At 62.0% G+C, this 57,671-nt stretch carries 49 protein-coding genes and 2 pseudogenes (2 of these 51 cut by a window edge); 14 read left to right on the top strand and 37 right to left on the bottom strand.

The features are described from left to right. From ABCV34_RS09895 to ABCV34_RS09905, 3 genes are all read right to left on the bottom strand, one after another. Positions 1-730, bottom strand: the 5' end (the start) of a protein-coding gene (locus ABCV34_RS09895) for an ABC transporter ATP-binding protein (protein WP_345796055.1). It extends 824 nt beyond the left edge of the window; 730 of the gene's 1,554 nt are visible here — the first part of the coding sequence; the start codon lies at positions 728-730; its stop codon lies off the left edge, out of view. 291 nt (positions 731-1,021) lie between these two features. After that, a complete protein-coding gene (gene leuE / locus ABCV34_RS09900) occupies positions 1,022-1,660 on the bottom strand; it encodes a leucine efflux protein LeuE (RefSeq protein WP_345796056.1) in 639 nt (212 codons plus the stop codon). 67 nt (positions 1,661-1,727) lie between these two features. Further along, positions 1,728-3,239: a succinate CoA transferase gene (locus ABCV34_RS09905; protein WP_345796058.1), complete on the bottom strand. Its 1,512-nt coding sequence runs from the start codon at positions 3,237-3,239 to the stop codon at positions 1,728-1,730. Positions 3,240-3,347: 108 nt separating this feature from the next. Here ABCV34_RS09905 and ABCV34_RS09910 point away from each other — a divergent pair, with 108 nt between their 5' ends. Further along, positions 3,348-4,268 carry a LysR family transcriptional regulator gene (locus tag ABCV34_RS09910; protein WP_345796059.1) on the top strand — a complete coding sequence of 307 codons (921 nt, stop codon included), beginning with the start codon at positions 3,348-3,350 and terminating at the stop codon, positions 4,266-4,268. A gap of 20 nt (positions 4,269-4,288) precedes the next feature. Here ABCV34_RS09910 and ahpF read toward each other — a convergent pair whose 3' ends face one another. Then, the gene (gene ahpF, locus ABCV34_RS09915; protein WP_345796060.1) at positions 4,289-5,863 is read right to left on the bottom strand and encodes an alkyl hydroperoxide reductase subunit F; all 1,575 of its coding nucleotides are present in this window, start codon (positions 5,861-5,863) and stop codon (positions 4,289-4,291) included. 179 nt (positions 5,864-6,042) lie between these two features. Beyond that, positions 6,043-6,606 carry an alkyl hydroperoxide reductase subunit C gene (gene ahpC / locus ABCV34_RS09920; protein WP_345796061.1) on the bottom strand — a complete coding sequence of 188 codons (564 nt, stop codon included), beginning with the start codon at positions 6,604-6,606 and terminating at the stop codon, positions 6,043-6,045. A gap of 303 nt (positions 6,607-6,909) precedes the next feature. Here ahpC and ABCV34_RS09925 point away from each other — a divergent pair, with 303 nt between their 5' ends. Continuing rightward, on the top strand, positions 6,910-8,535 hold the full coding sequence (locus tag ABCV34_RS09925; protein WP_345796062.1) for a methyl-accepting chemotaxis protein: 1,626 nt from the start codon (positions 6,910-6,912) through the stop codon (positions 8,533-8,535). On the opposite strand, the gene ABCV34_RS09930 is transcribed toward ABCV34_RS09925, so the two are convergent. After that, positions 8,517-9,116: a response regulator gene (locus tag ABCV34_RS09930; protein WP_345796064.1), complete on the bottom strand. Its 600-nt coding sequence runs from the start codon at positions 9,114-9,116 to the stop codon at positions 8,517-8,519. The two genes, ABCV34_RS09925 and ABCV34_RS09930, sit on opposite strands and share 19 nt — an antisense overlap. After that, entirely contained in the window at positions 9,113-11,248 is a 2,136-nt protein-coding gene (locus tag ABCV34_RS09935; protein ID WP_345796066.1) for an ATP-binding protein, read from the bottom strand. The genes ABCV34_RS09930 and ABCV34_RS09935 overlap by 4 nt, the downstream gene beginning before the upstream one ends. A 235-nt stretch (positions 11,249-11,483) precedes the next feature. Here ABCV34_RS09935 and ABCV34_RS09940 point away from each other — a divergent pair, with 235 nt between their 5' ends. Then, complete coding sequence (locus ABCV34_RS09940; RefSeq protein WP_345796068.1) at positions 11,484-12,839, top strand: MFS transporter; 1,356 nt, start codon at positions 11,484-11,486, stop codon at positions 12,837-12,839. Here the strand turns inward: ABCV34_RS09940 and ABCV34_RS09945 are convergent. Further along, complete coding sequence (locus tag ABCV34_RS09945; protein WP_345796069.1) at positions 12,827-14,026, bottom strand: MFS transporter; 1,200 nt, start codon at positions 14,024-14,026, stop codon at positions 12,827-12,829. The two genes, ABCV34_RS09940 and ABCV34_RS09945, sit on opposite strands and share 13 nt — an antisense overlap. A 14-nt stretch (positions 14,027-14,040) precedes the next feature. Continuing rightward, positions 14,041-14,214 (bottom strand): annotated as a pseudogene (locus ABCV34_RS09950) (hypothetical protein); the annotation flags it as partial. Between the two features lie 150 nt (positions 14,215-14,364). Here ABCV34_RS09950 and ABCV34_RS09955 point away from each other — a divergent pair. After that, positions 14,365-14,889: a sigma-70 family RNA polymerase sigma factor gene (locus ABCV34_RS09955; RefSeq protein ID WP_345798758.1), complete on the top strand. Its 525-nt coding sequence runs from the start codon at positions 14,365-14,367 to the stop codon at positions 14,887-14,889. A gap of 178 nt (positions 14,890-15,067) precedes the next feature. After that, the gene (locus ABCV34_RS09960) at positions 15,068-15,508 is read left to right on the top strand and encodes a CHRD domain-containing protein (protein WP_345796070.1); all 441 of its coding nucleotides are present in this window, start codon (positions 15,068-15,070) and stop codon (positions 15,506-15,508) included. Positions 15,509-15,611: 103 nt separating this feature from the next. Here ABCV34_RS09960 and ABCV34_RS09965 read toward each other — a convergent pair whose 3' ends face one another. The 6 genes from ABCV34_RS09965 to ABCV34_RS09990 all read right to left on the bottom strand — a co-directional run bounded on the left by ABCV34_RS09965 (position 15,612) and on the right by ABCV34_RS09990 (position 21,454). Then, the gene (locus ABCV34_RS09965) at positions 15,612-16,583 is read right to left on the bottom strand and encodes a dipeptidase (protein ID WP_345798759.1); all 972 of its coding nucleotides are present in this window, start codon (positions 16,581-16,583) and stop codon (positions 15,612-15,614) included. Between the two features lie 28 nt (positions 16,584-16,611). Then, complete coding sequence (locus ABCV34_RS09970) at positions 16,612-17,682, bottom strand: ABC transporter ATP-binding protein (protein WP_345796071.1); 1,071 nt, start codon at positions 17,680-17,682, stop codon at positions 16,612-16,614. A 30-nt stretch (positions 17,683-17,712) separates the two neighbouring features. Further along, complete coding sequence (locus ABCV34_RS09975; protein WP_345796072.1) at positions 17,713-18,516, bottom strand: ABC transporter permease; 804 nt, start codon at positions 18,514-18,516, stop codon at positions 17,713-17,715. 55 nt (positions 18,517-18,571) lie between these two features. Continuing rightward, complete coding sequence (locus ABCV34_RS09980) at positions 18,572-19,474, bottom strand: ABC transporter permease (RefSeq protein ID WP_345796073.1); 903 nt, start codon at positions 19,472-19,474, stop codon at positions 18,572-18,574. Positions 19,475-19,491: 17 nt separating this feature from the next. After that, complete coding sequence (locus ABCV34_RS09985; RefSeq protein ID WP_345796074.1) at positions 19,492-20,559, bottom strand: extracellular solute-binding protein; 1,068 nt, start codon at positions 20,557-20,559, stop codon at positions 19,492-19,494. Between the two features lie 169 nt (positions 20,560-20,728). Then, positions 20,729-21,454, bottom strand: coding sequence for an isochorismatase family protein (locus tag ABCV34_RS09990; RefSeq protein WP_345796075.1), 726 nt, complete (start codon positions 21,452-21,454; stop codon positions 20,729-20,731). Between the two features lie 359 nt (positions 21,455-21,813). Between ABCV34_RS09990 and ftsH the strand changes: the two genes are divergently transcribed. Beyond that, entirely contained in the window at positions 21,814-23,829 is a 2,016-nt protein-coding gene (gene ftsH / locus ABCV34_RS09995) for an ATP-dependent zinc metalloprotease FtsH (RefSeq protein WP_345796076.1), read from the top strand. Between the two features lie 40 nt (positions 23,830-23,869). On the opposite strand, the gene ABCV34_RS10000 is transcribed toward ftsH, so the two are convergent. The 15 genes and pseudogenes from ABCV34_RS10000 to ABCV34_RS10070 all read right to left on the bottom strand — a co-directional run bounded on the left by ABCV34_RS10000 (position 23,870) and on the right by ABCV34_RS10070 (position 43,499). Next, complete coding sequence (locus ABCV34_RS10000; RefSeq protein ID WP_345796077.1) at positions 23,870-25,084, bottom strand: polysaccharide lyase family 1 protein; 1,215 nt, start codon at positions 25,082-25,084, stop codon at positions 23,870-23,872. 12 nt (positions 25,085-25,096) lie between these two features. Continuing rightward, the gene (locus ABCV34_RS10005; RefSeq protein WP_345796078.1) at positions 25,097-27,016 is read right to left on the bottom strand and encodes a tetratricopeptide repeat protein; all 1,920 of its coding nucleotides are present in this window, start codon (positions 27,014-27,016) and stop codon (positions 25,097-25,099) included. Then, entirely contained in the window at positions 27,009-28,040 is a 1,032-nt protein-coding gene (locus ABCV34_RS10010) for a sugar ABC transporter (RefSeq protein ID WP_345798760.1), read from the bottom strand. Before ABCV34_RS10010 ends, ABCV34_RS10005 begins: the two co-directional genes overlap by 8 nt. Positions 28,041-28,161: 121 nt before the next feature. Then, positions 28,162-28,878, bottom strand: coding sequence for an ATPase (locus ABCV34_RS10015; protein WP_345798761.1), 717 nt, complete (start codon positions 28,876-28,878; stop codon positions 28,162-28,164). 48 nt (positions 28,879-28,926) lie between these two features. After that, positions 28,927-30,273 carry an ABC transporter permease gene (locus ABCV34_RS10020; RefSeq protein ID WP_345796079.1) on the bottom strand — a complete coding sequence of 449 codons (1,347 nt, stop codon included), beginning with the start codon at positions 30,271-30,273 and terminating at the stop codon, positions 28,927-28,929. A gap of 1 nt (position 30,274) precedes the next feature. Next, entirely contained in the window at positions 30,275-31,432 is a 1,158-nt protein-coding gene (locus ABCV34_RS10025; protein ID WP_345796080.1) for a polysaccharide biosynthesis/export family protein, read from the bottom strand. A 117-nt stretch (positions 31,433-31,549) separates the two neighbouring features. Beyond that, positions 31,550-33,607 (bottom strand): glycosyltransferase, encoded by a 2,058-nt coding sequence (locus ABCV34_RS10030; protein WP_345796081.1) that lies wholly within the window; start codon positions 33,605-33,607, stop codon positions 31,550-31,552. Then, complete coding sequence (locus tag ABCV34_RS10035; RefSeq protein ID WP_345796082.1) at positions 33,604-36,084, bottom strand: hypothetical protein; 2,481 nt, start codon at positions 36,082-36,084, stop codon at positions 33,604-33,606. The genes ABCV34_RS10030 and ABCV34_RS10035 overlap by 4 nt, the downstream gene beginning before the upstream one ends. 39 nt (positions 36,085-36,123) lie before the next feature. Further along, positions 36,124-37,383: a nucleotide sugar dehydrogenase gene (locus ABCV34_RS10040; protein ID WP_345796083.1), complete on the bottom strand. Its 1,260-nt coding sequence runs from the start codon at positions 37,381-37,383 to the stop codon at positions 36,124-36,126. 555 nt (positions 37,384-37,938) lie between these two features. After that, positions 37,939-38,151: pseudogene (locus ABCV34_RS10045) on the bottom strand (propionyl-CoA--succinate CoA transferase); the annotation flags it as partial. A 235-nt stretch (positions 38,152-38,386) separates the two neighbouring features. Next, positions 38,387-38,851: a DUF2141 domain-containing protein gene (locus ABCV34_RS10050; protein WP_345796084.1), complete on the bottom strand. Its 465-nt coding sequence runs from the start codon at positions 38,849-38,851 to the stop codon at positions 38,387-38,389. After that, positions 38,848-40,275: a carotenoid oxygenase family protein gene (locus ABCV34_RS10055; RefSeq protein ID WP_345796085.1), complete on the bottom strand. Its 1,428-nt coding sequence runs from the start codon at positions 40,273-40,275 to the stop codon at positions 38,848-38,850. The genes ABCV34_RS10050 and ABCV34_RS10055 overlap by 4 nt, the downstream gene beginning before the upstream one ends. A gap of 382 nt (positions 40,276-40,657) precedes the next feature. After that, positions 40,658-41,305 (bottom strand): dihydrofolate reductase family protein, encoded by a 648-nt coding sequence (locus tag ABCV34_RS10060; protein WP_345796086.1) that lies wholly within the window; start codon positions 41,303-41,305, stop codon positions 40,658-40,660. 233 nt (positions 41,306-41,538) lie between these two features. Then, positions 41,539-42,207 (bottom strand): dihydrofolate reductase family protein, encoded by a 669-nt coding sequence (locus ABCV34_RS10065; protein ID WP_345796087.1) that lies wholly within the window; start codon positions 42,205-42,207, stop codon positions 41,539-41,541. 638 nt (positions 42,208-42,845) lie between these two features. Beyond that, positions 42,846-43,499 carry a hypothetical protein gene (locus ABCV34_RS10070; protein WP_345796088.1) on the bottom strand — a complete coding sequence of 218 codons (654 nt, stop codon included), beginning with the start codon at positions 43,497-43,499 and terminating at the stop codon, positions 42,846-42,848. Positions 43,500-44,050: 551 nt separating this feature from the next. Between ABCV34_RS10070 and ABCV34_RS10075 the strand changes: the two genes are divergently transcribed. The 7 genes from ABCV34_RS10075 to ABCV34_RS10105 all read left to right on the top strand — a co-directional run bounded on the left by ABCV34_RS10075 (position 44,051) and on the right by ABCV34_RS10105 (position 51,810). Further along, positions 44,051-44,974, top strand: coding sequence for a hypothetical protein (locus ABCV34_RS10075; protein WP_345796089.1), 924 nt, complete (start codon positions 44,051-44,053; stop codon positions 44,972-44,974). 162 nt (positions 44,975-45,136) lie between these two features. Next, complete coding sequence (locus ABCV34_RS10080; protein WP_345796090.1) at positions 45,137-46,006, top strand: hypothetical protein; 870 nt, start codon at positions 45,137-45,139, stop codon at positions 46,004-46,006. A 784-nt stretch (positions 46,007-46,790) separates the two neighbouring features. Beyond that, positions 46,791-47,078 (top strand): co-chaperone GroES, encoded by a 288-nt coding sequence (locus ABCV34_RS10085; RefSeq protein ID WP_345796091.1) that lies wholly within the window; start codon positions 46,791-46,793, stop codon positions 47,076-47,078. Positions 47,079-47,112: 34 nt separating this feature from the next. Then, positions 47,113-48,759, top strand: a complete 1,647-nt coding sequence (gene groL / locus ABCV34_RS10090; protein WP_345796092.1) for a chaperonin GroEL — start codon at positions 47,113-47,115, stop codon at positions 48,757-48,759. Between the two features lie 164 nt (positions 48,760-48,923). Next, positions 48,924-49,313: a diacylglycerol kinase gene (locus tag ABCV34_RS10095; RefSeq protein WP_345796093.1), complete on the top strand. Its 390-nt coding sequence runs from the start codon at positions 48,924-48,926 to the stop codon at positions 49,311-49,313. Between the two features lie 61 nt (positions 49,314-49,374). Then, complete coding sequence (gene pyrF, locus ABCV34_RS10100) at positions 49,375-50,223, top strand: orotidine-5'-phosphate decarboxylase (RefSeq protein ID WP_345796094.1); 849 nt, start codon at positions 49,375-49,377, stop codon at positions 50,221-50,223. A 270-nt stretch (positions 50,224-50,493) separates the two neighbouring features. Continuing rightward, a complete protein-coding gene (locus ABCV34_RS10105; protein WP_345796095.1) occupies positions 50,494-51,810 on the top strand; it encodes a GGDEF domain-containing protein in 1,317 nt (438 codons plus the stop codon). 10 nt (positions 51,811-51,820) lie between these two features. Here ABCV34_RS10105 and ABCV34_RS10110 read toward each other — a convergent pair whose 3' ends face one another. The 7 genes from ABCV34_RS10110 to ftsY all read right to left on the bottom strand — a co-directional run bounded on the left by ABCV34_RS10110 (position 51,821) and on the right by ftsY (position 57,385). Further along, a complete protein-coding gene (locus ABCV34_RS10110) occupies positions 51,821-52,327 on the bottom strand; it encodes a CinA family protein (RefSeq protein ID WP_345796096.1) in 507 nt (168 codons plus the stop codon). After that, a complete protein-coding gene (locus tag ABCV34_RS10115; RefSeq protein ID WP_345796097.1) occupies positions 52,324-52,854 on the bottom strand; it encodes a phosphatidylglycerophosphatase A in 531 nt (176 codons plus the stop codon). Before ABCV34_RS10115 ends, ABCV34_RS10110 begins: the two co-directional genes overlap by 4 nt. 2 nt (positions 52,855-52,856) lie before the next feature. Continuing rightward, the gene (gene thiL / locus ABCV34_RS10120; protein ID WP_345796098.1) at positions 52,857-53,831 is read right to left on the bottom strand and encodes a thiamine-phosphate kinase; all 975 of its coding nucleotides are present in this window, start codon (positions 53,829-53,831) and stop codon (positions 52,857-52,859) included. 18 nt (positions 53,832-53,849) lie between these two features. Then, complete coding sequence (nusB, locus tag ABCV34_RS10125; protein ID WP_345796099.1) at positions 53,850-54,332, bottom strand: transcription antitermination factor NusB; 483 nt, start codon at positions 54,330-54,332, stop codon at positions 53,850-53,852. Beyond that, positions 54,325-54,843: a 6,7-dimethyl-8-ribityllumazine synthase gene (gene ribH / locus ABCV34_RS10130; protein WP_345796100.1), complete on the bottom strand. Its 519-nt coding sequence runs from the start codon at positions 54,841-54,843 to the stop codon at positions 54,325-54,327. The genes nusB and ribH overlap by 8 nt, the downstream gene beginning before the upstream one ends. A 16-nt stretch (positions 54,844-54,859) precedes the next feature. After that, positions 54,860-56,044 carry a bifunctional 3,4-dihydroxy-2-butanone-4-phosphate synthase/GTP cyclohydrolase II gene (gene ribBA, locus ABCV34_RS10135; protein ID WP_345796101.1) on the bottom strand — a complete coding sequence of 395 codons (1,185 nt, stop codon included), beginning with the start codon at positions 56,042-56,044 and terminating at the stop codon, positions 54,860-54,862. 78 nt (positions 56,045-56,122) lie between these two features. Then, the gene (gene ftsY, locus ABCV34_RS10140; RefSeq protein ID WP_345796102.1) at positions 56,123-57,385 is read right to left on the bottom strand and encodes a signal recognition particle-docking protein FtsY; all 1,263 of its coding nucleotides are present in this window, start codon (positions 57,383-57,385) and stop codon (positions 56,123-56,125) included. 62 nt (positions 57,386-57,447) lie between these two features. Between ftsY and ABCV34_RS10145 the strand changes: the two genes are divergently transcribed. Next, positions 57,448-57,671 carry the start of an RsmD family RNA methyltransferase gene (locus ABCV34_RS10145; RefSeq protein ID WP_345796104.1) on the top strand. The gene runs 406 nt beyond the window's last position, so only the first 224 of its 630 coding nucleotides appear in the window; it begins with the start codon at positions 57,448-57,450; its stop codon lies beyond the right edge, outside the window.

Here is a 57,671-nt window from a genome sequence, read left to right on the forward strand (position 1 = left end):
CCTGGCGCTGCTGCACGGGCAGGTCGGCGCCGATCATCAGACGCGACAGACTGGCCTCGGTTTCCTCGCGGGGATCGCACACACCAGTCACCCTGCCCGCGCGCATGACCGTGCAGCGATGACACAGGCTGCGGATTTCGTCGAGCTTGTGGCTGATGTACAGGATGCTGCAGCCTTCGGCCGCCAGCTGGCGCAGGACCTCGAAGAGCCGCTGCACGGCTTGGGGCGTCAACACCGAGGTCGGTTCATCAAGGATCAGCAGCCGTGGTTTGCCCAGCAGCGCGCGCACGATCTCGACCCGCTGGCGCTCGCCCACTGACAAGGTATGGACGTGCCGATGGGGTTCGACATCCAGGCCATACTGCCCGGCCGTCTGTTCGATGCGTTCGGCCAGCGCGTTCAGGTCCGTATCCGGCGGCAGGCCCAGGGCAATGTTTTCCGCAACGGTCAGGGTATCGAACAGGGAAAAATGCTGGAACACCATCCCCAGCCCGAGAGCCCGGGCCGCGGCCGGATTGGCGATCTGGACGGCCTGGCCATCCCATTCCACGGCACCGGAGTCAGGTCGCACGACACCGTAGATGATCTTCATCAGGGTGGACTTCCCCGCGCCATTTTCCCCCAGCACGGCATGGATCTCGCCGGGCTGCACCGTCAGGTCGACCGCATCGTTGGCGCGGACTGCGGGATAGGTCTTGGTGATTTGACGTAATGCCAATCGCGGCGGCATGCGGGTACCCTGTTCGAATCATTCGTGAAACTGCCGGATTCGAAAAATTCTACTCAGGATATATAAGGCGGCCTAAAGGGGAAAAACCCCTAGGCGGGTGGGCCAGCCTGAACAGCACGAACCGTCAGTCCCGCCACACGGCCGTGTCCAGGGACTGACACCGGATCATCATGGTTGATGAATGATGAATATTAACCCAGCGTGATGATGGTTGTCAGAGACGGGCTGCAGCCCTGCCGGTCCAGGACGGCCAGCCGCGCGGAAGCGACACCCGGTGACGATCCGCCCGTATCAGGCCTCGACGGCCATGCGGCCGGCGAACCACAGGAACAGGATCCCGACCAGCCCGCTACCGACGCGTGCCAGACCCTGACGGCGGCGGAAGGCGGCCGCCAGGCGCGCACCCCCGAAGATCAGCACGGACAGATAAAGCACGCTGCAGGCCTGCAGAATCGCGGCCAGGATCAGGAACGGGATTGCGGGGTGTGAATAGGCCGGATCGACGAATTGCACGAAAAACGACAGCAGGAACAGGATCGCCTTGGGATTGAGCAGGCTGAGCAACAGCGCCTTGTGAAAGGGATTGCCCGCAGCCGCGCCATGCACCGTCCGCGCCGCGCCGTGCGCCGGACGCCAGGCAGACAGCAGCAGCCGGATTCCCAGATAACCGAGGTACACCGCGCCGGCTGCCTTCAGCACAAAGAACAGCACGGGCAGCAGCCTGAGCACGGACGCCGCGCCCGCCGCCGTCAGGGTCATCAGGATGGAATCCCCCAGAAACACCCCGCAGGCCGCCTGATATCCCGCGCGCACGCCCCTGCCCGCGCCGGTCGCCAGCACGAACAGGGAATTGGGCCCAGGCAGCAGGATGATGAAAATCGTCCCGGCCAGATAGGTCCAGATATCCACAACCCCGTAGTGCGCCAGCATGGCAAGATCCTTCGATCAAGCAGAATGAAGCTGGCTATTTTAATGCGCGGCCGCCGCCCATGCCCGGTCAGGCCTGCGACACCTCGGGCATGTGGCGCATCGAGCCGGTCGCGGCATACCGCTCGTGCCAGGAAAGAGCCTCGCCCAGCAGATGGGGCGTCTGCCCGCCCTGCGCGCAAGCCCGCTCGAAGTAATCTCGAAGCGCGTCCCGATAATCGGGATGCGCGCAGCACTCGATGATTCGCGGCGCCCGTTCCCGGGGCGCAAGATTACGCAGGTCCGCAAGCCCCCATTCCGTGACGAGGATATCGACGTCGTGTTCGGTATGATCGACATGCGCCACCATCGGGACCACGCTGGAGATCGCGTCTTGCTTGGCCGTCGACTTGCTCACGAAGATGGACAAGTGCGCCTGACGCGCGAAATCGCCCGAGCCGCCGATGCCGTTCATCATGCGCGTGCCGCCGACGTGTGTGGAGTTCACGTTGCCATACAGGTCGAACTCCAGGGCGGTATTGATGGCGATGATGCCCAGGCGGCGCAGAATCTCGCAATGGTTGCTGATTTCCTGGGGACGCAGGACGATACGCCCGGCATAATCGGCCAAGCGTTCCAGGAAATGCTGATAGACGGGGGCCGACAGCGTAATCGAGGAAGCCGAGGCAAAGGACACGAGCCCTGCATCGAGCAGCGCGATGGCGCTGTCCTGCAGGACCTCGGAATACATCTGCAGGTCACGAAACGGAGAATCGACCAGGCCATGCACGACCGCGTTGGCGATGGTGCCGATTCCGACCTGCAGTGGCAGCAGCGTATCGGTCAGCCGCCCCGCATCCACCTCCTGCTGCAAGAACCGCACGATGTGCCGCGCGATCGCCCGGGTCTCCTGATCGGGCGGCAGCACGGTGGAGGGGCTATCCTGATGATCGGTGTGAACGATGGCCACAATACGCTGCGGATCCACCGGGATGGCAATCGAGCCGATCCGCTGGTCGACGGCCGTCAGGGGAATCGGCTGGCGGCCAGGGCGCGATCCGGGCTGGTAAATATCGTGCAACCCCATCAATTCCAGGGGCAGCGCCGTATTGAGTTCGACAATGACCTGACGGGCCTGGGCGACGAAAGTGGCGGAATTGCCCACGGACATCGACGGCACGATCCCCCCGTCCGGCAGGATCGCCACCGCCTCGATGACGGCGATGTCGATGGCCGGCAGATGGCCGGCGCGCAGTTGTTCGGCGGTTTCCGATAAATGCTGGTCGATGAACATCACCTGGCCGGCATTGATCATACGGCGCAACCGGACGTCCGCCTGGAACGGCATGCGGCGCGCCAGCAAGCCGGCCTCGGCCATGAGCCCGTCGCTGTCGTTGCCCAGCGATGCCCCCGTGATCAGATTCAACCGCAGCGTCTCATGCGCCGCCCGTCGCGCCAGGGCGGCAGGCAGCGCCTTGCAGTCCCCGGCACGCGTGAAGCCGCTCATTCCGACGGTCATGCCGTCACGAAACAATTCGGCCGCCTGGGTAGCCGACATCAGCCGGGATTGCAGCCCGGGGCATTGCAAACGATCCATCATCACGGTCTCCTCGAATTTTCATAGGATGATGGATGACAGATTATCATCGCCACAATGAATCAAATGAAGATACACTATTCTTATTATTCATAGTTATGCCGTAGATCACGGATGGATCTGAAAGCCCTGACCTATTTCATCGAGACCGCCCGGCGCGGGAATTTCTCCCGGGCGGCGGCGACGCTGGGCGTCACGCAATCGACCATCAGCAAAATGATCCGCCTGATCGAGGACGAGATCGGGTCCCCCCTGCTGGATCGCGACAGACGGCCGGCGCAACTGACCGATATCGGCCGCATCGTGTACGCCCGGGGCCAGGAGATCCTGGCCGCCCACGCGGGCCTGATGCGCGATGTCGCGCGGGCGCAGGCCCTGGATCTGGGGCAGCTGCGGCTAGGCCTGCCCCCCATGATCAACCGTCTCTTTACGAGCGTACTGAAGGAATACCGAGAACGGTATCCGCGCATCGAAGTCGTCCTGCATGAGGACACGGGCCAGGAAGTGGAACGCCAGATTGCCAATGGCCAGCTCGACCTGGGGTTCAGTCTCATGCCGATCGCAACCGGCTTGGCGCTGCATGCTCAGAGAGTGGCGCGATTCAGGATTCTCGCAATCGGCCACCCGGACCTCATGCGGACATTGCCGCCAAACCCGCAGGTGCGCCACCTCCAGGGACGTCCGCTGGTCCTGACCAGCGACGACTTCGCGCTGGCGCGGCTGCTGGACCGCCAGTTCGAGGCCGCCGGCATCACGCCGTACACGATAGCCCGCAGCAGCCAATGGGACTGGACCCTATCCATGGCCCAGGCGGGGATGGGCATTGCGCTGCTGCCCGAACCCTTCATCGACCATCCAGAATCACAGGGTCTGCAGACGCGGCCCTTGGGGCCGCCCGATCTTAGCTGGGACGTCGCGCTGCTATCCCCGGTCGCGTGGTCCAGGCTCGGGCACGCGGCCCAGGCCTGGGTGGACCTGTGCGAAGCCCGCATCGGCGGCCCCTGGCCTCGGACGGAGGCGAACAGCCCATCCTGAGGCCCGCTTGCCCCACGGAATCAGGCAGCCGCCTCTTCCGCGTCGGACACCGAGCTGCGGATCAGGTGGTCGAAGGCGGACAAAGCGGCCTTGGCGCCATCGCCTGCGGCGATGATGATCTGCTTGTACGGCACCGTCGTCGCGTCGCCCGCTGCGAACACGCCCGGGACGGACGTCTGGCCGCGCGCATCGACCACGATCTCGCCGTGCGCCGTCAGGTCCACCACCCCCTTGAGCCATTCGGTATTGGGCACCAGACCAATCTGGATGAACACGCCATCCAGTTCCACCCGATGCGTGTCGCCGCTTGTCCGGTCCTTGTAGCTCAGGGCGATGACGCGCTTGCCGTCGCCATGGATTTCCGTGGTCTGCGCCGATGTCAGGACGGTAACATTGGCCAGGCTGCGCAGTTTGCGCTGCAGCACCGCATCGGCCCGCAAAGCATCGCCGAACTCGATCAAGGTGACATGACCCACGATGCCAGCCAGGTCGATAGCCGCCTCGACACCCGAATTGCCACCGCCGATCACCGCCACACGCTTGCCCTTGAACAGCGGGCCGTCGCAATGCGGGCAGTAAGCCACGCCGCGATTCCGGTATTCGTCCTCGCCAGGCACGTTGATCTGGCGCCAGCGGGCGCCCGTGGACAGGATCACGTTCTTGGCCTTCAGCACCGCGCCACTGGCCAATTCCACCTGAATGGATTTCCCCGGCACCAGGCGTGTGGCCCGCTGCAGGTTCATGATGTCGACCTCGTAAGCCTTGACGTGCTGTTCCAGCGCTACGCCGAACTTCGGCCCTTCGGTCTCCAGCACGGAGATGTAGTTCTCGATGGCCATGGTATCGAGCACCTGGCCGCCGAATCGCTCGGCCACGACCCCGGTGCGGATGCCCTTGCGTGCGGCGTAAACAGCGGCAGCCGCACCCGCCGGCCCCCCGCCCACGACCAGCACGTCGAATTCTTCGCGGGCGTTCAGGGCCTCGACCTTGGCGTCGTCATTGCCGACGTCCAGCTTGGCCAGCAATTCCTCGACACCGGCGCGCCCCTGATGGAACAATTCGCCATTCAGGAACACCGCCGGCACGGACAGGACCTCGCGCTTGCTCACCTCGTCCTGAAACAGCGCCCCATCGATGGCCACGTGACGAATGCGCGGGTTGACGACCGACATCGCGTTCAGCGCCTGGACCACATCCGGGCAATTCTGACACGACAGGGAAAAATAGGTTTCGAACCGGTAATCGCCGGGCAGATCCCGGATCTGTTCGATCACGGCATCATCGAGCTTCGGCGGGTGGCCGCCGACCTGCAGCAGGGCCAGCACCAGCGAGGTGAATTCGTGACCCAGGGGTATCCCCGCGAAACGCACTGCCACGTCGGTCCCCGCACGGGCGATCTCGAACGACGGCACGCGTCCGTCCGCAGCCGTGGTTTCGACCAGAGACAGTTTGTCGGACAAGCCCGCAATGTCTTCCAGAAAGGCGCGCAGTTCCTGCGATTGGGTGCTGCCGTCCAGGGAGGCGCGCAGCTCGACGGGTTGTGTCACCCGTTCGAGATAGGTTCCTAATTGTCCTTTGAGGTTCGCATCCAGCATATCCACACCTTTTTGGAAAAAATCACTCCCCGCCGACACGTCGTGGCGACGTGTCGCCAGACATTGCCAGCGGGAAAAAAGACCGGCCAGGGTTGAAATCGGGCCGGCCGGTCCGATCATCCTGCACGCGGACTGCGGTCCTGCTGTGCAGGCACGCAGCTACCGCTCACAGGCTGCGATCAGATCTTGCCGACCAGATCCAGTGACGGGGTCAGGGTCTTGGCGCCTTCTTCCCATTTGGCCGGGCAAACTTCGCCCGGGTGGCTGGCGATGTACTGGGCGGCCTTGACCTTGCGCAGCAGCTCGGACGCATCGCGGCCGATGCCGTTGTCGTGGATCTCCAGGACCTTGATTTCACCCGCCGGGTTGATCACGAAGGTGCCGCGCAGAGCCACGCCTTCTTCTTCGATCAACACATCGAAGTTGCGCGACAGGAGATGGGTCGGATCGCCGATCATCGGGTAGTTGACCTTTTTGATGGCGTCGGACGTGTCGTGCCAGGCCTTGTGTGCGAAGTGGGTGTCGGTGGACACGGAATAGACTTCCACGCCCAGCTTCTGGAATTCGGCGTAATGATCCGCGAGGTCTTCGAGTTCGGTCGGGCACACGAAGGTGAAGTCGGCCGGGTAGAAAACGAACACCGACCACTTGCCAGCCACAGTCTGCTCGCTGACTTCGACGAACTTACCGTTATGGTAGGCGTTGGCTTTGAAGGGCTTGATCGTGGTGTTGATCAGGGACATGAGTGCTCCTTGTTCAGTGGTTGGAGAAGTGGCCTCAGTGGCAACTGAACCCAGTGTAGGCAATTCCCATAAATTAGTAAAATTGATAGTTTTTATATTATAGATTGAAAATAACTATCAATGACCAGGCTGCTTGATCCAGATCAGGATCGAACCGACAAAATCGCCACCTCGTGCACCATTCGCATAGTGCAAAGATTAAATATGTCATCTGCTCCAGCTACTATCCAGAGTCGCCGAGAAAAGACCATAAGTTATTGATAAATAACAATTGTTTTAGTCTTCAACCATCTGGAGCGCCGCATGCGCAAGAACCTTCCCGTCACGCCGCACGAATACGATTTCCCCGATCACGAAACCTTGCTGTCGGCCACCGATGTCAAAGGGCGGATCACCTACGCCAATGCCGCTTTCGTGCGCATCAGCGGCTTCGAGTATGGCGAACTGCTGGGCAAGGCGCACAACATCGTGCGCCACCCTGACGTGCCGCCCGAGGCCTTTCAGGATCTATGGGACACGCTGAAACTGGGCAGATCCTGGACTGCGGTTCTGAAGAACCGCCGCAAAAACGGGGATTCCTACTGGGTCCGGGCCAACGTAACGCCCGTGTATCATCAAAGCACGCTCAGCGGTTATGTCTCGGTGCGCACCAAGCCCAGCCGGGCCGAAATCGAGGCCAGCGAACGCGTGTTTGAGGATTTCCGCCATCAGCGCCAAAAGGTCCGATTTCATCATGGGCTGCTGTTTGACACCGGCTGGCGGCGCTGGCGCAATGTCTTCCGGACCGTGTCCCTGCGCCAACGGCTGGCACTGACGCTCAGCGGGCTGTGGGGTCTCTGGTCCCTGACTATCTGGCAGGCGGGCCTGACGGATCAGGCACTCCTGGCCGCCAGTGTGGCCGGACTTGGCCTGAGCGGGATCGCCGGTCTTGCACTCGAACGCCGTCTGATCCACCCCTTGCACGCCATTCAGCGCCAGGCGATCCAGGCCGCCAGCGGCCAGGCAGTGGACGACTGGCGCCTGACCCGGCTGGACGAAGTAGCCTCGATCCAGAAGGCCGTGAAGCAATGCAGTCTGAACTTGAGGTCCTTCACTGATGACGTCCAGAACCAGCTGGTGGGGCTGCGCCACGCCTCGACGGAAATCGCCCAGGGCAGCCAGCACCTCAGCATCCAGACGGAGTCCGCCGCCAACCGCCTGAACGAAACGGCAGCCGACATGGAACGGCTGACCGGCCTGGTCGAAGACAATACCGGACACGCCCAACATGCCGTCGGACTTGCCCAGGCCTCCAGCGAATCCGCCACTCGCGCCGCGCAAGTCGTACGCGAGGCCGCTGCCCAAATCGAGCAGATGGACGCCGCCAGCAAACGCATCGGGGATATCGTCGGGGTCATCGACTCCATCGCATTCCAGACCAATATCCTGGCCCTCAATGCCGCCGTCGAGGCCGCCCGGGCCGGCGAGCAGGGCCGAGGCTTCGCGGTCGTGGCGGGAGAGGTCCGTGCCCTGGCACAGCGTAGCGCCAGCGCCGCCAAGGAAATCGGCGGTCTGATCCAGGATGTGGTGCACATCGCCCAGGGCGGAGTATCCCGGACGCGGGAAGCAGCCGAGGCCATGCGTGACGTCCTGACCCAGAATACCCAGGTCAGCGAACTGATCCGGCGCATCCACGAGGCGGGCTCCGCCCAGGCCAACGACCTGCAGCGCATCCAGCAGACCTTCGCACAGCTGGGCGACCTGACACAAGGCAATGCCGCGATGGCCGAGCAATCTTCCATGGCTGTGCTGACCATGAATGCCCAGACGCACAATCTGTCGCAGGCGGCGGAGGTCTTCCGCGAGAAGATGACGCACACCGTCGAACCCGCACGATCAAGGCTGACGCCCCCACCCACCCAGCTGACGCTTCAGGCCAGCCAGGGGTGAGACGCCAGCCAGCGCCCCAACTCATTGTCATTGGCGACCGCCAACTTGTCGAAGATACTGGCGCGATGGGTCTCAACCGAGCGCGGGCTGCACGGAGGAACCAGCAGCCGGGCGATTTCCTTGTTGGGCTGCCCCAGGCCGACCCAATGGGCAACCTCGCGTTCGCGTGGTGTCAGTTCGCCCCAGCGCCGTAGGGCCTCGCTGCGGGCGCGGGCTTCGGCCAACGCAGCGGGCAATTTTTCCAGCAACTGCTGAGTATCGGGTTTGACCACCCAGTCATGAGCGCCCAGCCGCACGGCCTCCAGCGCCGTGGGAATATCGCCATGACCGGACAGGAACAGGCTGACCAGTGGGCTGTGCGCGTGACGCAGACGATCCAGCACTTCCAGCCCGCTGATCCCGCCCAGTCGCAGATCCAGGATCACGCAACCTGGCCGGCGCATGTCCACCGAGGCCAGGAATTCCTCTCCGGAACCAAACGACTGGACCGGCACCCCCTGGGAAAACAGCAGCATCAGCAGAGAGCGACGCAGCGCTTCGTCATCGTCCACGACATACAGGGTCAGCGGAATGTCTTTCATGGATTGATCGGCAATGTGAACGTGAAGGCGGCGCCGCCCGCCAGACGATTGGCGACCCACAGGCGGCCGCTGTGAGCCTCGATGATGGTGCGGCAGATCTTCAGGCCCAGCCCCAGACCATCCGGCCGGGTGCTGAAAAATGGCAGAAAAATTTGCTCCATCCGGTCGGCGGGGATCCCAGGTCCCTGATCGGCCACCCGGATTTCCACCACCCCGCCTTCCCGATGCGAGCTCAGTTCGATGCGTCGCCTGGAAGGTGGCGTCTCACGCATCGCCTGGACCGCATTCTGGATCAGATTGACCAGAACTTGTTCGAGCAGCACCCGATCGCCACGCACCGACGGCAGACCGGCGGCCAGATCGCTGACGACGACCACCCGGCTACGCTGCAGTTCGGGCAGCAACAACGCGTGGGCATGCTCCACCAATTCATTGATGGCCAATGTTTCGTAGACGGCGCGCTGCGGATTGATGAAAGCCCGGACCCGCCGGACGATGTCGCTCGCCCGGGTCGCCTGCTCCACGATCCCGTCCAGCGCGGTCGCTATCATCGGCGACAGGTCCGGATCCGCCATGGCGCGAGCGGCCAGCGCGAAGTTGGACAAGGCCATCAAGGGCTGATTGAGATCGTGGGCGATTGTCGAAGCCATCTCGCCGACACTGGCCAGCCGCGCGCTGTGCTGCAGCTGACGCTCCTGCTCGCGCTGGCGGGCCTCGGCCTGCTTCTGTGCGGTGATGTCCACGATGGAACTCATCCAGCCGCGGTACAGGCCCCGGGCATCGATCAGCGGCGCGGCATAGACCATGCAGATCACCTCGTGACCGTCCCGATGGCGGAATCGCGTCTCGAACCCATGCGGCACCCCGCCATTTCGCGTGGCCTCATGTTCGTGCAGCAGCTGCGCCACATCATCGGGATGCCAGTAAGGATAGGGCGGCACGCAGCCCAGCAACTCGTCCTGGGGGAACCCGACCATCTCGCACAGGGCGCGATTCACGTAGATCACGCGGCCTTGCGAATCGTGGGCCCGCATGCCGACCAGCAGGGAATCTTCCATCGATTTGCGAAAGGCGTGGGCTTCTTCGAGATCGCGGGTGCGATCCTCGACGCGTCGTTCCAGCTCGACACGGGCCTGACGCTGCTCGGCATACCGTTTCTCGCGCTGACGCCAGGACACCAGGCCCAGCAGCAGCACGGTGGCCACCAGCGCGGCAATGATCTCGGCTTTCAGACGAGACCGCCAGACCTCATCGAGGTTTCCGGTCACGGTCAGCGTCCAGCCGAGCTCAGGCAGGTGCGTGCGCAAGGCCAGCAGCTCGCGCGGCCGCCCATCCAGCCGGGTCCGGATCAGCAAGCCCGGCAGATCGGCATCCTGCTCGAACTGCCAGGGCAAGCGTTCGAAGCGATCCCGCGCACCGTACTGGGCATGCTGGTGCAGCCATTCCAGATCGGCAGGCGCCAGATCCCGGTCGGCCCGGTACAACCAGTCGGGGACCGAACTGAGGAACACGATACCGTGACGATCCTGCAGCAAAACCGGATCCGTCGCACGCGACCAAGCCTGCTCGACCCGCTCCAACCCGAGCTTCACAACCACGACGCCAACGATGGCGCCCGCATTCCGGACGGGTTCCGCGATGAACAGGCCAGGCTGACCCGTCGTCAGTCCCACACCGTAAAACAAGCCACGCCGCCCGCCCAATGCGTCCTGGAAATAGGGCCGCAAACGATAAGAGTGTCCGACGAAGGTGGTCGGCTGATCCCAGTTGCCGGCGGCCAGCGTCAGCCCCTGGGAGTCCACCACGTACAGGACCTCCGCACCGGTCTGTCGCTGCAGGTCGGCCAGGTAGCGATCAACCCGGGTCACCTGGCCCCGGTCCGCGGGATCCCGCAGCAACGTCAAGACATCCGGATGGCGCGCAACCACGTAGGGTAGATCGCCGTATTTCTCGACGATGCCGCGCAGGGCCAGAACGTAGGCGTCGGACGCCTGGCGAAGACTGGCCTCGCGGAGATTGAGTTCCTGATCCTGGGACCAGCGCCCGGCCACCAGGATCAGCAACAGGCCGGCCAGGGCGGCAAGGCCCCAGCGCCAGAAACGCAGGACGGGGAAGCGGGAAATCGGGCTCATGGGCGTGGCGGCACCTGGATGGAAACAAAATAGCACAGCCGCCGCGGCTGCCTATACCGAGCAGCCGACCTGCGTAGTTCTACGGAGATCGGCACCGTGAAAGCTCCGGATGCGCCACCGCCTGCGCGGATAGATACTCCAGCCACAATATCCCCTGCTCACTTGGGCATGGACACACCAGGAGACAGCCCGGCAGCCTGCGCGGGCGCAGGGGAACTCCCAGGAGTTCACACACATGACAACAGCGACAAACCGACTGGCGGGCGGCCTCGACGCCGCCGCCCAGACGACCCATGACGACAATCCCTCGACCCGCAAGGTGGTCAAGGCCATCCTCGCCGCGTCCAGCGGCAATCTGGTCGAATGGTTCGACTTCTACACCTACGCTTTCTTCAGCGTCTATTTCGCGGAGCAGTTCTTCACCGGCGTCGGGCAGACCGGCGCCTACATGCAGGCCGCCGGCGTCTTCTTCATCGGCTTTCTGATGCGGCCAGTCGGCGGCTACCTGTTTGGCCGCATGTCCGATCGCTACGGCCGCAAGCGCGCCATGGTCGTCTCCATCCTGATGATGGGATTCGGATCACTCGGCCTGGCGCTGCTGCCGACCGCGTCCACCGTCGGCGGCCTGGCCCCGGCGCTGCTGATCCTGATGCGCTGCATCCAGGGAATCTCGGTGGGCGGTGAATACGGATCGACGGCCACCTACATGTCCGAGGTTGCCCAGCGAGGGCGCCGCGGCTTCTTCTCGTCCTTCCAGTACGTGACGCTGATCGGCGGCCAGCTGCTGGCGAGCCTGCTCGCCGTCATCATGACGCATGCCCTGGGCAGCGACCAGATCTCGGCGGGCTGGTGGCGCCTGCCCTTCGTGATCGGCGCGCTTGCCGCGCTGGTGTCCCTGTGGCTGCGCTCCGGCCTGGAAGAGACGACTACCACGACGGATCGCCACCGCGCCGGGTCCGGATCCTTTGCCGAGGTCATGCGCTATCCCCGCGCATTCTGGGTGGTGCTGGGCATCACCTGCATCGGCTCGCTGGCGTTCTACGTCTTCACCACCTACATGCAGAAGTATCTGATCAACACGGCCGGCCTGAGCAAGGGCCTGGTCGCCGAGATCATGACCGTCTGCCTGCTGGTCTTCATGATGATGCAGCCCTTGGTCGGCATGGTGTCGGACCGCATCGGCCGCAAGAACTCGATGCTGATCTTCGTTGCCGGCATGATCGTTCTGCCCGTTCCCCTGCTGGCGGCGATCGGCAGACAGCAGTCGCCCGTGGCGGTGGGCCTGCTGATCCTGCTGGCGATGGTCTTCCTGAGCTTCTACACCTCGATCTCGGGCATCGTGAAGGCCGAGATGTTCCCCGCCCACATACGGGGTCTGGGAGTCGGTTTCACCTACGCCATCGGCAATTCCCTGTTCGGCGGATCGGCCGAATATGTCGCACTGTTCATGAAGAACCAGGGCATCGGCGGTGTGTTCCCCTGGTATATGGTGGCCATCGCGGTGTGCGGACTGACGGCGGTCCTGGCGATGCATGACAACCGCCGTCATTCGACGCTGGACAACCCCGAAAGCAGCGCCTACGGCCGCTGATCCAGACCGGGCCTGCGCACGCGGGCCCGGCTTGCCAACAGCGCCAGAGCGATCACGCAAAAGCCCGCCCCAGCGTAAAAGGTGACCGGTGCCCCGAACCGGTCCCACAGCAGGCCGGCAATCACGCTGGCAAAGAGCATCGCCAGGCCGCAGACCAGGTTGAAGACACCATACGCGGTGCCGCGCAGATCGGCCGGGGCGACCTCGGCCACCATGGTCGCCAGCAGCCCCTGGGTCGCACCCAGGTGAATGCCCCACAGAATGGTCCCGGCCAGGACGATCGCCCAATGACTGCTGGATGCCAGCAACAGATCGGCCACGACCATCACCCCGAGACCCAATGCCAGCAGACCACGGTGGCTGATTCGGTCGGACAGCTTGCCGAAGGGATACGCCGATAGGGAGAAAGCCAGGTTCATGGCGACGATCGCCAGCGGCACCAGAGCCATGGCAATGCCGCTTTGCTGCGCTCGCAGCACCAGGAAAGCCTCGCTGAATCGGGCCAGCGTGAAGACGGCACCCATGATGACCACCCACCAATACGGCGACGTCAGCCGGCGGAGGTTTTCGCGCCGGATCGGGTTGGTGCGCTTCGCCTTGTTGCCCGCAGCCGCGGGTTCTCGCAGGCCGAAGGCCAGCAGCGCCGCGCTGGCAAGCCCGGGAATGACCGCGATCCAGAAAACCGTCCGGAAGTGATCGGACCACAGCAGCATCAGGCCGACCGCCAGCAGCGGCCCCAGCGTCGCGCCGACGGCGTCCAGCGTCTGGCGCAAGCCGAAGGCGGCACCCCGGATGTTAGCTGGCGTCAGATCCGCCACCAGCGCATCGCGGGGAGCGCCCCGAATCCCCTTGCCGACACGATCCAGCAACCGCGCGGTCAGGACGACCCCAACGGTGGGCGCCACGGCAAACAGCGGTTTTGTCAGTGCGGCCAAGGCATAACCGAACACGGCCAGCCCCTTGCGCCTGCCCAGATAATCGCTGAGCACCCCGGAGAACACCTTGACGATGAGCGCCGTCGATTCGGCCAGGCCTTCCACCCAACCGACTTCCAAGGCGCTGGCCCCCAGTGTCGTGATCATGAACATCGGCAACAGACTGTGGATGAGCTCGGACGATACGTCCATCAACAGACTGACGAAACCCAGCACCCAGACCCCACGCGGGATGGCAACCGCCATGTTCATGCATCCTTTCAGAAATGGCGGCCCAGTTCCAGTCCGCCAGCACTCAGCGGCCTGTCGAGAAAATACCCCACCGTCGCCCCCAGGGGCCGCGTCAGAACGAAGGCGGCCCAGAACAGCAGCGTAGTCGAAATCCGGGCTCAGTCATAGGTGGCGGCCACGATCGCCTGCAGAACGCAAAACACCAGTGCGCCCCAGGACGGATAACCGGACAATAATCGTGTTGGTCCGAACCCATTAGACCGCTTGCAAGCTCTATGAAAGCGCAGGGCCTTCGTGACCCCGGCCACTCAGCGACCGAAGGTGCCGCTTTCGCGATGCCACAGGACAGGAGCCAGACCATGACCGATACACATGACCGCGACAACCTCATCATGGCGGCGCAAACGGGCGATTCAACGGCGATCGCCGATCTGCTCACCGTCTGCCAGGCGGACGTGCGCCGCTACGCGCGCAGGCACTGTCAGCCCAGCGATGTCGATGACGCAGTCCAGGAATCCTTGCTGATCATTGCCCGCAAGGTCAGGGGCCTGAAAGCGGCGGTGGCGTTCTCCTCGTGGCTTTTTACCGTGGTCAAGCGCGAGTGCGGAAAACTGTCCCGGATGATGTTTCGGTACGAACCGCTGCCGGATGAACTTGCGGAAGAGAAATTGTTGCACAGGCCAACCGACGAGTTGAGGATCGATCTTGCCCATGCGCTGGAATCGCTGCCGGCACATTATCTCGAGGTCATTCTGCTACGCGATTTCGAGGAACTGACCATTGCGGAAATCGCCGACCGGCTGGAAGAACCGCACGGCGCGGTGAAAAGCCGTCTGCACCGGGCCCGGGAACTGGTCCGGGAATATCTGCTGGCCCCGCAATAGGCGGGTACTGGGCAACACGAAGGCCAGACACGCTCATGCATCTACCCGATTGCGCGCATAACATGGATGGATGTAGGGTTAAGCATCCACGGTAGTCGCGCGAGACCCAGGCCCAGGTTCGATTCATCCGTTCCCCGCCCGCCCCGAACACGGGTCATTCAGATCCAGGAGCATCCCGATGAGCAAAAAACCGATTTTCTCGAAATATCGCCTTGTAGTTCTGGCAAGCAGTGCCATCATCGGCACGTTGACCGCCGGCGGCGTTGCCCTGGCGGATCAAAGCAAGGTGATGCTCAGCGGCACCCAGGAAGTTCCCGCCGTCACCACCTCGGCCAAGGGCGAAGGTACGATCACCATCGACGCCGACCGATCCGTCAGTGGCAGCATCATGACGTCGGGCGTGGCGGCCACCATGGCGCACATCCACGAAGCCGCCGCCGGCAAGAACGGTCCCGTCATTATCCCCCTGGAAAAGAAGGGGGACACCGAATGGGTCGTACCGGCGAACGCCAAGCTGACCGATGCGCAGTACAAGGCCTACAAGGCGGGCGATCTGTATGTCAACGTGCATAGCGCCGCGCACCAGGCGGGCGAGATCCGGGCTCAGATCAAGCCCTGACATCCCTTCCGCGCCAGGCCATGGATGCCCACCAGTACCGTGAGCAGCGGCATCGGTGCGGCCGTGCACAGGCGATCACAAGCAATGCTCATTTTGCCGAAGCTCAGCCACTCCAGACCTCATCGTAGTAGCGCATCCAGTTCAACCCCAGCACCTTTTCAATGCGAGACCCCGGCCAGCCTGCCTGCTCCATCGCCCGGGTCAGGTTGGGAAATTCACCGATCGTGCGGATGCCTTCGGGGTTGAGAATGGTACCGAAGTCAGTCAAACGCCGATAGCGGCCCTTGTCATGCATGATCCAGTCGAAGAAGCCTTTATCGTAGCCTTGGGTGAAGTCGCTGCCGATGCCCACGCAATCATCGCCAATCAGATTGATCACGTAGTCGAAAGCTTCAACATAGTCGTGAACATCCGCCTCGATCCCCCTGCGCAGAAATGGGGAAAACATGGTGACTCCCACAAAACCGCCATGATGGGCGATAAACTGCAGTTCTTCATCGCTTTTATTGCGCGGGTGATCCTTGAGCCCCGAGGGCAGACAGTGCGAATAGCACACTGGCTTGCTCGAAGCAAGAATAGCTTCGCGGGAGGTGTTCGCCCCAACATGCGACAGGTCGACCATCACGCCGCAGCGGTTCAACTCCCCGATGACTTCACGTCCATAGCCCGAAAGACCGCCATCACGCTCATAACAACCGGTACCGACCAAGTTCTGCGTGTTGTAGCAAAGCTGTACGACACGCACACCCATGTCGGCAAACGCCTCGATGCTGCCGAGCAGATCCTCGAACGCATACGAATTCTGAAAGCTGAGAATGATGCCGGTCCTGCCTTCCTTTTTCGCCTGGCGGATATCATTGGCAGTGCGCACCAGGGTCACCAGTTCCGCATTATCACGAATCAGTTTCTTCATATCCGCAATGTTCGCCACAGTATCCCGGAAACCCTCCCAGATGGATACCGTGCAACTGGCGGCGCTCAGTCCGCCTTTCCTCATGTCTTCAAAAATGGACCGATCCCACTTGGCAACGATCAGACCATCGATGACGATGCTGTCATCGTGCATGGGCCCCATGGCGCGTTCTCCCTGTTCGATAGACACGTTACGCGCCGCTGGCGGGTACCAGCACGCCGGCGTCACTGTGCCATGACAGCCGCACATCCTGCCCCTGGGGCAGAACCGTGGGACCGCCGATCACCGGTGCCTGGCGCCGCGCAGTCAGAACCATCCCCGACTCCGTACGAACTTGATAATCAATCACCAGGCCCCTATAGGTCACTAGCCGGATCTTCGCCTTCAAGGCACCCCCGCCAGCAGCGTCCTGGGCATCACCGATCTGGATGCGTTCGGGACGTAGCGCCATCACGACTTTTCCATCATCGCCAGCCGAAGCGGCCGGAACGAGGTCCCCGCTATCCACCCGGAATGCGCCCGGGCTCTCCACACGTCCGTGCAGTATGTTCGTGACCCCCATGAACTCCGCCACGAACTGGGAAGCTGGCGTATCGAAGATCTCATCCGGGGACCCCGACTGCTCCACACGCCCGTTGCGCATGACCACCACCCGGTCCGACACGCTGAGCGCTTCGTCCTGATCATGTGTCACGAACACAGTGGTGATACCCATTGAGCGCTGAATCTCGCGAATTTCGTTCTTCAGGCCCTGCCGCAGATTTGCATCGAGGTTGGACAGCGGTTCGTCGAGCAAGAGTACATCCGGCTCGATCACCAGAGCACGAGCCAGCGCGACGCGCTGCTGCTGTCCACCAGAAAGCGCCTTGGGCATGCGCTCCGCAAACTCGCGCAGCCGGACCCGGTCCAGCGCGGCATTGACCTTCTTTCGGATTTCGTCCTTCCGCACGCGCCGCATCTCCAGTCCGAACGCCACATTGGCAGCCACGGTCATATGCGGGAAGAGCGCGTAATTCTGAAAACCGAAACCCATGTTGCGCAGATTGGGCGGCAGATCGGTCACATTGCGTCCCCCCACCAGGATCTGGCCGCTGGTCGGGCGGATGAATCCGCCCAGCATGCGCAGAGTGGTGGTCTTGCCGCATCCCGAAGGTCCGAGCAATGTGACTAGCTCGCCGGAACGAATGTTCAGCGAGATGTGATCGACGGCCGTGCTGTTACCGAACTGTTTCGATAGAGCTTGAAGAATTACGTCTGACATGTCTCTCGCCTTTTCTCAAAAGTCATTGCGTTAGAAAACACGGCTCAACTTCACATAGCGGTCACTGATCAGCAGCAGCGTCCCGACGATCAGCATCTGGACGGTCGCCACTGCCGCCACCGTGGAATCCAGATTCCATTCAAGATAGTTGATCAAGGCAATCTGGAGCGTCGTGCGCCCCGGTCCCACCAGAAAGAGAGATCTTTCCAAATCGATGAATGAAATCACAAACGAAAACAGGGCTGCCGCAATCACGCCTGCCCGAATCGTAGGCAAGGTCACACGCCAGAATACAGTCAAAGGCGATGCGCCCAGACTTGCCGCGGCCTCTTCGATAGACCGGTTTGCACCAATCAATGAAGAGGTCACCAGCTTCACGGTCCAGGGCAATGCAATCAAGGCATGTGCAATCAGAAGCCCGCCAACCGTACCTGCGATCTGAATGTCCGAAATGATCTCGAACTCGATGAAAGCCATGAATAGGGAGGCTCCGCCAACGATCCCCGGCACAATAAGCGGAGACATCAGCACCGTCTGGATGGAATCCCTGCCCGGAAACTGATAGCGCACAATGGCCAGGCTGGCCGGGATGCCCAGTATCAGGCTGATGACCGTCGCAATGGCGGCAACTTCCATGCTCACCAGAAAGCCCTCGCGAAATGGATCCATGCCCCAAGCTCGCACATACCACGCCGTCGTGTAGCCTTCGGGCGGGAATGTCAGGATCTGATTGGAGAAAAAACTTGCCCAGATGATGACAGCCAGCGGCAAAACGATGAATGCGACGGAACCGATGGACAGGAATAGATAAACCTTGTTCGATAGCGTGTTCATGATTCAGCCCCCAATACAACCAGCGCACACACCGTGCTGCGAATGTTTTCATGCATCACTCGCTCCATTTACGATAATGACGCTGAGTGACCGCCGTCATTACAACCACCAGCACCAAGGTGACGGCCATCAGGGCAAATGCCAGCGCAGCCCCGAACGGCCAGTTCATGGCTTTGGTGACCTGCTGGTAGATTTCCGGCGCCATCATATGAAACTGGGGTCCGCCGAGCAGTACCGGCGTGGCATAGGCATTCATGGCCAGGATGAAGCACAACATGGTGCCGGTAAGCAAGCCGGGCATGGCCAGGGGAAGCAGGACGCGACGCACGACCGTCAGATGACGAGCTCCAAGGCTCTCGGCCGCGTGCTCCAGGTTGCTGTCTATGCTCTGTATCGTGCCTAGAAGGATGATGATCATGAAGGGCAAGAGCACAGACACCAGCCCTACCAGGACGGCGGTGGGCGTGTACATCACTTTTTCCAGCGACAAACCAACATATCCCGCCATGGTCGACAACAGCCCCTTGTCTCCCAAAACCAGCATCCATGCCGCCGTGCGCACCGCATTGCCCATCAGCAATGGCAGGACAATCATGATGAAGAACACGGATTTCCATCGATCCGACGCGATACGGGCCAAGAAGTAGGCCACCGGAAACCCGAGCATCAGGCAGATGACGGTCGATGCGGCGGACATACCCAGGGTGACAAGCAGAACATCCTGGTAAAAGCGGTCACCGAAAAACTTGCTGTAGTTCTCCAGCGTGAATGTGGAGACCATCAACTCGGCTGGCACAAACTTGTTGAAGCTGTAGCGAAACATCAGCAGCAGTGGCGCCAACAGCCCAAACACCACCAGAAGGGTTGCCGGAGCAACCAGATTGAACACAGGTGATTTGCGCTTCCGTTTGATGGGCATGGCAACGGAAGGACTGACGGAAAAGCTTGTCACAGCCATGATTCTCCCCTATGCGTTCAGACTGCGATGCTTTTGTTCCACCATTCAAGCCAAGCCGCCGTATTCTTTGCCACATACGGATAGTCGGGCATATGCAGCAAGCCCCGTTCTTCGGAAGAGAAATCGATCTTTGCGCGCACGTCCGCCGGAAGTTCCGCGTTGGCGTTCGCCGGCGCGTAGAAGCTGGCTTGTGCCAAGCCCGCCATCGCGCGCTTGTCCAGCATGGCATTTAAATAGACATATGCCGCATCGAGGTTGGGCGCCTTTTTGAGCAATGAAGCACCGAACATGACGCTAATCGCCCCGCCCCCAGGAAACTGGATATCCAGAGGCGCTCCGTCATGGATCCACTGCAGGCCCCGAGCCTTGTAATTCACCGCAATATCGACTTCGCCAGTCAGAAGCGCGGACTGAAGGTGCTGATGCGTGGCGTAGATCTTGGGTTCCGTCAACTTCTTGAGTTCAAGTAGTTGCTTCATCCCGGCTTCACCATCGTTGACCTTGCCGCTGGCGACCAGGCTGGCCATCATGACATAGTTGAAGTAGAGCTGATTGGTCAGACCCAGCTTGCCTAGCCATTTCTTGTCCCACAGCTCCTTGTACGACTTGGGAGGATCAGGGACCTTGTCCTTGTTGAATATGATGACCACGCCGCTATACAGCCACGGCACGAAGTACGGCATCGTTTGCAATTGCTCAGGAACGCTGGCGAAATTCGAGATCTTCGACTTGTCCAGGTCTGCCAAAACCCCATAGTTGTGTAGTTCGTAGGCATCGCCCTGATTGATGTGCATCACATCGATCGTCCCACGGGGCAAGCGCCGCTCTGCAAGTACTTTGGCCTTCCTGTCCGCTTCCACCCCCAGGTCGCGGACGATACGAATGCCCTGACTCTCGACAAGGGGCTTTTCGACGTAGCGGATCGTGCGGTCATTCCAGTCGCCACCCCAGTTTGAAACCACCAGCGTGCCGCCAGCGGCAAAAGAAAGTTTTGGCGCCATGGCCAGCAATCCGGCGGCGCCCAAACTACGGATGATGTCTCTCCTGGACATTGTCATGGAAGCTTGGCTTGGGGTGTATTTCATGCTTGTCTCCTGGACAATCGGCAGATTATTCCGCCTTGTATAGTTCTAACTAAGTTCAATCGATAAGATTTCTATCCATTTCCTTGCAACTACAATTTGACGTGCTGTCGCTCCAATCGGGGCCCGCCGCATTGCGCAACGAACCGCCCTTATCGAAATCCTTGGCCGTTCACGCAACGCGGCGAGCGTGTGAACTAGCTTCCGCGGCGGCTTGGCCGACACGATCGAGGTACTGCAGGCAGGTTTCAGTGGTTTCAACGTCGCCGAACTTTGCATCGATATCGAACAAATTCCAGAGTACGGCGCCAGGGACACGATCCCCGATGGCTTCCTTGACAGCAATCGTGCGGAAGCCGTCAGCGAGGCCGTCGCAGATCGTCTCGCGTACGCAGGCCGAGGCGGTCACACCGGTCACCAGGATCGTATCCACCCCCGCGGCACGCAGGTATCCGGCCAGGTAGGTACCGTGAAAAGCGCTGGCGCGTTTCTTGATCAGCGTCAGTTCGCCTTCGACAGGCGCGATGCGCGAGTCGATCGCCCAGATATCGGGGTTGCTCTGATTGACCACATCAATGGGGATCTTATTGTGCCACAAGCCCATATCAGTATTAGGGTTATGACGGTCTGTGATCTCGTAGCAGGTCGTGACATGGACGACCGGTAAGTTGTACTTGCGGAAGCCTTTTAGCAGCGCCTGCATGGAGGGAATGATCTGGTCATCGACATGCTCGCAAGTGAATGGATTTCCGGGACGCGTCCAGGCATTGGCCAGATCGACGCTGATCAACGCCGGTCGATTGCCAAAGCCGACGCGGCGCTGGAAACCCCGGTCCTGGTAACGGCGGGTTGCTTCGGCGAAAGCGGCTTCCAGTACTTGTTCCAGTTTGTCCGACATGGGGGAAGTTCCTTTAAAAGGTTATCAAGGCGACTTCGGGGCATCCTGGCGACCAGAGTTTTAACGCCCCACTCACGATGTCATCCTAGCAGTGGCACAAACTCATTTGATAATTATTTTGTGGCTATAAATGCATTTTTTGATATGAATGACATTCGATCATCCAGGCAGGTGCTGCTTGCGCAAGCCTGGGCGCCAAGTCTTCGGCAGCGATCGATGACTTCCTGGGCCACGTCGCGCCCAAAATATCTGATAACCTTTTCTGTCCCGCACAGACGGGACAGGCCGGATTTACCCGCCCAGTCTACGTTTTGCACAGCACCGCCTTCTTGCAAACATCTCATACGCAAGGAATCTGCATGAAATGGTCCAAGGCAAGCCGTCCGCCCAATCGTACCGATGCGCCACGCGGGGCGCCGGCAGGACGCCCTTCAGCGCCAGGCCAGGGTGGACAGCCGGGGGGGCTGCATCCTGGCCGCATCTGGTGGCTGTTTCTAGTCGTGCTGGCAGTCAATTATGCATTGATGCGGTTTTTCACGCCGGGCGAGGAAACGCCCATCACAATACCGTATACCGTTTTCAAAGCGCAGGTTACGCAGGGCAACGTGACCGCCATCTATAGCCAGGGTGACCGCATCGAAGGCCGTTTCGTGCACCCCTTCACCTGGCCGTCCCCTGGTGCTTCGGGTGGGGGCTCGCCGGCAGTCGGCTCGGAAAGCAGCCCTCGTACGTCGCACACATTCGAGAGCATCCTGCCGACGTTCATCGACCCGGGGTTCGAGCGTTTCCTGAATGAGCACAAGGTCGAGATCCAGGCCGTACCGATCCAGACAAGCAACTTGATGGGAACCTTGCTGTACGGCTTCGGGCCCGCGCTGATCATCATCGTCTTCTATGTCTGGATGTACCGGCGCGCGGCGCAGGGGGGCGGAGGGATGGGCGCGGCTTTTGGCATGGGCAAAAGCAAAGCGCGCCGCTACGATCAGGATACCGAGCATCGGGTCACGTTCGACGATGTGGCGGGCATCGATGAGGCCGAGAACGAGCTTGTCGAGATCGTCCACTTCCTCAAGGATCCGGAAAAATATTCGCGTCTGGGTGGCTCCGCGCCCAAGGGGGTGTTGCTCATCGGGGCCCCGGGCACCGGCAAGACCTTGCTTGCCAAGGCCGTGGCCGGGGAAGCGGGGGTGCCATTCTTTTCCATGAGCGCGGCGGAGTTCGTCGAGATGATCGTCGGTGTGGGCGCGGCACGGGTACGCGATCTGTTCCGGCAGGCTCGCGAGCATGCACCGTCCATCATTTTCATTGATGAGATTGATTCCATTGGCCGCGCGCGCGGCCAGGTAGCAATCGGCGGGACGAGCGAACAAGAACAGACGCTCAATCAGATCCTGACGGAAATGGATGGCTTTTCCGGGCGCGAAGGCGTCATCGTGCTTGCCGCCACCAATCAGCCGGACATCCTCGACAAGGCTTTGCTGCGAGCAGGTCGCTTCGACCGCCGTGTGGTGGTGAACCTGCCGGACAAGATCGGCAGGCAGGCAATCCTGAAGGTACACACCCGCAAGGTACCTCTGGCGGAGGGCACCAGCCTTTCTCAGGTGGCGGAGGCAACGCCCGGTTTGTCGGGCGCGGATCTCAAGAACCTGGTGAACGAGGCGGCCTTGCTGGCCGCCCGGCGCGAGCAGGATTTCGTGACCCAGAAAGACTTCGATGATTCACTCGAGAAAATCGTGCTGGGGCCGGAGCGGCCGTTGATTCTGAGCCACGCGGACCGCGAGCGCATCGCCTACCACGAAAGCGGACACGCGATTCTGGGCTTGTTGGTGGCCGGTGCCGACCCGGTGCACCGGGTGAGCATCGTACCGCGCGGCCAGGCGCTGGGCGTTACGTATCAACGCCCCTCATCTGACCGCTACAACTACCCCGAGGCCTACCTGCACGCCCGCATCGTCGGCATGCTGGGCGGCCGGGCAGCCGAGGAAGTCGTGTACGGCACCCGCACGACAGGCGCCGAGAACGATATCGAGCAGGCCACCGGTCTGGCGCGCAATATGGTCACGCGTTGGGGAATGAGCGACAAACTGGGTATGGTTCAGCTTGCGGAACGGCAGAATCCTTATCTCGGCAATACGTACGGCGGCGGGCCGACGCTAAGCGAGCGGACGGCAAGCCTGGTCGATGCCGAAGTCCAAGCCATTATCTCGGAATGCCACAGCAAGGCCCTGACGCTGCTGCGTGAGCATCGTCGTGCGCTGGATGCGCTGGTGCAAGCCCTGCTCGAGCGCGAGACGCTGAATGAAAAAGAGATCTGCGAAGCCACGGGCTTGCCGCCGGCAGCGCCCTTGGAGGAGCTGCCGCACACGCCGGCTTGAAAACGGCATTTCCCTGGCATTCATTAGGCCCCGGCCGGTTTCAGCCTGGACAACCCACGCCCGTGCGCGATTCGAGCAGCGGGGTATCCACGGACGTGTTGCCCGCGAACTTGCGTATTTTCTCGGCCAGATCCCGTGTCGGCTTTTCATAACCGTAGCAATACGGAGGCGTCGGAGCCGATTCGGGGCGATAGTCCCGCAGCACCGGCTTCGCATCGCCAAGATACAGGTTGTCTTTCAACCGCAGAAAGGCCTTGTAGTCGCGGGTATAGTCATACCGGGACTTCAGTTTCTCGTAGGCCTCGCGATCGGATTCGCCGTTATCCAACGCACTGCGTCCGGGCGCGATGGAGATATAGCGGCAGTAATTCACATCGATGCCTTCCACCGTGGGGAAGAACTCGGGCTCCACGCACTTGCGCCGTGAGTTGTTGCTAAAGATGTTTCCTTCGACCAGGGCCTTGGCCTCCAGACTGAAGCTCATGCCATAGAAATCCCAATTCTCCACCAGGTTGTTGAACAGGTGGAAGGTACCGAACTGCGCCCTGGGATTGCGCTGCACGGTGTTGAAGAAATAGTTGTGGTGCAGCGTCACGCGCGCGATCGAATCGCGCTGATAGTTCTGAAACAGGTTCTTCGAGGTGATGTTGTTCAGCAGCATGACCTTGTCCGAGTCGTGGAACTTGGTCCACGAGATCGTCACGTCGGTCGAACCGTTCTTCACATTGAGCAGGCGGTCAGACATCCGCGACAGGTCCATGTGGTCAACCCACACGTCGCGGCTGCCGTTGGCCACGTTCACGGCTTGCGTGAATCGGTTCAGGCGCCCGTCTATCGTCAGATGCGTCAGGATGACGTTCCGGCTTCCATAGACGCCCAACCCGTCATCGATCAAGACCACCCGCTTGCCGCGTCCGTCTATTGTCGTGTCGGACGGCACGCGCAACTGCGAATCCAGGACGACGGTCATGTCGGAGGCGAAGCGTATCCACGTCGGCCCTTTGCGGGCGTGCTTCAGCGCGGCGCGCAGCGTGCCGGGCCCCGCGTCCCGGTCCGATGTCACCTCGACAAACTTGCCGCCCAGTCCGCCCGTGGCATTGGCGCCATAGCCCTCGCGCTGCTGCAACAGCGCGGACGCGAATGAGCAATGTTCATCCGGCGCCACGCACGGCTCGCCGGCCGTCGCCGGGCCGCCATATAGTGCGGCCAGCACCGACACCTGCAGCCATGTCATCGCATTCTTTCGTGCAAACATAGAAGCCCCTCCCTATTCTTGCGCGGACCGATCCGCGGACGTCACATGACGCCAGATGCCGCCGCTCAGGCGCAGATTTTCCGGTTCACTGGCCAAGTGTTCACGAAGCCGTTCAAAATACGCCTTCTGCCAGCGCAGCGAATAGGCTTGCGCATCCTCGCCCGGATTGGCCGCCGGCAACATCTCCAGCGTGTAGGACATGCGCCCGTTCTCCCAGCGGGGCACGTAGAACACCGAGGGCACTTTCAGGCGGTACGCCAGATGGGACGCAAAACCGGAGTACGTCACGTCCTGCCCTTCGAAGGTCGTGCGCGGCGCGGCGGGGTTGATTGCCCCATCGAGGGCCAGACACAGCACGTAGCCCTCGTTGATCGCACGCATGCAGGCCTTGGCAACCTGGGCCTCGGTCTGGTCGGCGGTGGAGATCAGCGCTTCGGAATAACTGCTTCGGGCAATGCTGGGCGCCGTCGCCAGCCAGCGGGACGGAATGCCCACCAGCTCCATCGCCATCAAGCCGGCGTACATGGGGCCCACGTGCGCCGTGGCGACCACGACACCGCGTCCGGCCGCCAGCAACGGCGCAAAAAAGCGCTCACCGGTATCGAGTTCGCCCAGCAGATGCATGGCCTCTTCGGCGCGCTCCTCGCGGCATTCGAGCCAGTCGAGCAGCAGATGGTCGATCATATGGCCCCAGCGCGCCCGGTGCTCCCAGGCCGCGCGCTCGATGGACGTATCGCCGCGCAGCGACCAGGCCCAATCCAGCCGCGCCTGCGGAATGGGCACGGTATCCAGTTTTTCTTCCATGCGGGCCAGGGCTTCCTGGAACGTGCCCGGCAGCCGCGCGCTGCGCGTGGCGATGTATCGCGAGAACAGCGCCTCCGCTTCTTCCTGACGGCCCGCCTGCGTGAGCGCGCCGATGGCGGCCCGCTGCCACAGTAACTTGTCCGGGGACTTCTCGACCAGTCTCATCCACTGATCGGCCGCCTCGCCATACTGCAGGGTGTGGCGCAGCGCGCGGGCATACAGGGCGCGCGTCTGCTCCAGTTCCGGCGCCAGTTCCAGTGCCCGCGCCAGCGGCGTCACAGCTTCGTTGTAGCGGCCGGCGCGCAGCAGAGTTTCCCCATAAAGCGTCAACAGCCTTACGTCGGCCGGCGCCGCCTGCAAGCCTGCTTCGAAATGTGCCACCGCATGCACCTTGCGATCGGCTGAAGTGCCGCGCCGCAGATGCGCGAGGCCTAGCGACGAACGCAGCGCCGCGCAATCGTGGCCCGCGCGCAGTGCGGTGTCGCCAAACCGGATCGCCGCCACAGTGCGGCCATCCTCCATCAGAGCTCGCACGGCGATCGTCGCCACGCGTTCGTTCGGCAGCTTCTCCGGATCCAGCGCCGCCGCGATGCCCGCCGCCTCGGCGACATCGCCGTTGCGCACGAAAGCCATCATCCAGGCGTACGCTTCGCCCGGCTCGCTTTGGGCCAGGGCAAGGGTCGCGCGGCCAACTTCAGCCGCCTCGGCCACCCGGCTACCCTGCACGCGTAATTGAATCCGCACGGCGTGCAGCGCCGCGTTGCCGGGCTCGATGCCAGCGGCAGCATCCGCCTCGGCAATCGCCCTATCCCATTGCTCCATGCGCCCGAAAAGACTGGCGAGCAGGCGGCGGTCTTCGACGCGCGAGGGATGGACAGCAATCAGGACGCCCAGCGCGGCGATCGCGGGTCCGAACCGGCCTTCGCGCACGAAGGGCGAAACCAGCAATCGCCGGACATCACGCCAGCCGTCCTTGGCCTGTCGCAACGCCGGTTCGAGCGCAGCCATGTCGCGCTCGGGGTCGGCCGCGCCGCGGATCCGCCCGATGATTTCGCGCAAGCGGACGGTGGCGCCCTGCGGATCGGTGCCAGCCACAGGCCGGCGATTCTCCATCGCCGTATCAACCATGACGCAGTCCTCTCAACAAAGCCATCGCCACGCGAGCGATGAACATGAGCACAAAGCCCAGCGCCAGCGCCTGCAACAACAGGAGAGCCGTGCGCGGGCTGCTGGGCCGGTCCGTGGGAACCGGTTGCGCGATGATGGACAGATATCGCTGCAAGCGCAAAGCGTCCGTCATTGCCTGTTGATACGACTGCTGCGCGAGGGTCAGGTTTGAATCCGCGAACGCCTGGGCATTGCGCAGCGCCTCGTAGGATTTGAGCTGCTTGGCTTCCGCATTGTCGTCTCCGCTCAGGCGATAGCGCACGGACGCGAGCCGCTTTTTCAGGGCGGCGACTTGCAGCTCGGCCGGCTCGAGCATGAAGTGGTCTTCGTTGCCCAGGGCCTGAATCTTGTCCAGCCTGATCTGCGCGGTGCTGAGCTCCCCTTCCAGCTGACTGGACAGATTCAACAGCATCGACACCGTGGCGGCAGGGTCGACGTTTCCATGCGCCGTGCGCCATGCCGTCAGCGCGTCCCGAGCCGCGAGTGCCTTCTCCTCCGCCAGCCTGACCGACTCCTGGCTCACAGCCAGCTTGTCGGCAACGCCCTTCTCGTTCATGGTACTGACGAATTTCTCGGCCAGGCCGATCAGCGCTTTGGACAGCGTGGCCGCGTCTTCCGAGGAAAACGCGCTGACCCGCAGCACATCGATCTGCTCCAATGCGTTGAACGAGACATGCACCGACGCCTGGTAAGCTCGATACAGCTCGTCCTCGCTGGAATCCTCGGAAAGATGATTGAGCGGGTCCAATCCGGCGTTGGTCAGATAACGGCGCAGGCCGACCTCCTGGTCGAGCTGCTGCATGCTGTCACGCGACTTCACAAAGTCGGCGACCGCCCACCCATCCACGAAGCCGCCGAGCATGCCGCCCGAATTTCCCGTGGTGAGCAGACCGGCCGCTGCGCCCGCGCCGCCTTGCTGGACGGATGCCGACTGCACGAAGAACCGTGACTCCGCCTCATAGCGCGGCGTGGCGACGAAATGCACGTAGACCAAGGCGAGCGCCACCGGCGCCACGACGATCAGGGCGTTGATCCAGCGATGGCGGCGGCGCTCGCGCAGCGCCGACTGCCGCTCGCGGCGACGACGCTCGATCTCCGACCCGCCTTCAGAACCCGAGCTGGCCCTCGTCGATGCCGTCGCCGAGGTCGTCTCCTCGTGTTCCGGAGTCGCCTCGTGATCGTCGCGGGGGAAACCTGGTGAGGCACTGGTCCAGGTCGTCGTCGATGCGGAGCGCGCTTCGTTCATAGATCAAACCTTTGAAACAATAGTCCGCCAACTGATTCTGGCGGTAGCTGGAGAAAATGAGAGTCCGACTCACCAGCCGTTCTTCGAACAGGGCGAGCCAGAGGCGCGTGAAACGGCAGGGCTCGAAGGGAATGCTCCCTTCGATCACGTAGACGTCGAACGCCGGCGCCAGCGCCAGGGCGAACGAAAACTCCTGCCGCGCGTAGAGCGGCCAATGCTCCATGGGCTTGGCCAGGCATTTGGGATCGCTGATCAGGTCCGCAACCAGCTCGTGCGTCGCATCGGCGTCGATCTCGTACATTTCACTGACGAAATCGATCATGCTCAGGCCGGTTGCCTTGCCGCGAATGAAGCCTTGCCGGCCGATCGCCCACGACACGGTGCAATCATGCTTGACGAAGCCCCGGCTCGGCGGACGCAAGCCGCACAGTACGTCCAACAGATGGCGATGCATTTCCGGTACGTGCGACAGCAAGGCATAGCGCCCGACCGGGATATCGAGATGGGCATGAGCCAGCAACGCTTGCCGGCGGCCGAAGACATACGGCTCGTCGGTCACGCCATTGAACTGGATAATCTTCCCAGGGTCTGTCAACATTAAAAAAGGCCTCGCACAGGTTCTACCTCACATCGGCTGGACACGGGGGCGAGCCAGGGTCTCGGCCATCAGGGCGACCACCATCAGGAATACCAGCGAGGTCAGGAAATAGCCCAGGCTGGCATCGTGCGACTGGTACGCGGGGAAGTAAGCCGAACGCAGCAACTGCATGCCATGCGCGAACGGCGACCAGAGCACCCACGGACGCAATTGCTCCGGAAACTGTTCCGATACGAAAAAGACGGACGCGAAGATCTGCAGAAAACGTTCGATAATCGGCGCAAGCCGCAGAAAGAAGCGCCAGAAAGTCGCGATCGTTCCGAACAGCAACCCCATCGCCGCGCCGCAACACCCCATCAGAACGACGAAAAGCATGAAGCCGGCCCAGCTGACCGGCAAGGTAATGAGGCCTAGCGCGTGGCCCGCGCCGATCAGCACCGCGAACACCACCAGATAGACCGACACATAGATCAGCGACTGCACCAGCGCGCACATCAAGGGCGTGACGCCCTGGAAGTTCAGCAGGCCGCGGGCCGACACATAGGCCGTGCTGCTCCGGAAGGCGATCTGCCGGAACATGATCCAGGTCGTCGCTCCCAACAGCGCGAACGTCTGCACGTCCATGCCCATGATGTAATGCGTACCCATCAGGATATACAGCGACGAAATCAAGGTCAGCAGCACCACGGGACCGACCAGTGCCCACACCAAAGCGATGCGGCTCTCGCCCTGCATCTCACGCAACTGATAGATGAACATCGCCATCAGCGTGCGCCCGGCTGGCCGGACCTTGCCGGCCATGTCCGGCGGGCGCCCTTCGTGCAAGACGCGCAACCGGTCCCGCAGGATCGCCAGATCGCCCGCTTCGTCCTGCTCCACCTCGATTTCCAGCGCAATGTCGTTGCGTGACGCATGGCGCCGCGCTTCACGCGCCTCGTCCTGCTTGCGTCGCTCCACACGCCGCGCATGCGCCACGGCCAGGCGCTCGTCCTCGGCCACCAGCTTGGCCGGCATGTAGCCCGGCTCGAATACCGCCACGCCCGCGCGGATGTCCTGTTCCAGGAGGCGCACGATGATGCGCAGGCGCCGCCGGGAAAAACCGGCCAGGTTTTCGTCGACCGCGCTGCGCGCGATCTCCGCCTCCAGCTCCGCCTGCACCGCCTCATACACCGCCCGCCGGGCTGCCACGGAATCGTGCGGCTCGCCCTGCAAGCGGGCAATCAGGGGTTTGAACAGCACGGCCGGCGTGGCCCTGGCTTCGAACAGCGCGGCCGGATCCAGCCGCCAGTCGGCGACCCCGGACCCTACCGTATAGTTCCCGTCTTCTCGGCGCGATCGCCAGCCTTTGATCCGCTCCTCGTTGCTCTTCGACATGCTATTGGGCTGGCGCGGGCGCGCCGGCGCCCGTATCGTTGTCGATGTTCTTCGTGGCGCTGAAGCCCGCGCTCATCGTGAAGCGGAAGGCCGACAGGACCTTCTGCACCTGCGTGAACGGCGCGTCCGAAATATAGATCGCCTGGCCTTCGTGCACTGTGAATTCGCGCGCCAGCGCCACCTGCTCCGGACGGGTCAGGTCAAACTGGTAGACCACAGGCAGCTTGTCCGGCTTGCCGGCCACCCCGGCCTTTGCGGGTGTGAACAGGAACACGGAACGCGGATCCGCCAGCTTGTCGTCCAGCCCCCTGGAATCGGCCAGCGCATCCAGCACGCTGTAATTGCGCTTGCTGATGGCCACGCGCCCTTGGGTGCCAGCCGCTCCCAGCACGGTCAGGAACTCCTTGGAGTCATAAACGGTAATGACATCGCCCGATCGCAACAGGATGTCGTTGTTCTGGTTCCGGTAGATATCCGACAGCCGCACCGACGCCACCTGCTTGTCGCGGCGCAGGCTGATGATCAGTTGCTCGGGATTCTCCTGTACCGGCGCCGCCTGCGCCAGCGCGCTGCTCAGGCGCTGGGAGGTCTGCGTGATGGGATACATGCCGGGCTTGGTCAGGTTTCCCTGCACCGTCACCACCTGCCCGCGTTCGTCGGCAGCGCGTGTCACACTGACGTCGGCGCCCACGACAAGCTTGCTCAGGCGCGCCATCACGGCGTCATGCAGCTGTCCGAGGGTCAGGCCCTCGGCCTGAAATTTGCCGAGGATGGGAAACGAGACATGGCCCGAACGGTCGATTTCATGGTTTCCCAGGTCGCTCACGCCGGACGGGTCCGCCGCGAACACGCCCAGGTCACCGCGCTCCCACACCTTGATGTTGATGCCGTCGCCAGGCACCAGCTGGTCGAATCCCGCTTGCGTCAGGTCGCGGTAGCGTACGGGAAAATTGGCCACCTCGGGATCCCGGCTCTGCTGTGCAAGTTCGCGCGACACGGGCATCACGATGACGTCCTTGTCATCGTGAGCCCCCATCATTTCACTTAGCATGGGGCCGGACCGCGGAAGTTGACAACCCGTGAGTGTCAGTGCGGCAAGCAGCAGCATGGTCAGGGTCGTGTGGCGCCGCGCGTTCAGGGTCAGGGCTTTCATTTGCATAAGATCATTCCACTTCAGCCGCTTGAAAAAACCCCCACGCTGCGCCTTCGGCTTGCTGCCCCCAAGGGGGCGCTTTTTGCCTTAGGGCGGCCTGGCGGCAAAAAGAGCGATCGCCAATCACGCTCGCATCAGGTGCATGGACGGCGCGAGATCGATGCGATCGTTGTTCCCGGACAGGTCGGGCATGCACAGGCTCAGGAACTTGGTGAGCATTGCCTCCAGCGAAAACAGCTTCTGTGCCCGGCGACGGCTATGCACCCTCAAGTCCTCATTGCTGTGCGCCTTATCCACCATCGATGTGACCTTCTCGCACGCCTCATGCAGGTCCGGATGAACGACGTCGCTGAGCAGGTGGCCCGTCTCGTTTTCCACGAAGCACTCGCCCGCGCCGCCGGCCGGCGTCGAGATCACGGGAACCCCCAGCAACTGGGCCTCGATCAGCACGTTCGGCAAACCTTCGTAGCGCGACAGCAGCACGCTGGCGTCCATCTGCGAATACCAATAGCCGACATGGTTGGACAAGCCCACCAGCAACAGCCGGTCGGTCACGTGCAGCTCTTGCGCCAGCGCCTCGATGTTCTCGCGCAAGCGCCCGTCTCCCACGATGACAAAGCGCGCATGCGGGCGTTCCTTCAGATACAGCGCGGCCAGCTTGATCCACAGCTGTGGCCGCTTGTCCGGTTCCAGCCGGAACACGCCGCCGATCGTCTCCGTAGCGTTGTCCGTGCTGGCATGAAAGGCCTTCCACATTGCCTTGTCGGCGGCCGACGCATCGGTCGGCAGGTCGGGCACGCCGTTGTACAGAATGTGGAAGCGCTCGATCGGAATGTCCAGCCATTCCGAGTAGGCTTGCGCAGCCTTGCGGCTGTTGCTGACGAAGACCACGCCCGGCACCTGGGCCAGGGCCTGATACAGTTCCGGATACTCCTCGCGGAAGCGATCCTTGCGGATGTTCGGCGGCAAACCACGGAACACCAGGTGGATGGTCGGCGTGCCCGCCAGCAACGCCGCCAGCGCGCCAAACAGGCAGGTGCCGTCCTGCCACAGGCTCACCACATCGAACGGGTTGGCCCGCAACACCGGCGCAAGTCGCGTCACGCCATAGTGGACAGGCGGGGGCAATTGTTCCAGCAAACGGACCAGGCTTCCTTCGGGAACGGTCTGGTGAGACACCGAAATGGCCGGCAGCCGGTTGATCTCCGTGACCGGAATGTGCGCTTTGACCAGGACGGGAAGGAAAAAATCATCCTGCTTCTTGGGCGATCCCGTCGGTTCGGTGTGCTGTTTGACCAGCACTTCGACCTTCTTGGGCCGCAGAGGAATATCGGCGGAAGGCCGCCGGCGGCGAGATTTGGCCATGCGGGTCAACTCGCCGGCCAGGCGCGTCAGTTGCCGTTCGGCGCCGCCGGGGCCCAGGCTGCCGGTGACCAGCGCCACGGAAACGGACTTGTCCAGCCCATGCTCGGCGATCTTCCGGTTGCGAAAGTGCAGGATCGCATGTTTCATCGACACGATCCGGACGTCTTTTCCCGCCAGCGCGTCTTCGGATTCGAAGCGCTGGTAGAACGCATAGTCGCTTGCCAGCCCCTCGGCGAGTTCGGCCGCCTTGCTGCCGGGCGCCAGGTGTTTGACCACCGGCGCGATCACTTCGAACGCGTCAGCCAGCAAGCCGCGTTTGCGCAGGCGCTTGGCAAACTCGGCACGCATGTTGCGGTCCGTATGTTGCAATATCAACCGGCGGAACAACGCGTCGGACTGTTCGTGCGCATGGATGTCGCCCAGCAGCTTCGCCCGCGCGAACAGGCGCTCGGAAGTACTCCCTGACTCGGGCAGATGGCGATCGACCAGCGCCAGCGCCTCTTCGATGTGCCGTTCCTTCACGAGGCGCGTGGCGCAATGGCGGACGATCTGCAGATCGTCCGGGCATTCCTGCAACAAGGTCGCCCATTGCTCGGCCATGCCTTCGTTCAGACCCGCCAGCTCTTGCAATCGAAGAAGAAGGAAGCGGACCTTCGAGTCCTCCATGTGATCCTCGGCCAGCGCCCGCGCCCGAGTCAGATTCTCCTGTGCAACTTGAACCCGTCCCGACCCTGCAACGATGTCCGCCAACTGCGCTTGAACCTGTCGAAGATCGGACGGGGCGTCCACTTGCTGGGCAACCAGCGGCGCACTCATGCCGCCTTCCTCCGGTTGAGCTTCTCGATCCACACCGAGCAGCGCTCGATGTAACGGTCGAACTGCGCCGGACTATCGGAACGCTCCCGCAGTTTTTTCCAGTACGGCAAGGCCTGCTCGAAGCGGCACAGGCGCATGGCGCCCACGGCTGCCAAACGCAGGCCGACGGGATCGTCGGGCACGAGATTCACGATGCGCTCGCCCAGCGCCAGGCGCTCGGTCGTGCTCGACGATTCCAGCGCGCGCGCTTCGGCGTACAGATAGGCCAGGATGCGCCGCTTTTCGTGAGCGACTTCCGCCATCTCGGGCCACGACTGGGCGACGCGGTCGAGCAGGTTCCAGGCGGCCTGATGATCCCCCTGGGACAGAATCTGGCGGGCGCCGCGAATCGCACGCGGGCCCAGCCTGCCGAGCTGGCGCTGCGCTTCGTCCCTGGCACTCTGGTCGGCGGACGAATGGGCGAACACGTCCTTGTACGCGTCGATGGCTTCGCCGAACCAGCCACCGTTGAACGCGACCCGCGCATAGTGCAGCTTGGTGCTGAGCGGCGCGGACTCGCCAGCGGCGGCCCGCCCCAGATGCCGCATCGCGGTCTTCTTGTCCCCCAGCGCATCGGCGGCGCGGCCGCGCATGGCGTGCAGCTCGGGGAAATCCACATGGGTGTCGATGGCCAGGTTGGTCAGGTCGATCACTTCCTTGTAATTGCCAGCCACCAGCGCGGCGCGAACACCCAAGCGCATCGCGCGCTCAAACGCCCGCTGCGCCCGCACACCGGCCAACTCGTGGGGATTCAGCAGACGGTGCGCGCAGACGCGCTCGGCCGCGTCGCGCAGGCGTCCTTCCTCCAGCGCGCGATTGCCTTCCTCGGACCAGGTTGAAGACTGCGTCCGCAGCCATGCGCCGATTTCCTCCTGCTCGCTCTTGGCCAGGCCGCAAGACGCCGCCAGCGTTGCCGCGGCCATGATGCAACCTCGCCACGAGGCTTCCTTGACCAGTTCCAGAACGTCGGCGTCCTCCAGCGCGGGATGCTCCGAGGCCAGGTCCCGCAGCGCGTCGCGGTCGCCAGCCAGCAATCGATCACGCCACAGCACCGCAAAGCCGCGCCCATGACCGGGGAGCACCGCGCGGACCTCATGAACCCAGCGGATGGCCGCTTCCATGTCGCCAGCGGCCTGCAGCAACGCAAGCACCGTGTCGGCCGCTTCGACCGCCGTCGCGTCCCGAGGCGAGGAGATACGGAACAACTGCTTCCAGAAGCCCAGGCTTTCGTCCATGTAGCCCAGATGGCCAGCGGACACCGCCGCGATCCGGACGATTTCCGGCGTTTCGATCTCGTCGCCCAGCAGGCTGGCAGCCAACGAGTACGCCACGTCATGACAACCCAGCTTGAACTTGTTTCGCATCAGGATGTGTTCGGCCTTGCTGCCCGATGCCTGGACGCCATCCATGCCGCCCAGCAGCGCCAGCGAGCCCTCGTAATCGCCCAGTTCTTCCTGGATCCGCGAGAGCAGCAACACGTGATCGGGCAGCTGGGGGTAGCGGCGAAGCACTTCGCGCACGCGGCACGAGGCATCTCGCAGGTCGCCGGAATCCCAGAGCTTTTCGATGCGCTCGACGCTCTCGTCGGCGGCAAGTTTTGGCACCACAGGCTGCGGGGTGGACGTGCCCATCCTCGGACGTATGAAGTTTTTGTACCAGTCCGTGTACAGGCGCTCGGCAAAGACCGGGGTGTAGTGCGTCAGGTCGAGCCCGCCGTCCTCCATCGCGTCGGCCTGGCCGATCTTGTTCATCAGCGGCGTCGGATCGTAGCAAGGCACGCCGGTGCGCTGGGCGGCGGCGGTCACGGCAGCGATCAGTTGCGCCCGCTGTTCGATAGCCACGTTGTCCGGCGTAGTGGCGTTGACATGCGTGACGAACACCACCTTGTCCCTATCCAGCAGCTCGATGAGCTGACGCATTTCCTGCTCGATCTCCTCGTCGGTCTGATCGCGCTTGATGATGCGCGCGAGCAAGTCTCGGTCGTCCGCGTTGAGGCTCTTGAAGACCGGATCCTCGTCCAGCATGGCGCGACGCTCGACAAGACATTGGGCATTGGCCATGGACCAGAACTGGCGGGTACGCGCCCGATCGGCGAAGAACTCGCTGAAATAGCGGACCAGGTAGTTGGATTGGATGGGAAAGCCGTCAATGGTCAGGAGCTTGCGCGAAGACAGCTCGACCATGTACAGGTCGGCCGGCTTGTGCGTGCCGCGGCGAGCCTGCTCGCCATTCGAAGGCCGGAAGATCACGCGCTGGACGTCGGCGGGTATGTCGGCCTGGCCGAACATGAATCGCGCCTGTTGAAGCGCTTCGGCAGCCGTATGCACAAAACCGTAGTTGCGGCCGAGCTGCAAGTTGATCGGGTAGCGTCCCAGGGCATCGCGCAGCGGCGTATGGATGCGGCAGGTTCCTATCGGAGCGATGGCAAAGACAGTCATTCAGGGTCTCTCCTGTAGTGATGGGTAACGGGCGTGGACTTAGAGAGTCCAGTACGAGAGGTCGGTCGGAAGCCGTTTCGTGTCCAGGACGGACTTCAAGTCGCACACCATCCCGCCGGTCTTGACCAGTTGCGGCAGGTCGCCCCAGATGGAGTCCATGGTTTCGTCATGCGGCACAGCCAGGATCAAGACGTCCATGTCACAGAACTGGTCACGCCCAACGAGCTTGATGCCGTACTCATGCTCCATCTGGTCCGGATCGGCCATCGGATCACAAGCGACCGGGGTAATGCCGTATTGGCCAAGAGCGTTGTAGAGATCGACGACCTTCGAGTTCCGAATGTCGGGGACGTTCTCCTTGAACGTCATGCCCAGGATGCCAACACGGGTTTTCACGTTCAGGCGGCCATTGCGCGCCAGGGTCTGCACCAGGCGCGAGGCGACATGCGAGGCCATGCCGTCGTTGATACGACGGCCCGACAAAATAACTTCGGGGTGATAGCCCAGTTCCTGGGCTTTGGACGTCAGGTAATACGGATCGACGCCGATGCAATGGCCGCCCACCAGGCCCGGCGTGAACTTCAGGAAGTTCCACTTGGTACCGGCGGCCGCCAGAACCTCCGAGGTGCGAATGCCGACCAGATCGCAGATCTTCGACACCTCGTTCATCAGGGCGATATTGATATCGCGCTGCGTGTTCTCCAGCACTTTTGCCGCCTCGGCCACCTTGATGGAGGAGGCGCGGTGCACGCCCGCGTCAATAATCCGTTCGTAAACCCCGGCAATCACTTCCAGCGATTCCGCATCCTGGCCGGAGACGATCTTGACGATTTTCTCGAGCGGATGCTCGCGGTCGCCCGGATTGATCCGTTCCGGGCTGTAGCCGAGTTTGAAGTCGATGCCGCAGCGCAGGCCCGACGCCTTTTCAAGCTCGGGGCCGCAGATTTCTTCCGTGGCACCGGGGTGAACGGTCGATTCGAACACCACGATGCAGCCGGGACGCAGCACGGAACCTATCGACTGGCAAGCCCGGACCAGCAAGGAAAAATCGGGATTATTCTTCTCATCGACAGGCGTCGGGACGGCCACCACGAAAAAGCTGCACCCCTGCAATTCCTGCAGCTGGTCGGTGAACTGCAAGGTCGACGCAAGCAATACGTCGCGTTCGATCTCGCCGGTCCAGTCATCTCCCTCTTTCAGCCGTGCGATTCTCCGCTTGTCCACATCGAAGCCTACGACATCGAAGCATCTGGAAAATGCCACCGCCACGGGCAGGCCGACATATCCGAGGCCACACACTGCAATTTTCTTTACCACGGGGAACCCTCACTGTTTTGGTCGTGTCGCAGACACTAGAAATCGACACCCGCAGACAAGGAACTCGCCATCAAATCGAAATACGTTGACCGTTTACGGGCGGACATATAGATAAAAATGATTCCGGCTCAGTACCCAGCCAAAAGGCTCGGTAACAAACCACTGAATCCTAGAAGGGCCGAACAGCAAATTTATTTCTAAAAATTTTCATTGCCGTTGAAATGAATCAGGGGTAACCAATAATAAACCCCCTGGTATAACCTAAAAAATTGGATCTCTACGACATACACCGAAACATAAAAAGCCGAATGCATGTTAGAAAATATTAAAAATGGTTTTTCTTGGTCTGTCTTAATCAGCATGAAACATACTTATGCAACCTCGAGAGCTTCCTTATCGCAACGAGCGAATATTCTGAGGCCGGACTTGGCCGCAGCGAACCTGCTTTTTCATAGTTCCCGTCTTTTCAAGCCGATCGTGCCAGCTGAGCGCCTCGAAGAGAATATGCGGGGTATGCTGGCCGCGATTCGGCTGTTTACCATCGACCTCGGCCAGGGCGCCATCAAGCTCGGGCGCCGTGGAAGCACCCGTCCAGATGTCGATTTTGAACTCATGATTATCGGCATGCTGCCGACGAATTTACTCGGCTAACGCCAGTGGGATTTTCTTGGGACAGCCGGCCCCCGCAAACCCGCTCATGCCGACATTCGCACCGGAATGAATATCCTTAATTGCCTCTTTAGCGCTCATCACGTGGTCATGCAACGCGCCAGCGCGCTCGCAGGGTGCCAAGCGAATCGGGGGTTTGTTATATTTTTCTTCCCGGAGACAAGCAATCAATTTAATAACGAAATTATTCCTAGACTTTGATATTCATGGCAAGATTTTCGGGTAATTTATTCCACCAAGAAATATAAATATTTAAAATGTACATAATGCACATTATTATCTATAGAAACCGCATCAACGTCGCCCCAAGGCCGCCTTACTGCAGCTCGATGGCAATCGACGTGCCGTCTCTGGGCAATTCGAAGCGGGCTTCTTCGAAGCGCGCGGCGCGCATCGCGGGCTTGGGGTTGTTGGAATACCCGTAGGGTTTCTTGGGTCGGCCCAACAGGCTGGTTTCAAGCGTGCCGCTGTCGTCGACGCCATGGTAGAGGGCAACGGCATACCGGCCCTCGGGCAGATCCTGGATCGTGGTGGCGCACAGGCCGCTGGCCTCGTCGACAGGCACGCGCACGCGGTGGAACGCCAAACGGTCGTCAAAGGGAAATCCCGCCCCGGGTGCGGCGAACAGCGCGATGGCGATGTGGCCCCCCGCGCTGCGGGCGCCCATCACCTGGATGTGGAGGTCCGCCGCGTAGGCCGGCGAGAGCCAGGCAAGAGCCGTGACGAGCAGCATACATGCGAGGCCGTGGATCGGGGTGGCGAAAGAAGTACGAGGAGTCATGCCGATTGCCAGTATCCGTGAAAGCTCAGCGGCGTGGGGTGCTCCAGCCAGATGCGCGCCACCGGTCCGTCGGCCAGCGCGTCGCTGGCAAAGACGCCCAGGAAGGACGTTCCGCTGTCGCCATCCAGGCCCAGGGAAAGCAGCCATCCGCGCTCGTCCCGCGCTGCCGGATCGGCGACGAATATCGGCTCGCCCAGATGGGTCCGGGGCCCCAGATCGATGACTTCGGCGCGGCCGCCGGCCATGTCGACGCGCGCCAGGCCGCTGTGGAATACCGACGGCCCGGGCGCGGTGGTGACGTAGGCATATCGGTGAGCGCGTGTGGCGGCGCACGGGTCGACGATGGGAAATTCGCAATTGCGCTCGCAGAGGATGTCCTCGGTGATCCGCCGACGCACCGGATCAATCACGTAGCGGCGCAGCAGGCCGGGATGGCGAGCCTCGCCTATGGCACCCGTCATGATTTGCCGAAATGCCGCCTGTTCGCCGATGAAATGGTCGGGCGCGTCGTAGCCGACGAAATCCGCCACGATCGCCCCGCCCTGCTCGTAGGCGTTCAGGCTGTGCCACATGAAGCTGGCGGGCGCCTCGAGGATGCTGACGGGGGCCTGCCCCGACCGGTCAATCACCAGCAGCAGGTTGCCGCGGGATGCATCCCAGTGGAGGCTTTCCGTGAAGCTGCGCAGGCCCGCGAGGTAACCCGGCAGGGACAACTCGATCGGATGCAGCAGGATCAGGACGTGGTGTTCAGTCAGGAACCAGTCGTGGATGTAGGAAGCGCGCGGCGAGACGATACGCTGGTGGCGTCTCAGTGTGCCGTCGGCCGCGTGTTCCACCAGATGGATGTGGTTGCGCAGGCCGTGCTGGAAGGCGATCAGCACCCAGTCGCCGGTATTCGGGTCAGTCTTGGTGTGAGCCTTGTAGTCCAGGGACACCCCGGCGGGCCCGAGCGCCTGTTCGCCGAGCGTCTGGAGCGTGCGCGGATCAAGCCCGTAGGGCTGGCCGACCTCGTCGAAGGCGTATAGGCGGTCGTTCTTGAGCAGCACGGTGACGCCCGCCTGCGAGCGGATGCGATTGCCCGCGTTGCGCCAGGGGCCGCCGGGTGCGCGCGTAGTCCAGGTCGGCCGGGTATAGTGGCCCACCTGTTGTTCCTCGAGGAATTTCGCGGTGCGCACGTAGCGGTTGCGATAACGCACACCATCCCCGTCGAAATCGAAGGCCTGGATCATGCCATCGCCATCAAGCAGGTGCCGCTTGCGCATGCCGCCCCGGTCAAAGCGCCCCGGACCGTTGCGGTAGAGTGTGCCGCGCAGGGCGGCAGGCAACCGGCCTGCCACGCGCGGACGATAATCATGCTCGATTTCGAGGGTGGCGGCCAGGCCCGAAAGCCATGGCTGTCCAGAAGGCGGGGCGGCTTGCGTCATCCGGGCTCCGGATAGGGGGCGGTCGCTGCATTGTCCTGTAGCCCCGGCGGAAAGTAAACCAAGGCGGGGCACCCGGCCAGCGCGCCGCTGTCAGAACTGTCGAACGCCACTGAGTTCTGAACTATCACTCTTTGGACATCAACACGTTACGAGAAATCCACTATTGAGTATTGAACAACCTGGTCGTTGAGTTCTGAACTTCCAGTACTATCCACCGTTTAGTTTTGAACTTCCCGGATTAATCCACATGAACGGCTGCTATCGGCAACCCATGGCTGCCGTTCGACGGGTATTTGTCATGCGTCTGCTTTGGGGTGCAGACGCACGTGGTCGCTCAGGTTACAAGGCGCTCGTGGCAAGCACAAATTACCGCCGTCGTTTCTTAGTTCTTCCTTAGCACGATGTGGGTTGCGGATTCGGTTGGCACGTGCTCGATGCAACGAAATCCTAGGCTTGGCAGGTCAAGTCCTGCGAACAAAGATTCACCCGATCCGAGCAATACCGGGGATATCGCCAGGTGCATCTCGTCGATCAAGCCAGCGCGCAAATACTCGCGAATAGTCGCCACGCCACCCCCTAGACGCACATCCCTGCCGTTTGCTTCTCGGCGGGCTTGAGCGTAAGCGGACTCAATGCCGTCGGTGACAAAATAAAAGGTAGTGCCACCTTTCATCTCCAGCGGCGCGCGGGGATGATGGGTTAACACGAACACGGGGACATGATACGGAGGCTCCTCTCCCCACCAGCCTTTCCACTCGTCGTCCAACCATGGTCCACGGATTGGGCCGAACATGTTCCGGCCCAGAATCCAGGCGCCGACGTTCACAAAGCCGCGGGCAGCAAAATCTTCGTCTGGACCAGCTACGCCTTTGCTTTCGTCTCCCATCATGCGTTGGAACGTGCGAGTGCCGAAGAACCATTGATGCAGCGTCTGCGCGCGCTCACCCATTGGATTTTCCAGGCTCTGGTTCATGCCTGCTCCAAAGCCATCGAGCGATATGGTGAAGCCTTTTACCTTTAGTTCGGACATCACATCTCCTTGTAGCCTGCGTCCAGATTCCTACTGGTCGCAGGCAGACTCCCTGTTTTGGCGCGAACCGGCGAACCCCGCTGTAAGACTCTCAATGCAAGGTAACCCGGGGCGATTCGGTCCCTGTAATGACCCAGTACTTCCTGCTCAGTTTATGCGGCTAAGGCAAATGCCCGGCTCACGGAAATGAAGATGGAGTGCGGATAGAGTCGAGGAATTCGTGGGGAACCGCCTCAGTCCGCCCCGCGTACCAGTTTCGCGCGCCTTTCCACTTCCTTCGCGCTCGGCTTGGTCTGCGCAAACGATCCGAGCGGGACGTCGCCGGCTGGCACATAGGTGCTCATCACAACGCCGGTAGTCGAGGTTTGCGAAGCGACAAGGCGCAGCGCAGCGGGCTTCGCGCCAGCTTCGAACAGCCGCTTACCGCACCCGAGCACGACGGGGAAGGTCCACACGTTGTACTCGTCGATCAGCGATGCGCCCTGCAACGTCTGGATCAGGTTGCCGCTGCCGATGATCTGCAGGTCTTGTCCTGGCTCTGCCTTGAGCGCCGCGACCGCCGAGATAACGTCGCCGCGCAGGAGCGTTGCGTTGTTCCAATACAGCTTCTCCAGCGTGCGCGAGGCGACGTACTTCCTGGTCGCATTGAAGGTCCGCGCAATCGGGTCGTCGACTGGCTGGTACGGCCAGTGCGCCTCGAAGATCTCATAGGTCCTGCGACCGAGTACGAGCTCACGGTCCTTAGCGTCGAAGCCGTTCATGGAGCGGCCCATGATCTCGTCCCAATAGCTGAACGTCCAGCCGCCGAAGACGAAACTGCCGGAGGGGTCTTCCTCTGGACCGCCCGGCGCCTGCATAACGCCGTCGAGCGAGACGAAGGTGGATGCGATGAGCTTTCTCATGGGGCGACTCCGTGGGTTGAGAGGATCGAGCACCCCACAATTCTACGCACTTGCTTCTGCCCCAGCGCGGTGCCCGAACTCCGCAAAACGGCCGTCGTTGGCTTGAGAATGCCAGTTGGGCGGATGTCCGATTCTGGCCGAAACCAGCCAGCATGGCTTGTCTGCCCCGAAAAGGGCATTCAAGCCCAGAAAACCACCAAAACAAGGTTTTCTTGAAGCCTACCTCAGTCCCATTTTTGACTGACAGCCCGCATCAGCACTTGCTTTAGGTGCTTTTCGGAGTTCCAAACTCAGTGTCGTTCGACACGACAGCTGTCGAAGTTCATTCATCTCTGAATAGTCCTAACAATAAAATCAATGGCTTACGGAAATCAGACCATCCACCTCTGAACTGCCGTGTCACTCAAGTCTGAATTTTGCGGGGGAAATTTCATTCAACTCTGAATTTTGTGAGCCGGCCCCTCCCCCCTTCATGGCCGTCCAGAAGCACCGCTGGCCCCGGAGAACAGCCGGAGGCGCGGCACCTTCACGGCCCTGGAGCCGTTGTCGATCACCACTGGACGCTGAGCCGATCAACATTGAATTAAACGGTGGGCGCAGGCTAACTGAGGGTTGTTCGCTCGAACGAGCGTTTAAATTTACTGCGACAGCCGCGCCGCCGCATCTTGATATTTTTTCCAGGGAACGCCGGTAGCCTCGCCAACTAACATCGCATAAGCCTGTCCCGCAGGTGCTCCTGAGAGCAATTCAGGTAGAGTATCCGCATCTACTTCTAAGGTTCGATTTGCCCACGTGGTCATTGCCTCAGGATATCTCGTTCCATACAGAACGCTTTCATTCAGTACTTCCCGGGCGATACGCTTTAACTCGGCGAATGCCTGCCTTGCCCCAACAAGACTCTCCTTCTGCTTCGCTGATACGACACGATCCCAGTCGAATCGCTCAGCAACTTCCGGCGGCATTTTTTGGACGGCTTGCTGATAGTTCCTGTAATTCTTCAGTACTGTCGCGGAAGGTAACAACTCAAGTACGTACTTGTCGAGGATCACAGTGGAATGACGAGCAGCTGCGACCGCTGCTTCGGCATCGAGTCGAGCTATCTGGGACTTTTGGGAAGAACTCGTCGAATCCATTGCAGCCAAGAATGCAAGAACTACAAGCACCGCTTGGCCGACATGATGTAGGCTGACTGCAAGAACAGTGGATAAATCATTTGGTGAAATTTTCTGCTCTTTGTACAGTGAGAGCATAACCACGAGAATTGACATAGCAGCGACAAGGTATGGAAGCATTCGATGAAGTCCGACGTGTTATAGGGTGATACTCATGTGCTTAGAAGGAGTGATGGCCGCGCGTTCAACCCTATGGATTCACGGGCTGTAGAATCAATCATTTGACCAAACTGACACACCGCAAAGCAGTCATTTGTCTACGACTGCTTCTAGCCGAAATCTGACGTTTGGCGGGGCACCGCTAGCCATCGGCGGTGCGCGGTACAGCTTCCCTTAGGAAAATTCCAAGTTAAACGAAATTCCCCATGGGGAAACCCAAGTTAGACATGAAAAGGCAGTACCAATCTTGATGACAAAAATCTGCTAAATCATTGATAACTCTGGGGAGCTAATTCCAGCCCGCTTGAACTTCGACAGTTACGGCATGGGCTACCTGCCTGGAAGCGTCCAGGGATAGCAGACAAGCTTAAACAACGTTTTGCGAAATGCAATAATAAACGGTACTCTCTGAGGGCGCATATGCAGCTCTTCGAGGAACCAGGAAAAGGCCGCAAAAGCAGACTTTCTATCCCCCAGTGCCCACATCCAACCTATCCCAGATCGGAACAACAATGCCTCAAACGCTATGCCCCTATGCGCAGGTGCCGCTTGAATCCGCTGAAACTAACGACGAACACATACTTCCAGTGGCCTTGGGAGCCCCAGCCAATTTTACGGTTCGTGCATTGACTGTCGAAAACGGCCGTATGAACGATTTGGTGGACGAGCCAACTGTCAACGATCCTCTGGTTCGATTTCTGGCTATGACGCAGGGAGTCATCTCCAGGTCGGGCAACGTCAAAGCGTCAGTCGCCGGCACAGTGACGGGTAGCGGCGAGGGTATTAAAGCCGTATTTTCTACGGATGGCATCGATCTGAAATTCCAGCAGCCAGTGGACACAGATAGTCAGGGCCGAGTAATTGGCGTGCGCGGCTTTGGTGATGTAGCTATGCAAATGGCCACCCAGATAGCAGCTAATTATGCAAAAAAAGGAATCCCAGTCGAACTTGGCATGCCCATAAGTACGCAAGGACCCAAGCTGCACATGCAACTGGCCGGAAATATGGCAATGATCCGCCGTCAACTGTTCAAAATTGCCTATCTCACGACCGTTAGGATTTTCGGGGATGAGGCAATCACTGGCCCAAGTGGAACACAACTTCGCGCTGCAATGATGGCCGAAGACGATGCGGCTCTCGCTCTGGTCAAGATTCAAGGCGCCGCGTTTAGACCTTTGCCGCCTGCGTTCGTTGCCCATTCGACTAAAACCTCCGAGCACGCAATAACCTGCGCTCATCTGAAGGGCCTCGGCATAGTCACCGCCATCGACTTGTTTGGTGTTTTCACGCTCTATGCGATCACGCCCGCTACTGGGATTTCTGCTGCAGAAGCCTTCGGGGAAGTCATCACCATCGATGCGTCCAGCTCGAAACTCACCAGCAAGCCATATTTAGAGGCAGTGGCAGACCTGGTCGGCGCCGCGTTTGGAAGCTAAGCGAAGGATAGGAGGCCTCTTGGATCGTCTACGAGCCAAGAGGCCTCCTATCCTCCCCACCGCGTGCCCAGCTCGTCGCATCGGTTAGCCAGCACGAGGGGCCAGCCTGTCCGGAACAATGATTAACTTAACTACCCAACCGCCTATACCGGCACGTAAACAATGACGATGCAGCAGAGTTTCTCCCGACGACACGGCCTCGACGTTGCCGTGGGCGCGCTCCAGTATGACTACCTGCCTCCCGCCTTTCGGATGGAATTGATGCGGCAAATTCAGCATCTAGCCGTGAACGATGGGGAAGAGGGGGCTTTCGTGCGTGAGTATGTGATCTATCGCGAGATCACCACGCATGTGAACCAAGCTCCGGCGATCATGTGCTTCGACGTGGATCAGATCTACGAGTTCTATCGGCACGAGCACCTTCAAGATTTCTTGCTTACGGCCGCGTGGCACGAGGTGATAAGCATCGTCGAGATTCTGGTGCGTAGGCTCGGGCGAAAGGCGATCAACGCAATGTTCGAGGCGCATCGGCTCGGCTATGTGGTACCCGACTTGCATGCGGTGGAGGAGCCGTATGTTGAGATCTACTACGAGGGTGTCGCACCCACAGTGGAAGCGACAGTCGCGGCGCTGGCGCCACACGCCGATATCGCGAAGGCACTGAACAGTGCGCGCGCGGATTTGGTCGACCCGAGCAGCGTCAATGCTGCGCGCGCTGCGGCGAGTGCCATTAATGCGCTGGAGGCTTTCGTGAAGCGATGGTTCGTAGCAAACAATCGGAAAGAGCCGGCGACACTACATGATGCGGTGAAAGAGCTGAAGGCCGGGCAACTGGCCGATGCGAATTTCATCAATGCGATGGAACAGTTTTACATCTGGCGCAACCGGACGTCTGGCGTCGGACATGGAGGCAGCACGCCCCCCACCGTTTCAGTCAGCGATGCGCTGTTGGTGCTTGACCAGGCGTGTTCGTTTATCAATTTCATGTTTCGTCTCGGGAAGCCGGCGCCGGCTTCCGCCAACAGGTCATGAGCGCGCAGGCCGTTGACGGATAACCTGTCGCGCGCTGGATCTACATGCGGCACACATTCAATGCGCAGATGAGTGCCGTCGCGAGGGGCCGCAAGCAAGCGACCGGAAATCCACCCGTACCCATGAAGGAGAAAAACATGGGTGTGGCACATCGGTGGGGCTCCCACGAACAACGCGAAAACGCAACTATCAGGTTGAAACCCTGCATTTGACGTTAGCGCGTTACATCCCAGAATCAGCCTGCAAGCCGCACCATCCTTGAGTCTAGCTGTGAGGGGCAGTTCAGACTTGAGTGAAATAAATTCAAAGTTGAGTGAAATTCGACAACAGCTGTTGTCGAAGTTCATTCATCTCTGAATAGTCCTAACAATAAAATCAATGGCTTACAGAAATCAGACCATCCACCTCTGAACTGCTGTGTTACTCAAGTCTGAATTTTGCGGGAGAAATTTCACTGAACTCTGAATTTTGTGAGCCGGCCCCTCCCCCGCCGTGACCGTCCAGGAGCACCGCTGACCCAGGAGAACAGCCGGAGGCGCGGCACCTTCACGGCCCTGGAGCCGTCAGCAGCATGGCTCTCCTGGGGCACAGTTCAGACTTGAGTGAAATAAATTCAAAGTTGAGTGAAATTCGACAGCTGTCAGAACATCACGCCAAATGTAACTTCCTTCGCGCTCCCCTTGAAAAGGGGGAAATCATCCCTATAATTAGCACTCGATGGGGTTGAGTGCTAACACCCGCCTTGCCCCCGCATTTCTCAATTTCTACGTACAGGAGTTCCTCCATGGCACTGCGTCCTTTGCACGATCGTGTGATCGTCAAGCGTCTGGACAACGAGCGCACCACCGCCTCGGGTATCGTCATCCCCGAAAGCGCCGCTGAAAAACCCGATCAGGGCGAAGTCCTGGCCGTCGGTCCCGGCAAGAAGACCGAGGACGGCAAGCTCATCGCTGTCGACGTCAAGGTCGGCGACAAGGTCCTGTTCGGCAAGTACGCCGGCCAGTCGGTCAAGGTCGATGGCGAAGAAGTGCTCGTCATCCGCGAAGAAGAAATCTTCGCCGTGATCCAGTAAGCCACCTCACCGTTCAACCCCAAGGAATTTCAACATGGCTGCAAAGCAAGTTTATTTCGGTGACGATGCGCGCACCCGCATCGTCCGTGGCGTCAACATCCTGGCCAATGCCGTCAAGACCACCATGGGCCCCAAGGGCCGCAACGTGGTGCTGGATCGCTCGTTCGGCGCCCCCACCGTGACCAAGGACGGCGTGTCCGTGGCCAAGGAAATCGAACTGAAGGACAAGTTCGAGAACATCGGCGCGCAACTGGTGAAGGAAGTCGCTTCCAAGACCTCCGACAACGCCGGTGACGGCACCACCACCGCCACCGTGCTGGCCCAGGCGATCGTCGAGGAAGGCCTGAAGTTCGTGGCCGCCGGCATCAGCCCCATGGACCTGAAGCGCGGCATCGACAAGGCCGTGGTTGCCGCCGTCGCGGAACTGCATGCCCTGTCCAAGCCCTGCACCACCAGCAAGGCCATTGCCCAGGTCGGTTCGATCTCGGCCAATAGCGACACCTCCGTCGGCGAAATCATCGCCAACGCGATGGACAAAGTCGGCAAGGAAGGCGTGATCACCGTCGAAGACGGGAAGTCGCTGGAAAACGAACTGGACGTCGTCGAAGGCATGCAATTCGACCGCGGCTACCTGTCGCCCTACTTCATCAACAACCCGGACAAGCAGGTCGCCGTCCTGGAAGACCCGTTCGTCCTGATTTTCGACAAGAAGATCAGCAACATCCGCGACCTGCTGCCGGTCCTGGAACAGGTTGCCAAGTCCAGCCGTCCGCTGCTGATCGTGGCTGAAGACGTCGAAGGCGAAGCCCTGGCCACCCTGGTCGTCAACAACATCCGCGGCATCCTGAAGACCACCGCCGTCAAGGCCCCGGGCTTTGGCGATCGTCGCAAGGCCATGCTGGAAGACATCGCCATCCTGACGGGCGGCACGGTGATCTCCGAAGAAACCGGCCTGTCGCTGGAAAAGGCGACCCTGGAACTGCTGGGCCAAGCCAAGCGCATCGAAGTGGCCAAGGAAAACACCACGATCATCGATGGTCACGGCGACGCCAAGAACATCGAAGCGCGCGTCAAGCAAATCCGCACGCAGATCGAGGAAGCCACGTCCGACTACGACCGTGAAAAGCTGCAGGAACGCGTGGCCAAGCTGGCTGGCGGTGTTGCCGTCATCCGCGTCGGTGCCGCGACCGAAATCGAAATGAAGGAAAAGAAGGCCCGCGTCGAAGACGCCCTGCACGCCACGCGCGCAGCCGTCGAGGAAGGCATCGTCCCCGGCGGCGGTGTCGCGCTGATCCGCGCCAAGGCCGCCGTGGCCAAGGTCAAGGGCGACAACGCCGACCAGAATGCCGGCATCAAGCTGGTTCTGCGCGCCATCGAATCGCCGCTGCGCACCATCGTCAGCAATGCCGGCGACGAAGCCAGCGTGATCGTCAATGCGGTTGAAAAGGGCGAAGGCAACTTCGGCTACAACGCCGCCACCGGCGAATACGGCGATCTGGTCGAGCAAGGCGTCATCGACCCGACCAAGGTCACCCGCACCGCGCTGCAGAACGCCGCTTCCGTGGCCAGCCTGCTGCTGACGACCGAAGCCGCCGTGGCCGAGATCGTCGAAGACAAGCCGGCCCCCGCCATGCCCGACATGGGCGGTATGGGTGGCATGGGCGGCATGGGCGGCTTCTAAGCTCCTGCCTTCCCGGTTCCCGGACGGGCGCTTCAGGCGCCGTCCGGGAACGGCCCCGATCCAGAACCCCGCTGTGGTCCGCCGCAGCGGGGTTTTTGCATCCTGGACATGCGCATCGCTCCGTCCACCCATTACAATGCCGGAATACACCGCCCCGGCGTTCCATGACCCAGCCTTCCCCCTACAAAAACACTGGCGGCCTGATCCGCATCATCCGCGCCTTCGGCTATTCGCTGCAGGGGCTGGGCGCCGCCTGGCGCCACGAGGTCGCCTTCCGCCAGGAAGTCCTGCTGACGATCATCCTGATCCCGCTGGGCCTATGGCTGGGCAATACGGCCGGCGAACGGCTGCTGCTGGCGAGCATGCCGGTCCTGGTGCTGATCGTCGAGCTGATCAATTCCGCCATCGAGGCGCTGGCCGATGCCATCAGCACCGACCATCACCCGATGCTGGGCCGGGCCAAGGACATCGGCAGCGCCGCCGTGCTGCTGGCCCTGCTGCTGGCGGGGGCCGCGTGGGCGACCGTGCTGGTGCCCCGCTGGTGGCCGGGCTGACGGCACGATCCGGCCAATCGCCTGCTCTACAATCCTGCCAGAACCTTTTCGCGACTGCCCCATGAACTTCACCGAAAAATTGAACTGCGCCTGGGCCAGCCAGGAATCCTTGCTGATGGTCGGGCTCGACCCCGATCCGCGCCGTTTCCCGGCCGAACTGGCCGGACGCTCGGATGCCGTGTTCGAGTTCTGCCGGCGCATTGCCGACGCCACGGCCCCTTATGTCTGCGGCTTCAAGCCACAAATCGCCTATTTCGCCGCCCTGAGCGCGGAAGAGCAGCTGCAGGACCTGTGCAAACATATCCGCGAACATCATCCGCACCTGCCCATCGTGCTGGATGCGAAGCGGGGCGATATCGGTTCCACCGCCCAGCAGTATGCCCGCGAAGCCTTCGAGCGCTATGGCGCCGACGCGGTCACGGTGAACCCCTACATGGGCCGCGACTCGATCCAGCCCTACATCGACTACGGCGACCGCGGGGTCATCATCCTGTGCCGCACCTCGAACGCGGGTGGCGCCGATCTGCAGGACATGCGCCTGGCCAATGGCACCCCCCTGTACCTGCACGTGGCCGACCAGGTGGCGCGCGTCTGGAACACCAATGAGCAATGCGCCCTGGTGGTGGGGGCGACTTTCCCCGAAGAGATCGCCCAAGTGCGACGCCGGGTGGGCAACATGCCGCTGCTGATCCCCGGCATCGGGGTCCAGGGAGGCGACATCCAGGCGACCGTTCAGGCGGGGCGGACCGCCGCCGGCACCGGCATGATGATCAATTCGTCCCGCGCCATCCTGTACGCCAGCCAGGGCGACAATTGGGTCGAGGCGGCCGCCAAGACGGCCCGCGCGACGCGCAGCGCAATTCGCCAGGCCCTGAGCAACCCGGCGCGAACCGGCGATGTGTCGTTTTAATCCCAAAGTTCATGTCCTATTCGCATAATTAGCAGAGGGTGACATGGCCCATGGCATGACACGCCGCCCGAGCACGCAACCGATCGCTATCTAGACAAGATTGTTCAGTAGAATCGGTGCATCATGTATCGAGCCATCTTCCGTAGCCTGTCCGGTACGCGACGGTTAGGGCGGTTCATCCCGGTCGCTGTACTTGCCTTTCTACTGATTCACTTTAGTCTCGTATTCCGATCCGCCCTGGGGCCGATCGGCTTCCGGCCCGCGAATGCCATGCTGGTGTGCCTGCTGTTGTGCGTCGCCGCACCTCAACAGATCATGTCCTGGGCCATGGTGCTGGTCGGCGCCCTGCTGGCATACAGCCACTGGTACGACACGGGACAGGCCGTACTATTGAATGTGGCGGTCGACGTGTTTGGAGTGTGGGTCGCCTGGTACCTGCTGGGGCGAGTCTGGCGACTGGGCTCGCTGCGCACCCATCATGCCATCATCAAGATCCTGGCTGCCGGCATGGCAGCATCCGCATGCACCACGCTAGCCGGCCTGACAGCCGGTTTCTGGCAAAACGCATACCTTCCCACCGTCATCGAGGCGCTGCTGCGGCAATGGCTCGGCTATAGTGCGATCCTGCCCGCCTGCCTATTGCTGTTCTCACCGACCGCCAGGCAATCGGGCGAGCGCCGCCACCCTCGGCGGCATCTGCTCAGGCACTTGCACTTCAAGCGTCTCCCCTGGCCCCTGGTCTCGCTGGCCGTAGCGGTTGCTCTGGCGGTGCTGCTCGGTGGACCAAGCATGATCGCTTTCCCGATACCGGCGCTGCTGTTCTGCGCATATTCCTACCATCAACAGACTACCGCGTGGTTGACGCTGGCGACCACGCTCAGTTTGATAGTGTCCGACACCCTGCACTGGGGCCTCATGCCGCCCGGCCAGGCATCGATCTGGTCTCAGATCTCGCTGCAAATGGGGCTGCAGCTGATGGTGGCCACCCCCTTGCTGATATCCAGTTCGCTGGCCGCCCGCAACGATCTAGTGCACGCGTTGAACCAGGCGCTGGACCACGATGATTTGACCGACGCCCTGGCTCGCCAGGCCTTCATGCGCGGCGCAACCGAATATCTGCAGCAATCGCCCGCCGCATCTTACGGCAATGGTGTCATGATGCTCGACATCGATCACTTCAAGCAGCTGAACGATAACCACGGCCACGCGGCCGGAGACAGCGTGCTGAGTGAATTCGCCCGCGTCATCCACGCGGCAATCCGGCCCCAGGATCTGTTCGGCCGGCTGGGTGGCGAGGAATTCGGTATCGTGCTGCCGGACACCGCGTGTCAGGACTGCTTGTCCATCGCCGAACGCCTGCGTCGCTGCGTCGAAGAGATCCGCCTGTACCACGACAGTGACGAACCCCTGCGCATCACGACCAGCATCGGCGTGGTGCATGATTCCCAGATGCCGGATGCCACCCTGAGCACGCTGCTGTCCACAGCGGACCAAGCCATGTACTACGCAAAGCACCATGGCCGTAACCAGGTGCATTCTCTGTCTTCGGGAGAAATGCGCGATCTTGACCCTGTGCCGCAGCGCTGAGCCGATCGGATCAGCCGCGTTTCAGATCTTCCAGGGCTGCCTGCATGGCGAAGCGCACGGCAGCTAGCCGGATGGCTGCGCGGTCCCCCTCGAACACCCGGGTGACCGCGCGCGTCACGATGCCGGGGCCCGCTCGGCGCGCCACCCCAAAACACACCATGCCGACGGGCTTGCCGGGCGTCGCCCCGTCCGGGCCGGCGATGCCGGTCGTCGCCAGGGCCAGGCGCGCCGCCGGTACCGCCCCCAGGACGCCACCGGCCATTTCCATGGCGGTTTCCTCGCTGACGGCGCCATAGCGCTCGAGCGTATCCACCGACACCCACAGTTGCTCGACTTTGGCGGCGTTGCTGTAGGTGACAAAACCCCGTTCGAACCACTGGCTGGACCCGGGACATGCGGTGATGGCACCCGCGAGCAGCCCCCCCGTGCAGGATTCGGCGGTGGCGCACATCCAGCCGGCGGCGCGCAGGGCGGCACCCAACTCGCCCGACAGGGCGCGCAAGTCACGATCAATCATGGCAGAACTCCCAGACGGATGAGGATGGCTGCCGCCAACAAGGCGTACAGGGCCGCGACGATGTCGTCGATCATGACGCCAAAGCCGCTCTTGAAGCGCCGGTCCAGCACACTGACGGGCGGCGGCTTCAGGATATCGAAAATGCGGAACAGGATCACCCCGGCCAGCTGGGACCAGAAACCTTCGGGCATCAGCCACAGCACCAGCCAGATGGCGACGATCTCGTCCCAGTTGATGCCGCCGTGATCGGGAATCCCCAGCGCATCGCCGCAGCGCTGAGCCACCCAGCAGCCCAGTCCGAACGACACGATCAGCACCGCCACCATCCACGCATCGGGCAAGCCGCGCAGGAACAGGGCCCACAGCAGCCATCCCGTCAATGTCCCCCAGGTCCCCGGAGCGGGATGGATCAGTCCCGACCCGAAGCCAAACGCGATGATCCGTTCCGGTCGGGCGAAAACCCAGGCGGCCGACGGCCGTTCAGGATTGGGGGGCGCGGAATCGCGCGGGGCGCGTCCTGATGCCATGGTCAACCTTCATCCGCAAAATGATCGAACCCCCGATGCGGGATCGGCAGGACCTGGCCGCCGGCATCGAGTACACGCACCCCGGCGCCGCGCCGGATCTCGCCGATCCGGGCGATCGGCAGATTCAGTTGCCGGCTTAGCGTCTGGATCTGCTCGCGCCGCCGAGGCGGCGCCGTGAAGCACAACTCATACGCATCGCCCCCCGCCAGGATCGCATCGTGGCGTACTGCGGCATCCAGCCCGTCGAGCACCGGATCGGCCGGCAGCGCATCGAGCCAGAGTTCAGCCGCGCACTGGCTGGCATCCAGAATGTGGCCCAGATCCTGCAACAAGCCATCGGAAATGTCGATCGCCGCATGCGCCACCCCGGTCAGGTAGCGGCCCAGCTTCAGCCGGGGCACCGGGCGCTCGAGGAACGGGCGTGCCGCGCACAGCCGCGCGGCATCGGCAGGCAACCGGCCCTGCATCAGACGCAGCGCCACGTCGGCGGCGCCCAGCGTGCCGGACACCCAGATATCATCCCCAACCCGGGCGGCATCGCGCCGCAAAGCCTGGTTGCGGCGGACCTCGCCTAGGACCGTAATGCTGATGACCACCCCCATCGGGCTGCGCGTGGTATCGCCACCCAGCAACGCACAGCCGGATTCGGCGGACAAGGCATGAAAGCCTTCGGAAAAGCCCTGGAGCCAGTCGGGATCGATGCGCGGCAGGGAGATCGCCAGCGTGCAGGCCAATGGCCGCGCGCCCATGGCGGCGAGGTCCGACAGGTTGACTGCCAGCGACTTATGTCCCAGCAGTCGCGGATCCACGTCGGAAAAAAAATGCCGGCCTTCGACCAGCATGTCGGTGCTGACGGCCAGCTCGCAACCCGGGGCGGTCGACAGCAGCGCGCAATCGTCGCCCACCCCCAGCATGCCATCGGGGGCCGGACGACTGAAATAGCGAGCGATCAGATCGAATTCGCCACCCGGTTGCATACGGCGGCCCCCGGCGCCTTAGCGGCGCGCCGTGGATTGCACCTCGGCCGCGCGGACTTCGGCGGCCAGTTTGTCCAATACGCCGTTGACGAAACGATAGCCATCGGTACCGCCAAAGGATTTTGCCAATTCGACCGCCTCGTTGATGGCCACCCGATACGGGACCTCGAGGTGATGCACCAGTTCGAAGCTGCCGATCAGCAGCACGGCGTGTTCGATGGGCGAGAGTTCCGCCAGCGGACGATCAATGTAGGGCACGAAACGGGCACGCAGGGATTCCGACTGGCTGGCGGCACCCTGCAGCAGGGTGTGATACCACTGGGTGTCGGCCTGATCGAAGCCCTCGCCATCGCGCACGTGGGCATCGATCTCGCCGAGTTCACCCAAGTCGTTTCCGCCGCGCAGCAGCCAGGCATAAATGCCCTGAAGCGCGAATTCGCGCGCCATGCGGCGCGCGCTGCGCGGGTTGGCGCGCCCGTTGCGCGCTTTGGGTTCAGTCATCGACTTCCTCTTCTTCGAAGTCGTCTTCTTCGTCGTCTTCGTCTTCCGAGTCCGGTTCAAGCGCGGCGACCAGATTGGCCATTTCCACGGCGGCGCGGGCGCAATCGCGGCCCTTGTCGGCCGCGCGGGCCTGGGCCTGCTCGTCGGTGTCGGTGGTCAGCACGCCGTTGGCTACCGGAATGCCGGTTTCCAGAGCGATCCTGCTGATGGCGGACGCCGATTCATTGCTGACGAGCTCGAAGTGGTAGGTTTCGCCGCGAATGACGGCGCCGAGCGCGATGAGGGCATCGAATTCGAAGGTTTCGGCCATCTGCGCGAGCGTGACGCCGAGTTCCAGCGCGCCAGGCACGGACACGACCATCACGTCGCGTTCATCCACGCCCAGGGCTGCCAGTTCGTCGAGGCAGGTCTGCAGCTCGGCTTCGCCGATGTCGGCGTTGAAGCGGGAACGCACGATGCCGATGTGCAAGCCTTCGCCGTTCATGTCGGGGGTCATCACATAAGGGTTCATAGTCGTGATTCCGTGGTCAGTTCGTGGCGCCAGGGGCGCCGGGTTCGTTATGGTAACCCGTAATCGTCAGGGAGAACCCGGCCATGCTGGGCATTTTGCGCGGGCGCGCCAGCAGCCGCGCCTGCCCCACCCCGAGGTCGCGCAGGATCTGCGCGCCGATCCCGAAAGTGCGCAGCCCATGGCGTTCGCCTTCCGGCGCGGCAGCCGCCGTCGGCGCGCCATCGGTGCTGCGTGCCCACGCGTCGAACTGGGCAAACAGCAGGTTGGCTTCTCCTTGGCAGTTCAGCAGCACCAGCACGCCACGTGGCGAAGCCGCGATCGTGCGCAGCGCCTGCGGGATGGTCCAGCTGTGCCGGGTCGCTCCCTCGACGAGCAGGTCCAGCACGCTGGTGGGCTCGTGCACCCGCACCAGGGTTTCCTCGTCGGGATGAATCCGCCCATGCACCAGTGCCAGGTGGGGCGCGTCGGATGCGCGGTCCCGGTAGGCCACCGCCTGGAATTCCCCCCAGGGCGTGGTCACGGTCCGCTCGACCAGACGCTCGACCATGGTTTCATGTTCGCTGCGGTACTGGATCAGATCCGCGATCGTACCGATCTTCAGGCCATGTTCCTGGGCGAACGTCACCAGATCCGGCAAGCGGGCCATGGTGCCATCGGGTTTCAGGATCTCGCAGATCACGGCGGCCGGCGTCAGGCCCGCCATGGCGGTCAGGTCGCAGCCCGCTTCAGTATGGCCGGCGCGTACCAGCACCCCGCCCGGTACGGCGCGCACGGGGAAGATGTGCCCCGGCTGCACCAGATCGGCGGGTCTGGCGTCGCGCGCCACGGCCGCCTGGATGGTGCGCGCGCGGTCCGAGGCCGAGATGCCGGTGCCGACACCCTCGGCGGCCTCGATCGAGACCGTGAAATTGGTGCCATAGCGGGTGCCGTTCTGATTGGACATCAAGGGCAGCTGCAGCCGCTCGCAGCGTTCCTGGGTCAGCGTCAGGCAGACCAGTCCGCGCGCATGCGTGACCATGAAATTGATCGCATCGGGCGTCACGAAATCGGCGGCCATCACCAGGTCGCCCTCGTTTTCGCGATCTTCCTCGTCGACCAGGATGACCATATGGCCGGCTCGAAGCTCGGCCACGATCTCCTGAACGGCAGAAATTTCGAGGGAAGGCGACGCCACGCGCGCCGCGCCAGTATCCGTATTCATCTCAATGATGTCCATTCAAGACCGAAGTGGTTCCCATTTTAGCGACTCGCCGAAGTCGGCGCGCCGGCACCGGCCCGATCAGCCCGACCGGCCGCCCAGCAGCGCCTCGGCGAATTCCGCGGCCACGAAGGGCTGCAGATCCTGCATGGCTTCGCCGACGCCGATCCAGTACACCGGCACCGGGCGCACCCCCTGGCTGCCCGCCGCGACAGCCGCCAGGGTGCCGCCCTTGGCCGTGCCGTCCAGCTTGGTGACGATCAACCCCGTCAGGCCCAGCGCCGCATCGAACGCCCGGATCTGCGCCAGCGCATTCTGGCCGGTATTGCCGTCCACCACCAGCAGGACTTCGTGCGGAGCGCTGGCGTCGGCCTTGCCGATGACGCGTTTGATCTTCTTCAGTTCTTCCATCAGATGCAGCTGCGTGGGCAGCCGGCCGGCCGTGTCGACCAGCACCACGTCGGCCGCGCGCGCACGGCCCGCGTTGACCGCGTCGAAGGCCACCGCTGCCGGATCGCCACCTTCCTGGGCGATCACGGTGACGCCGTTACGCGCCCCCCAGGCCACCAGCTGTTCACGGGCCGCCGCGCGGAAGGTGTCACCCGCGGCCAGGAGCACAGTGGCCTGACGGGCCTGCAGAGCATGGGCCAGCTTGCCGATGGACGTGGTCTTGCCCGCGCCATTGACCCCGGCGATCATCACCACCATGGGGGCCGATTCCCCGACCACGAAGGGCTTTTCAAGCACTTTCAGGTGATCGGCCAGAATGTCCTGGAGGGCGGCGCGCACGGCCTCGGGTTGATCGATGCGCTGCTTGCGCACTCGGGCCCGCAATTCGGCCAGCAGCTTGTCGGTGGCCTCGACACCGGCATCCGCCATGATCAGCGCGACTTCCAGTTCCTCGAACAGGGCTTCGTCGACCTTGACGCCGACGAACAGACTGCCCAGGTTCTGGCCCGTGCGCGACAACCCCTGTCGCAGACGCGTCAGCCAGGAGCTCTTGTTCTGAACCGGCGCATCCGCTGCGGAAGTCTGATCCAGGCGGACCAGTGGATCGCCCGAGGCATCCGGCCGATCCGACCAGGGGTCCGGCGGCTGCGAAATCCCCATTTCGGCAAGAGCCTGCGGCAATGGCTCGGCCTGGTGCGCAGCCAGCGCATCCGGTGGCAGTTCCGTCGGGGCCACCGGGGCGACCTCGGGCGCTGGCGCCTCGGACACGCGGGACGCCAGCGTTTCCGAGGGAAGTTCCGTGGGCGCGACAGGCGCGACTTCGGGCGCATCGGCCTGAACGATGGTCTCGTCGACCTGCGGCTGGGGTTTCTTGCGTTTAAAAAAACTGAACATAGGCTTTACACTGAACGATCCGGCGATTGCCCGACAGCCGTGCCGATCATCACGGGCCGCGCATGAAAAAACATCAGATTCGTATTGTAGGCGGTACGTACCGCCGCACCCCCATTTCGGTTCCCGATGGCGATCACCTGCGCCCGACCCCCGACCGCGTGCGTGAAACGCTGTTCAACTGGCTGGCCCATTTCTGGGGCGGTTCGTTCGAAGGCCGGCGGGTGCTGGACCTGTTCGCGGGGACCGGCGCGCTGGGCTTCGAAGCCGCATCCCGGGGCGTGGCCCT

The organism is Castellaniella sp. MT123, from assembly GCF_039614765.1.
In the GTDB taxonomy this organism is placed as follows: domain Bacteria; phylum Pseudomonadota; class Gammaproteobacteria; order Burkholderiales; family Burkholderiaceae_B; genus Castellaniella.

What these genes read in the sequence shown, in the direction of transcription:
- leuE (WP_345796056.1), bottom strand. Translation starts at nt 1,660, where the DNA reads ATGCTGGCGCACTACGGGGTTGTGGATATCTGGACCTATCTGGCCGGG.
- ABCV34_RS09910 (WP_345796059.1), top strand. Translation starts at nt 3,348, where the DNA reads ATGGATCTGAAAGCCCTGACCTATTTCATCGAGACCGCCCGGCGCGGG.
- ahpF (WP_345796060.1), bottom strand. Translation starts at nt 5,863, where the DNA reads ATGCTGGATGCGAACCTCAAAGGACAATTAGGAACCTATCTCGAACGG.
- ahpC (WP_345796061.1), bottom strand. Translation starts at nt 6,606, where the DNA reads ATGTCCCTGATCAACACCACGATCAAGCCCTTCAAAGCCAACGCCTAC.
- ABCV34_RS09925 (WP_345796062.1), top strand. Translation starts at nt 6,910, where the DNA reads ATGCGCAAGAACCTTCCCGTCACGCCGCACGAATACGATTTCCCCGAT.
- ABCV34_RS09930 (WP_345796064.1), bottom strand. Translation starts at nt 9,116, where the DNA reads ATGAAAGACATTCCGCTGACCCTGTATGTCGTGGACGATGACGAAGCG.
- ABCV34_RS09935 (WP_345796066.1), bottom strand. Translation starts at nt 11,248, where the DNA reads ATGAGCCCGATTTCCCGCTTCCCCGTCCTGCGTTTCTGGCGCTGGGGC.
- ABCV34_RS09940 (WP_345796068.1), top strand. Translation starts at nt 11,484, where the DNA reads ATGACAACAGCGACAAACCGACTGGCGGGCGGCCTCGACGCCGCCGCC.
- ABCV34_RS09945 (WP_345796069.1), bottom strand. Translation starts at nt 14,026, where the DNA reads ATGAACATGGCGGTTGCCATCCCGCGTGGGGTCTGGGTGCTGGGTTTC.
- ABCV34_RS09955 (WP_345798758.1), top strand. Translation starts at nt 14,365, where the DNA reads ATGACCGATACACATGACCGCGACAACCTCATCATGGCGGCGCAAACG.
- ABCV34_RS09960 (WP_345796070.1), top strand. Translation starts at nt 15,068, where the DNA reads ATGAGCAAAAAACCGATTTTCTCGAAATATCGCCTTGTAGTTCTGGCA.
- ABCV34_RS09965 (WP_345798759.1), bottom strand. Translation starts at nt 16,583, where the DNA reads ATGGGGCCCATGCACGATGACAGCATCGTCATCGATGGTCTGATCGTT.
- ABCV34_RS09970 (WP_345796071.1), bottom strand. Translation starts at nt 17,682, where the DNA reads ATGTCAGACGTAATTCTTCAAGCTCTATCGAAACAGTTCGGTAACAGC.
- ABCV34_RS09975 (WP_345796072.1), bottom strand. Translation starts at nt 18,516, where the DNA reads ATGAACACGCTATCGAACAAGGTTTATCTATTCCTGTCCATCGGTTCC.
- ABCV34_RS09980 (WP_345796073.1), bottom strand. Translation starts at nt 19,474, where the DNA reads ATGGCTGTGACAAGCTTTTCCGTCAGTCCTTCCGTTGCCATGCCCATC.
- ABCV34_RS09985 (WP_345796074.1), bottom strand. Translation starts at nt 20,559, where the DNA reads ATGAAATACACCCCAAGCCAAGCTTCCATGACAATGTCCAGGAGAGAC.
- ABCV34_RS09990 (WP_345796075.1), bottom strand. Translation starts at nt 21,454, where the DNA reads ATGTCGGACAAACTGGAACAAGTACTGGAAGCCGCTTTCGCCGAAGCA.
- ftsH (WP_345796076.1), top strand. Translation starts at nt 21,814, where the DNA reads ATGAAATGGTCCAAGGCAAGCCGTCCGCCCAATCGTACCGATGCGCCA.
- ABCV34_RS10000 (WP_345796077.1), bottom strand. Translation starts at nt 25,084, where the DNA reads ATGTTTGCACGAAAGAATGCGATGACATGGCTGCAGGTGTCGGTGCTG.
- ABCV34_RS10005 (WP_345796078.1), bottom strand. Translation starts at nt 27,016, where the DNA reads ATGGTTGATACGGCGATGGAGAATCGCCGGCCTGTGGCTGGCACCGAT.
- ABCV34_RS10020 (WP_345796079.1), bottom strand. Translation starts at nt 30,273, where the DNA reads ATGTCGAAGAGCAACGAGGAGCGGATCAAAGGCTGGCGATCGCGCCGA.
- ABCV34_RS10025 (WP_345796080.1), bottom strand. Translation starts at nt 31,432, where the DNA reads ATGCAAATGAAAGCCCTGACCCTGAACGCGCGGCGCCACACGACCCTG.
- ABCV34_RS10030 (WP_345796081.1), bottom strand. Translation starts at nt 33,607, where the DNA reads ATGAGTGCGCCGCTGGTTGCCCAGCAAGTGGACGCCCCGTCCGATCTT.
- ABCV34_RS10035 (WP_345796082.1), bottom strand. Translation starts at nt 36,084, where the DNA reads ATGACTGTCTTTGCCATCGCTCCGATAGGAACCTGCCGCATCCATACG.
- ABCV34_RS10050 (WP_345796084.1), bottom strand. Translation starts at nt 38,851, where the DNA reads ATGACTCCTCGTACTTCTTTCGCCACCCCGATCCACGGCCTCGCATGT.
- ABCV34_RS10055 (WP_345796085.1), bottom strand. Translation starts at nt 40,275, where the DNA reads ATGACGCAAGCCGCCCCGCCTTCTGGACAGCCATGGCTTTCGGGCCTG.
- ABCV34_RS10060 (WP_345796086.1), bottom strand. Translation starts at nt 41,305, where the DNA reads ATGTCCGAACTAAAGGTAAAAGGCTTCACCATATCGCTCGATGGCTTT.
- ABCV34_RS10065 (WP_345796087.1), bottom strand. Translation starts at nt 42,207, where the DNA reads ATGAGAAAGCTCATCGCATCCACCTTCGTCTCGCTCGACGGCGTTATG.
- ABCV34_RS10070 (WP_345796088.1), bottom strand. Translation starts at nt 43,499, where the DNA reads ATGCTTCCATACCTTGTCGCTGCTATGTCAATTCTCGTGGTTATGCTC.
- ABCV34_RS10075 (WP_345796089.1), top strand. Translation starts at nt 44,051, where the DNA reads ATGCCTCAAACGCTATGCCCCTATGCGCAGGTGCCGCTTGAATCCGCT.
- ABCV34_RS10080 (WP_345796090.1), top strand. Translation starts at nt 45,137, where the DNA reads ATGACGATGCAGCAGAGTTTCTCCCGACGACACGGCCTCGACGTTGCC.
- ABCV34_RS10085 (WP_345796091.1), top strand. Translation starts at nt 46,791, where the DNA reads ATGGCACTGCGTCCTTTGCACGATCGTGTGATCGTCAAGCGTCTGGAC.
- groL (WP_345796092.1), top strand. Translation starts at nt 47,113, where the DNA reads ATGGCTGCAAAGCAAGTTTATTTCGGTGACGATGCGCGCACCCGCATC.
- ABCV34_RS10095 (WP_345796093.1), top strand. Translation starts at nt 48,924, where the DNA reads ATGACCCAGCCTTCCCCCTACAAAAACACTGGCGGCCTGATCCGCATC.
- pyrF (WP_345796094.1), top strand. Translation starts at nt 49,375, where the DNA reads ATGAACTTCACCGAAAAATTGAACTGCGCCTGGGCCAGCCAGGAATCC.
- ABCV34_RS10105 (WP_345796095.1), top strand. Translation starts at nt 50,494, where the DNA reads ATGCTGGTGTGCCTGCTGTTGTGCGTCGCCGCACCTCAACAGATCATG.
- ABCV34_RS10110 (WP_345796096.1), bottom strand. Translation starts at nt 52,327, where the DNA reads ATGATTGATCGTGACTTGCGCGCCCTGTCGGGCGAGTTGGGTGCCGCC.
- ABCV34_RS10115 (WP_345796097.1), bottom strand. Translation starts at nt 52,854, where the DNA reads ATGGCATCAGGACGCGCCCCGCGCGATTCCGCGCCCCCCAATCCTGAA.
- thiL (WP_345796098.1), bottom strand. Translation starts at nt 53,831, where the DNA reads ATGCAACCGGGTGGCGAATTCGATCTGATCGCTCGCTATTTCAGTCGT.
- nusB (WP_345796099.1), bottom strand. Translation starts at nt 54,332, where the DNA reads ATGACTGAACCCAAAGCGCGCAACGGGCGCGCCAACCCGCGCAGCGCG.
- ribH (WP_345796100.1), bottom strand. Translation starts at nt 54,843, where the DNA reads ATGAACCCTTATGTGATGACCCCCGACATGAACGGCGAAGGCTTGCAC.
- ribBA (WP_345796101.1), bottom strand. Translation starts at nt 56,044, where the DNA reads ATGAATACGGATACTGGCGCGGCGCGCGTGGCGTCGCCTTCCCTCGAA.
- ftsY (WP_345796102.1), bottom strand. Translation starts at nt 57,385, where the DNA reads ATGTTCAGTTTTTTTAAACGCAAGAAACCCCAGCCGCAGGTCGACGAG.